The sequence below is a fragment of the Streptomyces sp. NPDC001156 genome, assembly GCF_053598275.1.
The window spans coordinates 1-52,395 of the sequence record NZ_JBSFJX010000054.1 but is presented as its reverse complement, the minus strand read 5'-3'; the positions used below and the strand labels follow the sequence as shown (position 1 = coordinate 52,395).

Annotated in this window: 56 protein-coding genes, 1 tRNA gene, 2 pseudogenes and 1 riboswitch; of the genes and pseudogenes, 33 read left to right on the top strand and 26 right to left on the bottom strand. The window is 70.8% G+C overall.

From position 1 onward, the window contains the following. Window positions 1–500 precede the first annotated feature (500 nt). Together ACWDA7_RS24605 and ACWDA7_RS24600 are read right to left on the bottom strand one after the other, a co-directional pair. Window positions 501–574, bottom strand: a tRNA-Pro gene (locus ACWDA7_RS24605). A gap of 96 nt (window positions 575–670) precedes the next feature. After that, complete coding sequence (locus ACWDA7_RS24600; RefSeq protein ID WP_450606362.1) at window positions 671–1,594, bottom strand: LysR family transcriptional regulator; 924 nt, start codon at window positions 1,592–1,594, stop codon at window positions 671–673. Window positions 1,595–1,664: 70 nt separating this feature from the next. Here ACWDA7_RS24600 and ACWDA7_RS24595 point away from each other — a divergent pair, with 70 nt between their 5' ends. From ACWDA7_RS24595 to ACWDA7_RS24575, 5 genes are all read left to right on the top strand, one after another. Continuing rightward, window positions 1,665–2,552, top strand: a complete 888-nt coding sequence (locus ACWDA7_RS24595; protein WP_450606361.1) for an SDR family NAD(P)-dependent oxidoreductase — start codon at window positions 1,665–1,667, stop codon at window positions 2,550–2,552. 177 nt (window positions 2,553–2,729) lie between these two features. After that, entirely contained in the window at window positions 2,730–3,152 is a 423-nt protein-coding gene (locus ACWDA7_RS24590) for a DUF7144 family membrane protein (protein ID WP_450606360.1), read from the top strand. A gap of 181 nt (window positions 3,153–3,333) precedes the next feature. Next, window positions 3,334–3,633: a hypothetical protein gene (locus ACWDA7_RS24585; protein WP_450606359.1), complete on the top strand. Its 300-nt coding sequence runs from the start codon at window positions 3,334–3,336 to the stop codon at window positions 3,631–3,633. A 204-nt stretch (window positions 3,634–3,837) separates the two neighbouring features. Beyond that, the gene (locus ACWDA7_RS24580; RefSeq protein WP_450606358.1) at window positions 3,838–4,242 is read left to right on the top strand and encodes an SHOCT domain-containing protein; all 405 of its coding nucleotides are present in this window, start codon (window positions 3,838–3,840) and stop codon (window positions 4,240–4,242) included. Window positions 4,243–4,321: 79 nt separating this feature from the next. After that, a complete protein-coding gene (locus ACWDA7_RS24575; protein ID WP_450606357.1) occupies window positions 4,322–4,519 on the top strand; it encodes a hypothetical protein in 198 nt (65 codons plus the stop codon). 40 nt (window positions 4,520–4,559) lie between these two features. On the opposite strand, the gene ACWDA7_RS24570 is transcribed toward ACWDA7_RS24575, so the two are convergent. Continuing rightward, window positions 4,560–7,250 carry a LuxR C-terminal-related transcriptional regulator gene (locus ACWDA7_RS24570; protein WP_450606356.1) on the bottom strand — a complete coding sequence of 897 codons (2,691 nt, stop codon included), beginning with the start codon at window positions 7,248–7,250 and terminating at the stop codon, window positions 4,560–4,562. 538 nt (window positions 7,251–7,788) lie between these two features. Here ACWDA7_RS24570 and ACWDA7_RS24565 point away from each other — a divergent pair. Together ACWDA7_RS24565 and ACWDA7_RS24560 are read left to right on the top strand one after the other, a co-directional pair. Next, complete coding sequence (locus ACWDA7_RS24565) at window positions 7,789–8,145, top strand: DUF779 domain-containing protein (protein WP_450606364.1); 357 nt, start codon at window positions 7,789–7,791, stop codon at window positions 8,143–8,145. Between the two features lie 120 nt (window positions 8,146–8,265). Continuing rightward, the gene (locus ACWDA7_RS24560; RefSeq protein ID WP_450606355.1) at window positions 8,266–9,450 is read left to right on the top strand and encodes a phosphodiester glycosidase family protein; all 1,185 of its coding nucleotides are present in this window, start codon (window positions 8,266–8,268) and stop codon (window positions 9,448–9,450) included. A 2-nt stretch (window positions 9,451–9,452) separates the two neighbouring features. On the opposite strand, the gene ACWDA7_RS24555 is transcribed toward ACWDA7_RS24560, so the two are convergent. The 5 genes from ACWDA7_RS24555 to ACWDA7_RS24535 all read right to left on the bottom strand — a co-directional run bounded on the left by ACWDA7_RS24555 (window position 9,453) and on the right by ACWDA7_RS24535 (window position 14,047). Then, entirely contained in the window at window positions 9,453–9,647 is a 195-nt protein-coding gene (locus ACWDA7_RS24555; protein WP_450606354.1) for a hypothetical protein, read from the bottom strand. Between the two features lie 369 nt (window positions 9,648–10,016). Then, window positions 10,017–11,126: an acyl-CoA dehydrogenase family protein gene (locus tag ACWDA7_RS24550; protein WP_450606353.1), complete on the bottom strand. Its 1,110-nt coding sequence runs from the start codon at window positions 11,124–11,126 to the stop codon at window positions 10,017–10,019. After that, entirely contained in the window at window positions 11,123–12,304 is a 1,182-nt protein-coding gene (locus ACWDA7_RS24545; RefSeq protein ID WP_450606352.1) for an acyl-CoA dehydrogenase family protein, read from the bottom strand. Before ACWDA7_RS24545 ends, ACWDA7_RS24550 begins: the two co-directional genes overlap by 4 nt. Further along, window positions 12,301–13,272: an NADPH:quinone oxidoreductase family protein gene (locus ACWDA7_RS24540; protein ID WP_450606351.1), complete on the bottom strand. Its 972-nt coding sequence runs from the start codon at window positions 13,270–13,272 to the stop codon at window positions 12,301–12,303. The genes ACWDA7_RS24545 and ACWDA7_RS24540 overlap by 4 nt, the downstream gene beginning before the upstream one ends. 202 nt (window positions 13,273–13,474) lie before the next feature. Next, a complete protein-coding gene (locus ACWDA7_RS24535; RefSeq protein ID WP_450606350.1) occupies window positions 13,475–14,047 on the bottom strand; it encodes a helix-turn-helix domain-containing protein in 573 nt (190 codons plus the stop codon). Between the two features lie 91 nt (window positions 14,048–14,138). Here ACWDA7_RS24535 and ACWDA7_RS24530 point away from each other — a divergent pair, with 91 nt between their 5' ends. The 8 genes and pseudogenes from ACWDA7_RS24530 (at window position 14,139) to ACWDA7_RS24495 (ending at window position 21,912) form a co-directional block, all read left to right on the top strand. Beyond that, entirely contained in the window at window positions 14,139–15,074 is a 936-nt protein-coding gene (locus tag ACWDA7_RS24530) for an NAD(P)/FAD-dependent oxidoreductase (RefSeq protein ID WP_450606349.1), read from the top strand. A gap of 29 nt (window positions 15,075–15,103) precedes the next feature. Continuing rightward, window positions 15,104–16,642 carry an ATP-dependent DNA ligase gene (locus tag ACWDA7_RS24525; protein WP_450606348.1) on the top strand — a complete coding sequence of 513 codons (1,539 nt, stop codon included), beginning with the start codon at window positions 15,104–15,106 and terminating at the stop codon, window positions 16,640–16,642. Then, window positions 16,639–17,109, top strand: a complete 471-nt coding sequence (locus ACWDA7_RS24520; protein ID WP_450606347.1) for an NUDIX domain-containing protein — start codon at window positions 16,639–16,641, stop codon at window positions 17,107–17,109. Before ACWDA7_RS24525 ends, ACWDA7_RS24520 begins: the two co-directional genes overlap by 4 nt. A 72-nt stretch (window positions 17,110–17,181) precedes the next feature. Next, a complete protein-coding gene (locus ACWDA7_RS24515; RefSeq protein ID WP_450606346.1) occupies window positions 17,182–18,567 on the top strand; it encodes an NADP-dependent succinic semialdehyde dehydrogenase in 1,386 nt (461 codons plus the stop codon). Between the two features lie 25 nt (window positions 18,568–18,592). Further along, window positions 18,593–18,823, top strand: a complete 231-nt coding sequence (locus tag ACWDA7_RS24510) for a DUF6213 family protein (RefSeq protein WP_359391349.1) — start codon at window positions 18,593–18,595, stop codon at window positions 18,821–18,823. A gap of 194 nt (window positions 18,824–19,017) precedes the next feature. After that, window positions 19,018–20,097 (top strand): annotated as a pseudogene (locus tag ACWDA7_RS24505) (type III polyketide synthase); the annotation flags it as partial. 35 nt (window positions 20,098–20,132) lie between these two features. Next, window positions 20,133–21,347, top strand: coding sequence for a cytochrome P450 (locus ACWDA7_RS24500; protein WP_450606345.1), 1,215 nt, complete (start codon window positions 20,133–20,135; stop codon window positions 21,345–21,347). A 7-nt stretch (window positions 21,348–21,354) separates the two neighbouring features. Continuing rightward, window positions 21,355–21,912: a cupin domain-containing protein gene (locus tag ACWDA7_RS24495; RefSeq protein WP_359391344.1), complete on the top strand. Its 558-nt coding sequence runs from the start codon at window positions 21,355–21,357 to the stop codon at window positions 21,910–21,912. Window positions 21,913–21,936: 24 nt separating this feature from the next. Here ACWDA7_RS24495 and ACWDA7_RS24490 read toward each other — a convergent pair whose 3' ends face one another. Next, window positions 21,937–23,169 carry an acyl-CoA dehydrogenase family protein gene (locus tag ACWDA7_RS24490; protein ID WP_450606344.1) on the bottom strand — a complete coding sequence of 411 codons (1,233 nt, stop codon included), beginning with the start codon at window positions 23,167–23,169 and terminating at the stop codon, window positions 21,937–21,939. A 189-nt stretch (window positions 23,170–23,358) separates the two neighbouring features. Between ACWDA7_RS24490 and ACWDA7_RS24485 the strand changes: the two genes are divergently transcribed. After that, a complete protein-coding gene (locus ACWDA7_RS24485) occupies window positions 23,359–24,015 on the top strand; it encodes a TetR family transcriptional regulator (protein ID WP_450606343.1) in 657 nt (218 codons plus the stop codon). A 69-nt stretch (window positions 24,016–24,084) separates the two neighbouring features. Here the strand turns inward: ACWDA7_RS24485 and def are convergent, their stop codons facing one another. After that, a complete protein-coding gene (def, locus tag ACWDA7_RS24480; RefSeq protein WP_450606342.1) occupies window positions 24,085–24,624 on the bottom strand; it encodes a peptide deformylase in 540 nt (179 codons plus the stop codon). A 143-nt stretch (window positions 24,625–24,767) separates the two neighbouring features. Here def and ACWDA7_RS24475 point away from each other — a divergent pair, with 143 nt between their 5' ends. The 4 genes from ACWDA7_RS24475 (at window position 24,768) to ACWDA7_RS24460 (ending at window position 29,099) form a co-directional block, all read left to right on the top strand. Then, the gene (locus ACWDA7_RS24475; RefSeq protein ID WP_450606341.1) at window positions 24,768–26,006 is read left to right on the top strand and encodes a MurT ligase domain-containing protein; all 1,239 of its coding nucleotides are present in this window, start codon (window positions 24,768–24,770) and stop codon (window positions 26,004–26,006) included. Between the two features lie 19 nt (window positions 26,007–26,025). Beyond that, the gene (locus tag ACWDA7_RS24470) at window positions 26,026–26,754 is read left to right on the top strand and encodes a type 1 glutamine amidotransferase (RefSeq protein ID WP_359391333.1); all 729 of its coding nucleotides are present in this window, start codon (window positions 26,026–26,028) and stop codon (window positions 26,752–26,754) included. 234 nt (window positions 26,755–26,988) lie between these two features. Continuing rightward, window positions 26,989–28,014: a 6-phosphofructokinase gene (locus tag ACWDA7_RS24465; RefSeq protein WP_450606340.1), complete on the top strand. Its 1,026-nt coding sequence runs from the start codon at window positions 26,989–26,991 to the stop codon at window positions 28,012–28,014. A 134-nt stretch (window positions 28,015–28,148) separates the two neighbouring features. Next, on the top strand, window positions 28,149–29,099 hold the full coding sequence (locus tag ACWDA7_RS24460; RefSeq protein WP_450606339.1) for a cytochrome c oxidase assembly protein: 951 nt from the start codon (window positions 28,149–28,151) through the stop codon (window positions 29,097–29,099). Window positions 29,100–29,107: 8 nt separating this feature from the next. On the opposite strand, the gene ACWDA7_RS24455 is transcribed toward ACWDA7_RS24460, so the two are convergent. After that, entirely contained in the window at window positions 29,108–29,290 is a 183-nt protein-coding gene (locus tag ACWDA7_RS24455) for a hypothetical protein (RefSeq protein WP_450606338.1), read from the bottom strand. 176 nt (window positions 29,291–29,466) lie between these two features. Here ACWDA7_RS24455 and ACWDA7_RS24450 point away from each other — a divergent pair, with 176 nt between their 5' ends. Then, the gene (locus ACWDA7_RS24450; RefSeq protein WP_450606337.1) at window positions 29,467–29,625 is read left to right on the top strand and encodes a hypothetical protein; all 159 of its coding nucleotides are present in this window, start codon (window positions 29,467–29,469) and stop codon (window positions 29,623–29,625) included. A gap of 3 nt (window positions 29,626–29,628) precedes the next feature. Here ACWDA7_RS24450 and ACWDA7_RS24445 read toward each other — a convergent pair whose 3' ends face one another. Genes ACWDA7_RS24445 through ACWDA7_RS24430 form a run of 4 tightly spaced genes read right to left on the bottom strand, consistent with a single transcriptional unit; the run spans window position 29,629 to window position 33,682 of the window. Continuing rightward, a complete protein-coding gene (locus ACWDA7_RS24445; protein ID WP_432925217.1) occupies window positions 29,629–30,834 on the bottom strand; it encodes a histidine kinase in 1,206 nt (401 codons plus the stop codon). Further along, window positions 30,831–32,549 carry a sodium/solute symporter gene (locus ACWDA7_RS24440; protein ID WP_450606336.1) on the bottom strand — a complete coding sequence of 573 codons (1,719 nt, stop codon included), beginning with the start codon at window positions 32,547–32,549 and terminating at the stop codon, window positions 30,831–30,833. Before ACWDA7_RS24440 ends, ACWDA7_RS24445 begins: the two co-directional genes overlap by 4 nt. Window positions 32,550–32,558: 9 nt before the next feature. Next, complete coding sequence (locus ACWDA7_RS24435; RefSeq protein WP_359391319.1) at window positions 32,559–32,915, bottom strand: hypothetical protein; 357 nt, start codon at window positions 32,913–32,915, stop codon at window positions 32,559–32,561. 8 nt (window positions 32,916–32,923) lie between these two features. Continuing rightward, a complete protein-coding gene (locus tag ACWDA7_RS24430; protein WP_450606335.1) occupies window positions 32,924–33,682 on the bottom strand; it encodes a LytR/AlgR family response regulator transcription factor in 759 nt (252 codons plus the stop codon). Window positions 33,683–33,759: 77 nt separating this feature from the next. Here ACWDA7_RS24430 and ACWDA7_RS24425 point away from each other — a divergent pair, with 77 nt between their 5' ends. The 3 genes from ACWDA7_RS24425 to rocD all read left to right on the top strand — a co-directional run bounded on the left by ACWDA7_RS24425 (window position 33,760) and on the right by rocD (window position 36,419). Next, window positions 33,760–34,263, top strand: a complete 504-nt coding sequence (locus ACWDA7_RS24425) for an Lrp/AsnC family transcriptional regulator (protein WP_450606334.1) — start codon at window positions 33,760–33,762, stop codon at window positions 34,261–34,263. A gap of 126 nt (window positions 34,264–34,389) precedes the next feature. Further along, window positions 34,390–35,202 (top strand): dimethylargininase, encoded by an 813-nt coding sequence (gene ddaH, locus ACWDA7_RS24420; protein ID WP_432925227.1) that lies wholly within the window; start codon window positions 34,390–34,392, stop codon window positions 35,200–35,202. Further along, window positions 35,199–36,419 (top strand): ornithine--oxo-acid transaminase, encoded by a 1,221-nt coding sequence (rocD, locus tag ACWDA7_RS24415; protein WP_450606333.1) that lies wholly within the window; start codon window positions 35,199–35,201, stop codon window positions 36,417–36,419. Before ddaH ends, rocD begins: the two co-directional genes overlap by 4 nt. 509 nt (window positions 36,420–36,928) lie before the next feature. Here rocD and ACWDA7_RS24410 read toward each other — a convergent pair. Then, window positions 36,929–37,405 (bottom strand): TIGR00725 family protein, encoded by a 477-nt coding sequence (locus ACWDA7_RS24410; protein WP_450606332.1) that lies wholly within the window; start codon window positions 37,403–37,405, stop codon window positions 36,929–36,931. Window positions 37,406–37,686: 281 nt separating this feature from the next. Between ACWDA7_RS24410 and ACWDA7_RS24405 the strand changes: the two genes are divergently transcribed. From ACWDA7_RS24405 to ACWDA7_RS24395, 3 genes are all read left to right on the top strand, one after another. Next, window positions 37,687–37,875 carry a hypothetical protein gene (locus ACWDA7_RS24405; protein WP_450606331.1) on the top strand — a complete coding sequence of 63 codons (189 nt, stop codon included), beginning with the start codon at window positions 37,687–37,689 and terminating at the stop codon, window positions 37,873–37,875. A 239-nt stretch (window positions 37,876–38,114) separates the two neighbouring features. Further along, the gene (locus tag ACWDA7_RS24400; protein ID WP_450606330.1) at window positions 38,115–38,840 is read left to right on the top strand and encodes a lysophospholipid acyltransferase family protein; all 726 of its coding nucleotides are present in this window, start codon (window positions 38,115–38,117) and stop codon (window positions 38,838–38,840) included. Window positions 38,841–39,348: 508 nt separating this feature from the next. Continuing rightward, window positions 39,349–40,191 (top strand): LysM peptidoglycan-binding domain-containing protein, encoded by an 843-nt coding sequence (locus tag ACWDA7_RS24395; RefSeq protein WP_450606329.1) that lies wholly within the window; start codon window positions 39,349–39,351, stop codon window positions 40,189–40,191. A 117-nt stretch (window positions 40,192–40,308) separates the two neighbouring features. Here the strand turns inward: ACWDA7_RS24395 and ACWDA7_RS24390 are convergent, their stop codons facing one another. The 8 genes from ACWDA7_RS24390 to ACWDA7_RS24355 form a co-directional block, all read right to left on the bottom strand. Further along, window positions 40,309–41,907, bottom strand: coding sequence for an alpha/beta hydrolase (locus ACWDA7_RS24390; RefSeq protein ID WP_450606328.1), 1,599 nt, complete (start codon window positions 41,905–41,907; stop codon window positions 40,309–40,311). A 137-nt stretch (window positions 41,908–42,044) separates the two neighbouring features. Continuing rightward, window positions 42,045–42,809 carry an urease accessory protein UreD gene (locus ACWDA7_RS24385; protein WP_450606363.1) on the bottom strand — a complete coding sequence of 255 codons (765 nt, stop codon included), beginning with the start codon at window positions 42,807–42,809 and terminating at the stop codon, window positions 42,045–42,047. Next, complete coding sequence (gene ureG, locus ACWDA7_RS24380; RefSeq protein WP_450606327.1) at window positions 42,797–43,474, bottom strand: urease accessory protein UreG; 678 nt, start codon at window positions 43,472–43,474, stop codon at window positions 42,797–42,799. The genes ACWDA7_RS24385 and ureG overlap by 13 nt, the downstream gene beginning before the upstream one ends. 127 nt (window positions 43,475–43,601) lie before the next feature. Continuing rightward, complete coding sequence (locus ACWDA7_RS24375) at window positions 43,602–44,276, bottom strand: urease accessory protein UreF (RefSeq protein ID WP_450606326.1); 675 nt, start codon at window positions 44,274–44,276, stop codon at window positions 43,602–43,604. Beyond that, complete coding sequence (locus ACWDA7_RS24370) at window positions 44,276–45,997, bottom strand: urease subunit alpha (RefSeq protein WP_450606325.1); 1,722 nt, start codon at window positions 45,995–45,997, stop codon at window positions 44,276–44,278. Before ACWDA7_RS24370 ends, ACWDA7_RS24375 begins: the two co-directional genes overlap by 1 nt. Next, window positions 45,990–46,301 (bottom strand): urease subunit beta, encoded by a 312-nt coding sequence (locus ACWDA7_RS24365; RefSeq protein ID WP_359391292.1) that lies wholly within the window; start codon window positions 46,299–46,301, stop codon window positions 45,990–45,992. Before ACWDA7_RS24365 ends, ACWDA7_RS24370 begins: the two co-directional genes overlap by 8 nt. A 12-nt stretch (window positions 46,302–46,313) precedes the next feature. Beyond that, on the bottom strand, window positions 46,314–46,616 hold the full coding sequence (locus tag ACWDA7_RS24360; protein WP_450606324.1) for an urease subunit gamma: 303 nt from the start codon (window positions 46,614–46,616) through the stop codon (window positions 46,314–46,316). 256 nt (window positions 46,617–46,872) lie between these two features. Next, window positions 46,873–47,148: a type II toxin-antitoxin system Phd/YefM family antitoxin gene (locus ACWDA7_RS24355; protein ID WP_450606323.1), complete on the bottom strand. Its 276-nt coding sequence runs from the start codon at window positions 47,146–47,148 to the stop codon at window positions 46,873–46,875. A gap of 154 nt (window positions 47,149–47,302) precedes the next feature. On the opposite strand from ACWDA7_RS24355, the gene ACWDA7_RS24350 reads away from it, so the two are divergent. The 4 genes from ACWDA7_RS24350 to ACWDA7_RS24335 all read left to right on the top strand — a co-directional run bounded on the left by ACWDA7_RS24350 (window position 47,303) and on the right by ACWDA7_RS24335 (window position 49,994). After that, window positions 47,303–47,938, top strand: coding sequence for an ATP-dependent Clp protease proteolytic subunit (locus tag ACWDA7_RS24350; RefSeq protein WP_450606322.1), 636 nt, complete (start codon window positions 47,303–47,305; stop codon window positions 47,936–47,938). A gap of 7 nt (window positions 47,939–47,945) precedes the next feature. Then, window positions 47,946–48,254 carry a hypothetical protein gene (locus ACWDA7_RS24345; RefSeq protein ID WP_359391283.1) on the top strand — a complete coding sequence of 103 codons (309 nt, stop codon included), beginning with the start codon at window positions 47,946–47,948 and terminating at the stop codon, window positions 48,252–48,254. 464 nt (window positions 48,255–48,718) lie between these two features. Continuing rightward, a riboswitch (cyclic di-AMP (ydaO/yuaA leader) is annotated at window positions 48,719–48,903 on the top strand. Window positions 48,904–48,907: 4 nt separating this feature from the next. Next, a complete protein-coding gene (locus tag ACWDA7_RS24340) occupies window positions 48,908–49,381 on the top strand; it encodes an NlpC/P60 family protein (RefSeq protein WP_432925250.1) in 474 nt (157 codons plus the stop codon). Between the two features lie 79 nt (window positions 49,382–49,460). Further along, window positions 49,461–49,994, top strand: coding sequence for a DUF6328 family protein (locus ACWDA7_RS24335; protein ID WP_450606321.1), 534 nt, complete (start codon window positions 49,461–49,463; stop codon window positions 49,992–49,994). 63 nt (window positions 49,995–50,057) lie between these two features. Here ACWDA7_RS24335 and ACWDA7_RS24330 read toward each other — a convergent pair whose 3' ends face one another. Beyond that, window positions 50,058–50,516 carry an ATP-binding protein gene (locus ACWDA7_RS24330; RefSeq protein ID WP_450606320.1) on the bottom strand — a complete coding sequence of 153 codons (459 nt, stop codon included), beginning with the start codon at window positions 50,514–50,516 and terminating at the stop codon, window positions 50,058–50,060. A gap of 250 nt (window positions 50,517–50,766) precedes the next feature. Here ACWDA7_RS24330 and ACWDA7_RS24325 point away from each other — a divergent pair, with 250 nt between their 5' ends. Continuing rightward, complete coding sequence (locus ACWDA7_RS24325) at window positions 50,767–51,627, top strand: helix-turn-helix domain-containing protein (protein ID WP_450606319.1); 861 nt, start codon at window positions 50,767–50,769, stop codon at window positions 51,625–51,627. Window positions 51,628–51,636: 9 nt separating this feature from the next. Beyond that, the gene (locus ACWDA7_RS24320; protein WP_450606318.1) at window positions 51,637–51,861 is read left to right on the top strand and encodes a DUF397 domain-containing protein; all 225 of its coding nucleotides are present in this window, start codon (window positions 51,637–51,639) and stop codon (window positions 51,859–51,861) included. 143 nt (window positions 51,862–52,004) lie between these two features. Here the strand turns inward: ACWDA7_RS24320 and ACWDA7_RS24315 are convergent. Beyond that, window positions 52,005–52,319 (bottom strand): annotated as a pseudogene (locus tag ACWDA7_RS24315) (aminotransferase class I/II-fold pyridoxal phosphate-dependent enzyme); the annotation flags it as partial. Window positions 52,320–52,395 lie beyond the last annotated feature (76 nt).

The window sequence follows — 52,395 nt, the reverse complement described above, 5'->3', positions numbered from 1 at the left end:
TCCCGGCAGAGACCGAAGAACTCGACATCACGGACTCAGTGGACATAGCGCGAGCCTACTCATGGTCCGACCCTCGTAATGTGCTCGGCATGCCAACCGGACGTGAGCCAGACTGCCGACCGGCCGGACGAACCACTGGAGGTCCAGCCGGTACTGAAGTCGAACTTCAAAGCGGTGCTCACACGACGCTGCGGCCGACGGCAGTGACGGCAGCGCTGACGGCAACGATGGCGGACGGCAGCGACACCCGGCAGCCTGGCATGGCTCCAGCAGGGCGCCATCGGACCGAACTACCGAGGAGTACCCGCATCTTCTAAGCGCTTGGCCGCAGGGTCCGAGTCCTGCGGCGCCATGTGCCTCCCACTCCCCTCCGGAGGGGCTTTTTGCTGGTCGAGCGGGTGCAGCCCCCACGCAGCAGAGCGCCGGACCGTCCCCCAAGAATGATCAAGGGCCGGTTTCGGATACCTCCGAAACCGGCCCTGACCTGCGACTGTCCCCAGTCGGGACGACAGGATTTGAACCTGCGACCCCTTGACCCCCAGTCAAGTGCGCTACCAAGCTGCGCCACGTCCCGGTGCGACTCCGCGGTGTTCCGCGTGATCGCGCAGGCCAACCCTACCGTACGAGCCTGAGGGGGTCTCACACGGGCGGTCGCGCGGCGGTGGCGGGACTACGGCGGGCCGGCCGTGTCCGCCGACGCCGTGCGCAAGGCCTCCACCAGGCGGGCAGCCGGTTCCGGCAGCGGGTGGGGAAGATGGGCCACGACCAGGCGACGCAACTCCTGCGGACCACCGCGCACGGACACGATCCGTACGCCCGGCGGTGCCGCGGCGGCGAGCGCGGCCGGCACCGTGGTCACTCCGCAACCCGCCGCGACCAGGTGCAGTTTCGCCAGCCAGTCCCGCGCCGTGTGCGCGATCTCGGGCCGCTCGTCCAGGCCCGGCCACACCCCCAGCAGTCTCTCCTTGCCGGACGAGGGAGCCGCGATCCACCGCTGGCCGCGCAGGTCCGCGACGTCGATGGAGTCGGCCCGGCCGAAGGGATGGGCGGCGGGCACCGCGAGCAGCAGGCTGCGTTCGCTCAGCGTCCGCACGGCCAGGGACGGCGCCTCCGTGTCGAGCGGGCGGTACGGCGGTTCCATGGCCACCAGCGCCAGATCGAGCGTTCCGGCACGCAGGGCGCGTACCAGGGCGGGTGTGGTGCCCTCGCGGGTGGTGACCGTGATGGCCGGGTGGGTGCGCCGCAGCGCGGCGACGGCCCGCGGCAGCAGAACGGCGCCCGCGCTGGCGAACCAGCCCAGGCGCACCGTGCCCCCCTCGGTGGGCAGCCCGGCGAGTTCGCGCGCCGTGGCGTCGATCTCGTCGAGCACGGTCGCCGCCCGCCGCAGGACGACATGCCCGGCGGCCGTCAGCCGCACCCCGTCCCGGCGGCGCTCCAACAGCGGGGCGCCGGCGTCTCGTTCCAGTGAGGCGATCTGCCGGGAGACCGCGGACTGGGTGTAGCCGAGGGCCGCAGCCGCTGCGGTGAGCGTGCCGCGTTCGGCGACCTCCCGGAAGACACGCAGTTCGACGAGGGAGACGTCGGTGAAGTCCATGAGGTTTACGCATACCAGAGGTGAGGGACTTTCGTTGGACTCATGGCCGGACCGTTCCTAGCGTGGACGCATGACTTCTCCGCGCATCGCCCTTGTCACCGGCGCCAACCAGGGCCTCGGCCGTGCCCTCGTAGCGGGCCTGGCCGCTCGCCTCGGTCCGGACGACCTCGTCCTGCTGACCGGACGCAACCCCGAGCGGGTGGCCGAGGCCACGGCTCGCATCACTGCGGACCCCGCCACCCGGAGCCGGGTCGAGGGCCGGGTCCTCGACGTCACCGACGCCGGCGCCGTCACCCGTCTCGCCACCGGGCTCGACGAACGGTTCGGTGGGGTGGACTTCGTCGTGTCCAACGCCAGTGCCATGCTCACCCCGGACCGTTCCCAGTCCGAGCAGGCGGACGACTTCATCGACGTCGCCAACGGCGGCGCTCACGCCGTACTGCGCTCGTTCCCGCCGGTGCTGCGCCCCGGTGGGCGGCTGCTGGTGGTCGCCAGTTCCCTGGGCACGCTCGGGAATCTCACCCCCGGGCTGCGGCCCCTGTTCGACGGTGCCTCGCTCGACGAGGTCGAGAAGGCCGTCGAGTCCTGGCGGACGGCCCTGCACGCCGGTACGGCCGAGGAGCTGGGCTGGCCGCGCTGGATCAACGTACCGTCGAAGGTCGCCCAGGTCGCGGCCGTGCGGGCGGTGGCGGCCGAGCGCCGGGCCGTGGACCTGCCGGCGGACCGGCTGATCGCCGCGGTCTGCCCCGGACTGATCGACACGCCTCTGTCCCGGCCGTGGTTCACGGACTTCAACGGGGCGCAGACGCCCGGACAGGCGGCCGTCGCCGTACTGGACCTGCTGCTCACCGAGGAGGCGGACCCCGCAACGTACGGCGAACTCGTCCGGTCCGGCCAGGTCCTGGGCCGCCACGACGGGACACCGCCACGGCTTCCGGAGGGGCTACTGATCCCGTAGCCGGATGGGGTCACCGGCGAGGGCAGGGTCAGGCGAGAGGAGCCGCCGGCCCAGTCGATCGGGTGTGCGAGCCTCGCGTCGTCACCCTTCCCGGGTGAGGAACACGGCGCCCGTCCGGTGCACGCTCACTGGTGAACGGCTGTAGGCAGCAGCCGGGCACCGAATGGAGGTCCACTCATGGCCACCACCCCGTCGCACGACCGCTCGCCCGGCACCCTGGCGGCCGCGACCGGTCTGACCCTGTTCGCCGCCGTGATGCTCTTCATCTCCGGCATCCTCGACATCTTCCGGGGCATCATGGGCATCGCCCAGGACGACGTCTTCGTCACCACCCCCAACTACGTCTTCAAGTTCGACCTCATGGGCTGGGGCTGGGTCCACCTGGTGCTCGGGGCGGTCGCCGTGGCGGTGGGCATCGGCCTGTTCGCGCTGTCCCCCTGGGCTCGGGTCCTCGGGGTGGTGATCGCGTCCCTGCTGATCATCTCCAACTTCCTGTCCATCCCGTACTACCCCGTGTGGTCGCTCACGCTGATCGCGCTGTACGGGTTCATCATCTGGGCGCTGTGCGTCGCGCCGAGGGACGCCACCACGCCGCGGTAGGCCGGGCCTGGTTCGCCCAGGGGGACGCTCCCGGGGTGCCGACCGCCCGGCGTACGGCCGCAATGGGAGGGACGGATCCCCAAGGAGCCGGAGACCCCATGAGCGCCGTCCAGGACCCCAGCTCCCCGAACCGGCACAGAAGAGCGAGGGCCCGGTCGGCCCGGGCCCGCTGCCTGTCGCCGTGCGCGGAGTCTCCGAACGCACCGCGGACTCGGCCGCCGGCTGGGCGTACGCACACCGGATCCAGACCGGACGGGCCGACACCTGGACACAGGAGAACCGCAGGTGGCTCACGATCGCGGCGCTGCTGGTCGTCGCGCTGGTCTTCGCGCTGTGGAACTACCCCACCGTGCTGACGGTCGTGCTCCTGGTGCTCGTCCTGCTGGCCGTCCTCGCCCTGGTCGCGCTGCTGGCCGCAAGCGGCAGGGCCACGGTCGACGCCCGGACGCGAGGGCCCCTCCCGCCCGGGGACGCCCGCTGATCGGCCCTCACCCTCCACAGGTGATGCCCGCACGACCGAGCCGCCTCGGCCTGGTCAGCCTCCTCGTGCCCATCCTCACCTGAGGCCTACGGCCACCCGCACCGGGTGATGCCGGCGCTCCGCGCCGGACCGACCGTTGAGTGCGTCAGAAGTCACTCCCCCGTCCGCGCCGTCGCACGGACGGGCCGGCGCCCGGAGGTCGTCGTGAGCAATTACCCCCTGCTCAACGCATTCCTGACCATGCTGTGGTTCTTCCTGTGGGTCCTGTGGTTCATGCTCCTGTTCAGGGTCATCTACGACGTCTTCAGCGACGACAGCCTCAGCGGCTGGGCCAAGGCGGGCTGGACGGTGTTCGTGTGCGTGCTGCCGTTCCTGGGCGTCCTGGCCTATCTGGTCGCCAGGGGCCGGGGCATGGGCGAACGGTCCATGCGCCGGGCGCAGGCCCAGGAGCAGGCGTTCCGTTCGTACGTGCGGGAGGCGGCCGCCTCCGGCCCCGCGGCCCGCACGAGCAAGGCCGACGAGCTGGCCCAGCTAGCCGGCCTCCACGACCACGGCGACATCACCGACGCGGAGTACGAGGCGGCCAAGGCCAAGGTGCTGGTCTCCTGAACGGCCCGGCCCGGGCCCGCGGTGCCGTCCGCGGAGGCTGCCGGGGGCACGGGGAGCCGCACGATCGCAAGGGGTTCTCATGCGCTACGAGATCCGCGTCGACGGGCAGATGTCGGAGACGCTGACCAAGGCGTTCCCGGAACTGGAGAGCGTCGTGGTGCCCCACCAGACCGTGCTGTTCGGCCAGGTCGTCGACGAGGCACAGCTGTACGGCCTGCTGGCGCGCTGCCAGGCGCTCGGACTGCACGTGGTGGAGATGCGGCGCCTCCCCGAGTGATCCGGGCACCCGCCGACCGGGCCGGCGCACGACGGGCGCGTCAGAGCAGATGCAGTTCGCGGGCCCGGCGCACCGCCTCGCCGCGGCGGGTCGCCGCCAGCTTGCGGTACAGGCTCTTCAGGTGTGTCTTGACGGTGTTCACCGACAAATACAGGTCCGCGGCGATCTCCTCCGTCGACATCATCTGCGCCAGCCGTTCCAGTACCTCGTGCTCGCGCTCGCTGAGCGGTTCGGTCACCGGCGCGGAACCGCTCTCGGCCGGGTCCGCCACATGGGCGTGCCCGAACAGCGAGGACGGCAGCCAGTCGTGGCCCTGCGCCAGATCGGGCCGGTGGCGCACCAGCCGGCGCAGCCAGGGACCCGACTCCAGGAACGGCCGCCGCAAGTTCTCCGGCCGCGCCGCGCCGAGGGCCCGGGCGACGAGTTGCTGCGCCTGAGCCGCGTCGCCCAGGGCGTCGGCGATCTGGGCCCGGGCCAGCAGTGTCCGTACCGTGATGGCCGGTCCCTCGCCGTGCCCGGCGGGGAGGGCCGCGAGCAGGTCGTGTGCCGCTTCGCCGTCACCGGCGGCGAGCCGGGCACGGGCCGCGGCGACGACGCTCTCCGGTCCGGCGGCCCGGTCCTCCTCGAGGACCTCGCGCGCGGCCTGCGGCCGGCCCTCGGCGAGGTAGGCGCCTGCCATGGTGAGGGCCGTGCGGTCGTCGACCCACGGCGAGGGCTCGGTCAGGGCCGGTAGCCCCTCCTGGTCCTCCAGGAGCCGCAGCGCCGCCTGCGGGTGCCCCCGGGCGAGCAGGAGACGGGAGCGCAGCAGCGCCAGGCCCGCGCTGACCAGGGGGTCGCGGGGCAGCGTCGAGGAGGCGGCGTGATCGAGGTGGGCGCGTGCCACGTCGAGGTCGTCGCGGTCGATGGCGACGGCGGCCAGTACGAGCTGGGCGATTCCGGTGCGGGCGTCGGGCGTCAGTCCCGAGCGCTCGGCTTCCGCGACCGCTTCCCGGGCATGTGCCTCGGCTCGGCCCGGCCAGCCGCGCAGGAAGTCGATCAGGGCGAGCCGGCTGAGGCACTCGTGCCGCGGCAATGCCGTGTCCGGTCCCGCGTCCACCTTCGCGGCGGCGGACAGCGAGGACTGGGCGGCGTCCAACCGACCCGCCCACAGCTGTGCCGAGCCCAGGTCGGTGAGCATCAATGCGGGCAGTTCCGGGTGCTGGGCCAGCCGCTCGGCGGGCAGGGCACGTTCCGCCGCCTCCGCGTCATCGGCGGCCGCCTCGGCCAGGTCGGCCGAACCGGTCATCCGCGCTGCCAGGACGCGCAGCAGGGCGCAGCTCAGGCGCAGCGGCGCGCACTCGGAGGACTCCTCGACGGGGAGGTTCTCCTCGACGCGGCGAAGGTGGGCAAGGCCGCGGTCGACGTCGTGCCGGGCCAGTTCGCGGGCGGCGCGCACCAGGTCCGCGGCGGGCCCTGAGGCGTCGGGAGGCATCCGGGCGAAGAGTGCGTCGAGCTGCTCGGCGTCCAGTCCGGTCAGCAGCCGCCCGATCGCCAGCTCGTCGACGAACCGGGTGGCGGCCAGCTCCCAGTCGCCCGCGTCCGCCGCGTGCGGGAGGGCTTCGGTGAGCAGCCCCGTCTCGCTCAGCCAGTGCGCCGCCCTGCGGTGGAGCTCAGGTTCCAGCCCGGGGTGCCGGACGCGCAGATGGACCCGGAGGATCTCGGCGAACAGGGGGTGCAGCCGGTACCACGAATGGCCGATGGCCTCGACGAAGGCGTTGGCGCGCTGGAGTCCCGCCAGGATCGCTTCCGCGTCGTCCCGGCCGGTGAGGGCGTTGGCGAGCCCGGGGTGGATCTGTTCGAGGATGCTCGTGCGCAGCAGGAGGTCCTGGGTCTCGGCGGGCTGGGTGTCGAGCACCTCGGCGAGCAGGAAGTCGGCGAGCGTGCTCTGGCCGGCCTCGAAGTCCTTGAGGAAGGCCTCGGGGTCACCGGCGCCCTGGGCGGCCAGGGTGCCGAGTCGCAGTCCGGCCGCCCAGCCACCGGTGCGCTCCGTCAGGGCCCGGGTTCCGTCCTCCGACAGGTGCAGGCCGTGGCGGCTCAGCAGCTCGGCCGTCTCCTTCGGGCGGAAGGCCAGGTCGGCGCCCCGGATGTCGGTGACCTCGCCGGCCGCCCGGTAGCGGTGCAGCGGCAGCAGGGGTTCCGTACGGCTGATGAGGATCAGACGCAGTCCCTGGCCCGCGTGGCGGAGCACGAACTGGAGTTCTTCGGCGACCTCCGCCGAGGTGCCCACCCGGTCGAACTCGTCGAGGACCAGGACCAGGGGCTCCTCCCGCAGGTTGAGCTGCGCGGCGAGCCTGATCAGCAGCGAGTGGTCCACCTCGCCCGGGCGGGCCGGGCTGCCGATGTCGTCCCGGGCCGCCAGCCCGTGTCGCCGCAGGGACTCCAGCACATAGGTCCAGAAGACACCGGGCCCGTTGTCCTCGGGCGCCACCGTCAGCCACGCCACCTGCCCGGGAGCTGCTCCCGAGGCGAGCCAGTCGGCGACGAGCAGGGTCTTGCCGGCTCCCGCGGGCCCGTTGACCAGCGTGAGAGGCCCGCGCACGCCTTGCGTGAGCCGGTCCGTGAGACGGGGCCTGCGGACGAAGGCCTGCGGGGGGACGGGCACGCTGAAGCGCGCGGCGAGGACCGGATCCCCGTTCGGGGCGACGGGCCCTGCCGGAGGGTCCCGGTGGCCGCCGGATGTCGGACGAGGCATGGCACCCACCACGCACCCCAGCTCGTGTATCGGACAAATCCCCTTTGATCTTCGCCCCATGCCCGCGAAGCCGCAACGGAAGGGGTCCGCGCAGCGCGTACCGGCCTCGCGGGTCGCCGCGTCGGCGGATTCACGGGACGCCCCCTGTACGACGGACGGGAGCTTCACACGTGGGCCCCGTCTCGCACACGGCGTGTGATGTTCGGGCCCCTCACGGTCACGATGATCGGGCTGACCGCGTCGGGAACCATCCCGCAATGGATCGCCGTCGCGATCGAACTCTGGCCTCCGGCCTGCTGCACCGCGACTGACGAACCACCGCGCCCTCGTCCGCGCACCAGGACGGGGGCACGACCTTCCCGGTACGCAACCTGCGCTCCGCCCCGGGCAGTAGGGGAACGGCCCACATCCGCCGATACGCAACATGCGCTTCCCCCACACCAGTTGCGCAACGCCCCACGCCCGCCTGCGCCTGGCCTGCGCGTCCGGACACGCAACGTCGTTGCAACGTGGCCCGTGCTGGACTCACTGCGTGACCATGGACATGATCCCGCGCGTGGAGCTGACCCCCGCGGCCGCCGAACTGGTGCGGCGGCTGCGGGAGGCCCACGGGCCGCTGATGTTCCACCAGTCCGGCGGCTGCTGCGACGGCAGCGCCCCGATGTGCTACCCCGAGGGCGAGTTCCGCACCGGCGGCTCGGACGTGCTGCTCGCGGAGCTGAACGTGGACGGCGTCGACGAGCCGGTGCGCTTCTGGATGTCCCGGAGCCAGTACGAGGCATGGAGCCACACCCGGCTGATCGTCGACGTCGTGTCGGGCCGGGGCAGCGGCTTCTCCCTGGAAGCACCCGAAGGAGTGCGTTTTCTCATCCGTTCCCGCGTCGTCGAAGCCTGAACACCGTACGAGGCACCACGGTCTGGTGCACTCCCCCTGGGTCCCGAGCAAGTTGACGAGACATCAGGGGGTGCCGTGCGGCGTCACGACCGACGGTTCAGAACGGCACTGACGGTTCTCGTGGCCTCAAGCGCGCTGGCCGGAGCGGCGCTCACGGGGGCCGCACCGGCCGACGGAGCGCCGAGAACCCGGACGGTCGCGCCCGGCATCCAGTACAGCCAGTTCGACATCCCCGCGGCCCACGGGACGACGCGCGCCCACCTGCTCACCGTCGACCTGCGCAACAAGCACGTACGGGTCGACCTGCTGTATCCGGGGGCCGTCGCGGCGCGTGCCTCGGTGTCACGACTGGCGGACGCGCAGGGCGCGGTGGCGGGCATCAACGGCGACTTCTTCAACATCTCCGAGACTCAGCACCCGGGGGTCCAGGCGACCGGCTCGGCCGTCGGGCCTGCCATCACGGACGGGCACACCCTCAAGGCCGCGGTGCCGCGCGGACAGCGCTTCGGACCCGCGCTGCCGCCCGGTACGAGCACCGAGGACGTCCTGGGGGTGGGGACCGACCGCACGGCGCGTCTCGACCGGCTGTCCCTCACCGGTTCGCTCATCACACCGGAAGGACGGCTGCAGCTTCGCGGGCTCAACCAGTACGCGCTGCCGCAGGGTTCGATCGGGGCGTACACCGCGGACTGGGGCAGCGCATCACGGGTGCGGGCCACCTGCGGCACCGACACGAACCGGGGCGGCCCGTGCAGCCACGACACCTACGAGGTGACGATCAAGAACGAGCAGGTCGTCGCCACCGCCGACGCACCGGGCAAGGGTCCCATCGCGCCGGGCACCACGGTGCTGCTGGGCCGTGAGGCGGGCGCGCAGCAGTTGCGCAAGCTGTTCCAGGGCGAGGAGGTTCAGGTGGAGCAGCGCTTGGTGGCCGCCTCGTCCGGCGTTCCCTACCTCTTCGCCATCGGCGGCTTCCCGGTGCTGCGGCACGGCGCACCGGTCTCCGGTCTGGACGGCACGACATCCGCCGTACGCACCGCGGTCGGCATCCGGGACGGGGGCCGTCGCCTGCTGCTGCTCGCCACCGACGGAGCGGCGCCCCACCGCAGCGGTCTCACCCTCGCCGAAGTCGCCGGGACACTGCGGAAGCTGGGCGCCACGGAGGGCTTCAACCTCGACGGTGGCGGCTCCACGACCCTGGTCACCAGGTCGCCGGGCGCCAGTACGGCGGCGGTCCGCAACCACCCCAGCGGGGGCGTGGAACGGCCGGTCGCCGACGGAGTCGGCGTCTTCTCCGACTCCTGAGGTCAGGGGCGCAGACTGCCGACGATCTGCGCCGTCGCCGCCAGCCCCTGGTGAATGGTCGGAGCCATGCTCGTGCTGGCCAGAAAGAAGCCGAGCAGTATGCAGAGGATGGCGTGCCAGATCTTCAACGCGCCGTTGCGGATGTAGATCACCGCAATGAACAGAAGCAACAGCACCACTGAGATGGAAACGGCCATCGTCAACCTCCTCCGCCACACCCACGGCGCGGCCTTCGGCCGCAAGTTTGGCGTAGCGGAGGGTTCATCCGGGCGGCTGACGTGTCCCCCGAACGTGTGGTTCTGGTCCGATGGCGGGAGTTGGGGAAATCCTCCAGGACCTGCGGAATCGGCGGGCCCAGAAGCGCACCTTCTACCGGTTCGCGTGCGCCTGTTCGAGGTTGTCGGGCGGCCTCTGCCGCTCGGCCCTAGAGAATGGGCCCTTCCCGAGCCGGTGGCCAAGTGGCCCGCTTCGGGCGGAAGTCGGCCGGACCGCCGCCCCGCGTGCGCTTCCTCGGGGTTGCGGGCACGGGAAAGGCCCGCCCGGCGGCGGGCCTTTCCCGACGGGGTCTACGACGGCGGCTGGAGGTCGACCAGCCCTGCCAGCGCCTGCCGGTGGTCGCCGGCAGTCCCGTACGCGATCGAATCCGCCTTCGCCCGCTTCAGATACAGATGAGCCGGGTGCTCCCAGGTCATGCCGATGCCGCCGTGCAGTTGGAGGGCCTCCTCTGCGGCGTGGACGGCGACGGGCGCCGCGTACGCCGCGGCGACGGCCACCGCGATGTCCGTGTCGCCGTCGCCCGTGGCGAGCGCGTCCGCGGCGTTGCGCGCGGCCGCCCGCAGACTCACGACCTCCAGCCACTGCTGGGCCAGGCGGTGCTTGAGCGCCTGGAACCCGCCGATGGCCCGGTTGAACTGCTTGCGCTCCTTGAGGTAGCGCACGGTCTCCGTCAGGCACCAGTCGGCGACGCCGAGTTGCTCGGAGGCGAGCAGTCCGGCTCCGGCGCGCAGGGCCCGTCGCACGGCTGCCGGTGCGTCCTCCGTGAGCCGGTGCCCGGCCGCCCCGTCGAAGGTGACGGTGGCGACCGGCCGGGTGAGGTCGAAGGACACCTGCGGGGTGACGGTCACGGCGGGCGTGTCCGTGGTGCGTACCGCGTACAGGGCTCCGTCCCCGGCCGGGACCAGCAGCACGTCGGCGGCGGCCGCGTCGGCGACCGCGGTCACCGTGCCGTGCAGGGTACCGCCTTCCTGCCGTACGACGCCGTGCACGCCACCCGGCCGGGCGGACAGCCCGACCACGAGCGCGGCCACGGTCCGCCCGGACGCCAGCTCCGCCAGCAGCTTCACGGCGTCCTCGCCCTCGCAGGCGAGCAGGGCCTCGGTCGCCACGACGGCGCTCGTGAGATACGGAACCGGAGCGACCGCGCGGCCCAGCTCCTCCAGCACGACGGCGGCTTCGCGGTGGGAGGCGCCCTGGCCGCCCATGGACTCCGGCACGAGGAGCCCGGCGAGGCCCATGCTCTGTGCGAGCGCCTTCCACAGCGATAGGTCGTGCGGGGCGTCCGACTCGACGCGCGCGATCACGGCGGCCGCGTCGCAGTGGTCGGTGAGGAGGTCGCGGACGGCCGAGCGCAGCGCCTCTTCCTCCTCGGAGTAGAGCAGATCCGGCTGCGTCGTCATCGGGCCAGGTCCTTCCATGCGACGTCCTTGTCGGTACGCGGCTCGGCGGGCAGGCCGAGGACCCGCTCGGCGATGATGTTCAGCAGCACCTCACTGGTCCCGCCCTCGATGCTGTTGCCCTTGGAGCGGAGGTACCGGTAGCCCGCCTCTCGGCCGGTGAAGTCGACGAGTTCGGGGCGGCGCATGGTCCAATCGTCGTACAACAGGCCCTCCTCGCCCAGGAGTTCGACCTCCAGACCGCTGATCTCCTGGTTCAGCCGGGCAAAGGCCAGCTTCATGCCGGAGCCCTCGGGCCCGGGCTGGCCGGCGACGAGCTGCTGCCGCAGGCGCTCGCCGGTGAGCCGCGTGACCTCGGCCTCGACCCACAGCCGGAGCAGTCTCTGGTGCAGGTCGTGGGTGCGCAGTGCGGGGCGCTCGCGCCACGTCCTCGCGACCGGGCCGATCATGCCGCCCTCGCGCGGGATGCGCATACCGCCGATGGACACGCGCTCGTTCATCAGCGTGGTCTGCGCGACGCGCCAGCCGTCGCCGATCTCCCCGAGCCGGCGGGAGTCGGGAATGCGGACGCCGGTGAGGAACACCTCGTTGAACTCGGCCTCGCCGGTGATCTGGCGCAGGGGCCGGACCTCGACACCGGGGTCGGTCATGTCGCAGATGAAGTAGGTGATGCCCTGGTGCTTGGGCACGTCCGGGTCGGTGCGGGCGATGAGGATGGCCCAGCGGGCGAGATGGGCGCTGGAGGTCCACACCTTCTGCCCGTTGACCACCCAGTCCTCGCCGTCCCTGACGGCCCGGGTGCCGAGCGCCGCGAGGTCGGAACCGGCGCCGGGCTCGCTGAACAGCTGGCACCACACTTCCTCGCCGGTCCACAGGGGCCCGAGGAAGCGCTCCTTCTGCTCCTCGGTGCCGTAGCGGAGGATCGTCGGCGCCGCCATGCCGAGGCCGATGCCGATGCGCCGCGGGTCGTTGTCGGGAGCGTCGGCGGCCCCCAGTTCGGCGTCCACGACGGCCTGGAGCGAGCGCGGGGCACCGAGGCCACCGAGGCCCTCCGGGTAGTGCACCCAGGCGAGTCCGGCGTCGAATCGGGCCTTGAGAAAGTCGAGGCGGCCGGTGCCGGCAGGCGGGTGCGCGGCCAGCAACTCGCGGGTTCGGCGGCGCAGTTCGGCTGCGTCGGTCATGCAGTTGCTCCGTTCTCCGGTACGACGGCGATCCGGCCGGTGGTCACGCCGTCCGCGACGCGCTGGACGGCGGACGCGGCCTCGCCGAGCGGCACCCGCTCGCTCACCAGGGGCTTGACGGCGCCTCGGGCCGCCAGTTCGGTGAGCTGCTCGTGGCAGTGCTGGATCAGCTTCGGGTTCTTGATGTTGTACAGGCCCCAGTGCAGGCCGAGGATCGCGTAGTTCTTGATCAGGGCGTGGTTGAGCGCGGGGCTGGGAATGGACCCGCTGGCGAAGCCCACGACGACGATCCGCCCCTCGAAGGCGACGGTCTTCGCGGACTGTGCGTACGCCTCGCCGCCGACCGGGTCGTAGATCACATCGGCGCCCCGGCCGCCGGTGGCCTCCTTCACGGCCGCGACGACATCCTGCGCGCGCCGGTCGATCACGACGTCGCAGCCCAGTTCCCGGGCCACGGCGGCCTTGCCGGCACCGCCGACGACACCGATGACGGTGGCGCCCGCCGCCTTGCCGAGCTGCACTGCCGCGCTGCCGACCCCTCCGGCTGCGGCGTGGACGAGCAGCGTCTCGCCTGCCTCCAGACGGGCCCGGCGGTGCAGGCCGAACCAGCCCGTCTGGTAGCCGATGTGCAGGGCCGCGGCCTCCGCGTCGTCGAGGGAGTCGGGGGCGGGCAGCACGGCTGCGGCATCCGCGAGGGTGTACTCGGCGAAACCGCCGTACGGCAACGCGGGATTGGCTATCACCCGGCGGCCGTCCTCGGTCTCGCCGCAGATCTCCACACCCGGGGTGAACGGCAGCGGGGGCCTGACCTGGTACTGGCCGCGGCACAGCAGCGCGTCCGGGAAGTTGATGTTCGCGGCCCGCACCTTGAGCAGGACCTGGCCGTCGCCCGGCATGGGCCGGTCCACCTCGTTCAGCCGCATCACCTCGCCCGGCTCGCCGTTCTCGTGCACTTGCCATGCCTGCATGCGGGGCCTCCAGCTTGTTCTGTTCGCCTCGGGAGCGCCTCGGCCGGTGCCGGGAGACCTCGCCCGCGCTCAGCCGGGGGACCCCGGGCTCTCTCGCCTCCGACGCGCCCCTTCGGCTCACATCGTGTCCGACCGGGCTCGGACGCATACTAAGCGGTCGCTTGCCGATCAGGGAACAGTCGCGCGCGTCACGGCAGAGGTGTCACGGACGGCTCGGCCGCGCCCGCACATGCATCCGTTCCCCTTGCGGTCCGAAGAGGCTGAGGAACTCCACCGGTCCCTGTCCCGTCGACCCGAACCAGTGCGGCACCCGTGTGTCGAACTCGGCCGCCTCACCCGCCGTGAGGACCACGTCGTGCTCCCCCAGCACGAGCCGCAGCCGGCCCGAGAGCACATACAGCCACTCGTAGCCCTCGTGTGTCCGCGGGTCCGGTTCGAGCTTCCGCTTCGGTTCGAGCACCTTGAAGGCCTGCAGGCCGCCGGGCTGCCGGGTGAGCGGCCAGTGCGTGCGCCCGTGCCGCACGATCGGCCTGGCCCGCACGCGCGGGTCGCCGACCGGCGGAGCGCCCACCAGCTCGTCCAGCGGCACCTGGTGGGCCTGGGCGATCGGCAGCAGCAGTTCGAGGCTGGGCTTGCGCAGGCCGGACTCCAGGCGCGAGAGGGTGCTGACGGAGATGCCCGTCGCCTCGGCGAGCGCCGCCAGGGTCACCTCCCGCTCCTTGCGGATCCGCCGCAGGCGCGGGCCCACGTCGGCCAGAACGTCATCGGTGCCCATGGCCGCATTGTCGCGCGTCTTGCTGAATCGGCAAAGAAGTTTGTCGATTCGGCACCGCCCGGGCGACCTTCTCCTCGGAGGTGGTCAACCCATGACCGAGAAGTACGAAGTGGTTGTCGTCGGAGGCGGCGCGGCCGGACTGTCGGCGGCTCTGGTCCTCGGGCGGGCACGGCGCCGCACGCTCGTGGTGGACGCCGGTGAGCCGCGCAACGCGCCCGCTGCCCATATGCATGGCTATCTGTCGCGTGACGGCATGCCGCCGGCCGAGTTCCTCGCCGTGGGCCGTGAGGAGATCGCCCGGTACGGCGTGGAGCTGGTCCGGGACCGGGCGGTGGACGCCGTCCGGGACGCGGACGGCGAGTTCGGCGTGGCGCTCGCCTCGGGGCGGACCGTGCACGCCCGGCGCCTGGTGGTCGCGACCGGACTGAAGGACGAGCCCCCCGCGGTGCCCGGCGTCGCCGAGCGCTTCGGACGCGATGTGCTGCACTGCCCGTACTGCCATGGCTGGGAGGTGCGCGACCTGCCGTTCGGTGTGCTCGCCTCGACTCCGATGAGCGTCCACCAGGCCCTGATGGTCTCCCAGTGGTCGAAGGACGTGACCCTGTTCCTGCACACGGTCGCCGAGGACGACATCCCGGACCAGGACCTGCGCAGGCTCGCCGCCGCCGGGGTGGCGGTGGTGCCCGGTGAGGTCGCCAGGCTCGAGGTGGACGACGACCGGCTCACCGGGGTGCGGCTCGCGGACGGTACGGCCCACGAGCGCTCGGTGCTGTTCGTGGCGCCGCGTGCCGTGCCGCAGACCGCTCTGTTCGAACAGCTGGGCGCCGAGCTGAGCGAGACCCCGTTCGGCACCTATCCCGTGGTCGACGAGAGGGGTCTGACGACCGTGCCCGGCCTGTGGGCGGCGGGCAACGCCAGCGGGTTCGCCGAGCAGGTGGTGAACGCCGCCAGCCGGGGATACCGGGCCGGTGCCGCGATCAACGGGGAGCTGCTCATGACCGACCTGGACGCGACCGCGGGGGTGTAGACCGGGCCTCGTCGGTGCACCATGACTGCATGCTGCTGAGCCGGCTCGCCCGTGTGTCCCGGGAGATCGCCGCCACGTCGGCGCGGTCCAGGAAGATCGCGCTGCTCGGCGAGCTGTTCCGGGCCGCCGATGCGGAGGACGTTCCGGTCGTCATCCCGTATCTGGCCGGGCGCCTGCCACAGGGGCGGCTCGGCATCGGCTGGAAGCTGCTCGGTCAGCCGGTGGCACCCGCCGCCGAGCCGAGCCTCACCGTCCGCGACGTGGACGCCAGGCTGACCCGGATCGGTGGGGTCACCGGCACCGGCTCGCAGTCCGAACGCAAGCGGCTCGTCGGCGAGCTGATGGCGGCGGCCACCGAGGACGAGCAGCGGTTCCTGGTCGGGCTGCTCACCGGCGAGGTGCGGCAGGGCGCGCTCGACGCCCTCGCCGGCGAGGGGCTGGCCGAGGCGACGGGGGCGGATCCGGTGGACGTGCGCCGGGCCGTCATGCTCGCCGGATCGCTGCAGACTGTGGCGCAGACACTGCTCGAGCACGGGCCGCCCGCCCTGGACCGGTTCCGGCTCACGGTGGGCCGCCCGGTCCTGCCGATGCTCGCGCAGACCGCGTCGTCGGTCGCCGAGGCCGTGGAGAAGCTGGGCGCGTGCGCCGTCGAGGAGAAGCTCGACGGCATCCGCGTCCAGGTCCACCGGGACGGCGGCGAGGTCCGCGTCCACACCCGGACCCTCGACGACATCACCGACCGGCTGCCGGAGGTGACCTCGGCCGCCCTGGAACTGGCGGGCGAGCGGTTCATCCTGGACGGCGAGGTCATCGCCCTGGACGAGCAGGGGCGGCCGCGCTCGTTCCAGCAGACCGCCGGGCGGGTCGGCTCCCGGGTGGACGTGGCGACCGCCGCCGCGACCGTCCCCGTCTCCCCTGTCTTCTTCGACGCGCTGTCCGTGGACGGCCGGGACCTGCTGGACCTGCCGTTCCGCGACCGCCACGCCGAGCTGGCCCGGCTCGTACCGGAGCCGATGCGGGTGCGGCGCACGGTGGTGGACGGGCCCGGGGATGTCGCCGCCGCGGAGGACTTCCTCGCCGAGACCCTTGAACGGGGTCACGAAGGCGTGGTGGTCAAGGCGCTCGGCGCCCCCTACGGCGCGGGCCGGCGCGGTGCCTCCTGGCTCAAGGTGAAGCCCGTGCACACCCTCGACCTGGTGGTGCTGGCCGCGGAGTGGGGCCACGGCCGGCGCACCGGCAAGCTCTCCAACCTGCACCTCGGCGCGCGCAACCCGGACGGCTCCTTCGCCATGCTCGGCAAGACGTTCAAGGGCATGACGGACGCGATGCTCACCTGGCAGACCGAGCGGCTGAAGGAACTGGCGGTGGACGACAACGGCTGGGTGGTGACCGTACGCCCCGAACTCGTGGTCGAGATCGCGTACGACGGACTGCAGCGGTCGAGCCGCTACCCGGCGGGCGTGACCCTGCGGTTCGCCCGGGTCGTGCGCTACCGGGAGGACAAGCGGCCGGAGGAGGCCGACACCGTGCGGACGCTGCTGGCCGCCCACCCGGGCGTGGCGCCGTGAGCGAACGGGCCAGGCGCAGCGCGGGTCTGCTGTTGTTCCGGCGCGGTGACCAGCATCTGGAGGTTCTGCTCGGTCATATGGGCGGCCCGTTCTTCGCCCGCCGCGACGCCGGGGCGTGGACGATGCCCAAGGGCGAGTACGAGCCCGGGGAATCCCCCTGGGAGGCCGCGCGCCGCGAGTTCCAGGAGGAACTCGGGCTGCCGCCGCCCGACGGGCAGGCCGTCTCTCTGGGCGAGGTGCGGCAGGCGGGCGGCAAGCTCGTCACGGCATGGGCGATCGAGGCGGACCTGGATCCCGCGATCATCGAGCCGGGCACCTTCACCATGGAGTGGCCGCCGAGGTCGGGACGCCTGCAGGAGTTCCCCGAACTGGACCGCGTGGCGTGGTTCGCTCTGGACCGGGCCCGGGACGTGATCGTGAAGGCACAGGCCGCGTTTCTCGACCGGCTCGTGGAGCACTCGGGCTGAACACGGCCCGCGTTGCGGGAGTCACCGCCCCGCGGGAAGGTCGGAACAGACCCTGTTCTCAGGAGGTCAGCCATGCCCATCGCCACCGTGAACCCGGCGACCGGCGAGACGCTCAAGACGTACGACGCCTTGGGCGAGGAGGAGATCGAGCGCAGGCTCGCCGCCGCCGACGCCACGTTCCGCACGCACCGCACGACCACGTTCGCCGAACGGGCGCTGCGCATGCACAAGGCTGGCGACCTGCTCGAGGAGGACCAGCAGCAGATCGCCCGCATCATGACCACCGAGATGGGCAAGCCGATCAAGCAGGCCCGCGCCGAGGCCGCGAAGTGCGCGAAGGCGATGCACTGGTACGCCGACCACGCCGAGGAACTGCTCGCCGACGAGGAGCCCGCCGAACAGGACGTGAAGGACTCCGGCGCCTCCTGGGTGCTCGTGCGCTACCGGCCGCTCGGCCCGGTGCTCGCCGTGATGCCCTGGAACTTCCCGATGTGGCAGGTGGTGCGGTTCGCGGCGCCCGCACTGATGGCGGGCAACGTGGGCCTGCTCAAGCACGCCTCCAACGTCCCGCAGACCGCGCTCTACCTGGAGGACCTGTTCCGCCGGGCGGGCTTCGCCGAGGGCTGCTTCCAGACCCTCCTGATCGGGTCGGGCGCGGTCGAGCGGGTCCTGCGCGATCCGCGGGTCAAGGCGGCGACGCTCACCGGCAGCGAGCCCGCGGGCCGGTCCGTGGCCTCGGTCGCCGGTGACGAGATCAAGAAGACGGTCCTGGAACTGGGCGGGAGCGACCCGTTCGTGGTCATGCCCTCGGCGGACCTCGTCAAGGCCGCCGAGGTCGCGGTGACGGCGCGGGTGCAGAACAACGGGCAGTCGTGCATCGCCGCCAAGCGGTTCATCGTGCATGCGGACGTGTTCGACGCCTTCGCGGAGCGGTTCACGGCCGGGATGAAGTCGCTGAGGATGGGCGACCCGATGGAGGAGGACACCGAGGTGGGGCCGGTCTCCAGCGAGCGAGGCCGCACCGACCTCGAGGAACTCGTCGACGACGCGGTCGGCGCCGGCGCGCGCGTACTGTGCGGCGGCGAGCGCCCCGACGGGCCGGGCTGGTTCTACCCGCCGACGGTCCTGACCGACATCACCCCGGGGATGCGGATCCACCACGAGGAGGCGTTCGGGCCCGTCGCCACGCTCTACCGGGCCGCGGACCTCGACGAGGCGGTGGCCCTCGCGAACGACTCGCCGTTCGGCCTGAGTTCCAACGTATGGACGCACAACGGGATCGAGGTGGACCGCTTTGTGCAGGACCTTCAGGCGGGCGGGGTGTACATCAACGGGATGACGGCATCGCACCCGGCGTTCCCCTTCGGCGGCGTCAAGCGTTCGGGATACGGGCGTGAGCTGTCCGGGCACGGGATCCGCGAGTTCTGCAACATCACCACGGTATGGCACGGGGCGTGAGCGTTCCGCGGCTACGATCCGTTGTGTGAACCGCGATGTGACCCTGCCTCTGATCGTCGACGACCGCGGCACGTTGCAGGTTGCTGCCGCGGACGTCAGCAAGCTCCTGCGCACGCTCGGCGGCCGGTGGCTGCGGCTGGTGGAGGCCGGCGAGGACGGGCTGGACGAGGACACAGTGGCAACGCTGACGATCGAACTCGCCAAGCTCGCGGACCGCATCGACGTGGCGTGCATCGCGCACAGTTCGCGTCGATGAGCCGTGCCGGGGGCGGCGTCGCGACCAGCGTTTATCGCTTTGCGTAAGCGAATAATTACTGTGCGTTCGTCACTGAAGTGGAGTAGGCCGACGCGATATCCCCACGTCGCCGGGTGATCGTGGGTGGGCACCCCGCGTACGGGTGAACCCGCTTCCGCCGGGGGACCGCAAGTTCCCCGCCAAGGCGAAAGAAGGCGCGCTCCATGGCGACTCTGTGCAGACCCGCGGTCTCGGTTCCGGAATACGTGATCACAATGGAGGAGACGCTCGAACTGGCGCGCTCCCACCACCCTGACCACCCCCAACTCCCGCTGGCACTGCGACTGATCGAGAACACCGGGGTCCGCACCCGGCACATCGTGCAGCCCATCGAGGAAACCCTCAAACACCCGGGTTTCCAGGAGCGCAACAACCTCTACGAGGCGGAGGCGAAGGCTCGCGTCCCCGCGGTCATCCAGCGTGCACTGCACGACGCCGAACTGCTGACCACCGACATCGACGTGATCATCTATGTGTCGTGTACCGGGTTCATGATGCCCTCACTGACCGCATGGCTGATCAACTCGATGAATTTCAAGACCGACACCCGGCAGATACCCATCGCCCAGTTGGGCTGCGCCGCGGGCGGCGCCGCCATCAACCGGGCGCACGACTTCTGCACGGCCTACCCGGACGCCAACGCGCTGATCGTGGCCTGCGAGTTCTGCTCGCTGTGCTATCAGCCGACCGACCTGGGCGTCGGCTCCCTGCTGTCCAACGGCCTGTTCGGCGACGGCATCGCGGCCGCGGCCGTCCGCGGCAAGGGCGGCACCGGGATCAAGCTGGAACGCAACGGCTCGTACCTGATCCCCAAGACGGAGGAGTGGATCGCGTACGACGTCCGGGCCACCGGCTTCCACTTCCTGCTGGACAAGCGGGTGCCGACGACGATGGAACCGCTCGCCCCGGCGCTGCAGGGCCTGGCGCGCCAGCACGGCTGGGACGCCTCGGAACTGGACTTCTACATCATCCACGCGGGCGGCCCGCGGATCCTGGACGACCTGTGCAAGTTCCTGCAGGTCGCACCGGAGGCCTTCCGCTTCAGCCGGGCCACGCTCACCGAGTACGGCAACATCGCGAGCGCCGTCGTCCTGGACGCGCTGCGCCGGCTCTTCGAGGCGGGCGGGGCCGAGCACACGGCGCGCGGGCTGCTGGCCGGGTTCGGACCGGGCATCACTGCGGAGATGGCCCTGGGCCGCTGGCACATCGGCGGCAACGGCACCAAGTCCGGATGACAAGCCGGACGGCACGGGCAGGGAGGCGGCATGAGATGACCGAAGAGACGATCACCGGCGCCATGCCGCCGGTCCACCGGTGGCCCGCCGTCGACCCGACGGGCGTGGACTTCGACCCGGTCCTGACCGAGTTGATGCACGAGGGCCCGATCACCCGGATCCAGCTGTCCGACGGCAGGGGCTGGGCCTGGCTCGTGACCCGCTACGACGATGTGCGGACGGTCACGAAAGACCCTCGCTTCAGCCGCGAGGCGGTCCTGGACCGGCTGGGCACCCGGCCCGCTCCGCATCTGGTCCCGCCGCGGGGCGCGATCGGCTTCCTCGATCCGCCCGACCACACCCGGCTGCGCCAGGCGGTGGCCGCGGCCTTCACGGCCCGCGGCGTGGAGCGGGTGCGCGAGACATCACGGCGGATACTCGACGAACTCGTCGACGAACTCCTCCAGGACGGGCCGCCGGCCGATCTCGTCGCCGTCGTGCTCAGTCCCTTTCCCATCGCCGTGATCTGCGAGCTCATGGGCGTGCCGGCCGCCGACCGGCGGAACCTGCACACCTGGACCCAGCTCGTCCTCACCCCGGCGGACGGCCCGGCGGACAGTGAGCGGGCCAAGGCAGCGCTGCGGGGGTACTTCGCCGAGCTGATCCATGTCCGTGAGGGCAGCATCGACGAGGATGTCACCTCCCTGCTCGGCGCCGCCGTCGGCCGCGGTGAGGTGACGCTGGACGAGGCGGTGGGTCTCGCCGTTCTGCTTCAGGTCGACGGGGAGGCGGTCACCGAGAACAGCGGGCAGTTGTTCTACATCTTGCTGACCCGCCCCGACCTGGTTCGGCGGCTGCGGGCCGAGCCGGAGATCCGGCCGCAGGCCGTGGACGAGCTGCTGCGCTTCATCCCGCACCGCAGCGCGGTGGGCTTGTCCCGCATCGCGACGGAGGACGTGGAGATCCAGGGGGTGCGGATCCGGGCGGGTGAGGCGGTCTACGTGTCGTATCCGGCCGCGAACCGCGACCCGAGCGTGTTTCCCGAGCCGGGGACGATCGACTTCGCGCGATACCCGAACGCTCATGTGGCGTTCGGCTTCGGCCCGCACCACTGCCCGGGCGGGATGGTGGCCAGGCTGGAGTCCGGACTTCTGGTGGCCGCCCTCCTCGACCGGGTGCCGGGAATGCGGCTCGCGGTGCCGCCCGACCGGGTGCCGTTCCGCAAGGGCGCGTCGATCCGCGGGCCCGAGGCCCTGCCCGTGACATGGTGAGCCGCTCATGACGACGACCGAGGGAGTAGTGCCGGCCGAAGGAGCGGGAGCCGTCGAAGGGCTGCTCGTGCCACCGGGCCACGGCCGGGTGGTGCGCACACCGGCCCAGCACGTGACGTTCAAGGTGACGGGCAGGCACTCGCGTACGGCCTCCACGTTCGAGGTCGTCGTGCCGCCGGGGTTCGACGTCGGCGCGCATCTGCACACACGCAGCGAGGAACTGTTCTACGTGCTCGAGGGCGAGCTGGACGTGCTGGCCTTCGAGCCGCGCATCCGGACTCCCGACCACTGGCAGAAGTGGGAGTCCCGATCGGGCAGCCGGGTGGTACGGGCGACGCCCGGCACCGTCATCGTGGTGCCGCCGGGCTGCCCGCACGCCTTCGCCAACCCGACGGAGGCCCCGACGAAGATGCTCTTCCAGGCGTCCCCGCCGCCCGATCACGAACGCTACTTCGAGGAACTCCTCGAGATCCTCGGCGAGGACGGCCCGCCGGATCACGAGGCGATCGAGGAACTGCGCAGGCGGTACGACATCGAGCAGCTGACGCCCCTGAAGCATCGCTGACCCGGGCCGCACCGCCCCCGCCGCCTAGCGAATGGGCATCCCCGCCAGCGTACGGGCGATCACCAGCCGCTGGATCTCGCTCGTCCCCTCGAAGATCGTGTAGATGGCCGCATCGCGGTGCATCCGCTCCACCGGGTACTCCCGCGTGTAGCCGTTGCCGCCGAGGATCTGTATCGCCTGGGCCGTGACCTTCTTGGCCGTCTCGCTCGCGAACAGCTTCGACATGGAGCCCTCGGCCGCCGTGAACTGCTTGCCGCTGATCGCCATCCACGAGGCCCGCCACACCAGCAGACGAGCGGCGTCGATCTGCGTCCGCATGTCCGCGAGCTGGAAGGCGACGCCCTGGTTGTCGATGATCGGACGCCCGAACTGCTCACGCGTCTTCGCGTAGTCGAGTGCCACCTCGTAGGCGGCCCGGGCGGTGCCCACGGCCATCGCGCCCACGGCGGGCCGGGACGCCTCGAACGTGGCCATGGCCGCGTTCTTCACCCTCTCCCCCGTCCCGCCCGCCTTCGCCTTCTCCCGGGCCCTGGCGAGCCGCTCGTCCAGCTTCTCCTTGCCGCCGAGCAGGCAGGAGCCGGGGACGCGCACGTTGTCGAGGATCACCTCGGCGGTGTGCGAGGCACGGATACCGTGCTTCTTGAACTTCTGGCCCTGGGCGAGGCCGGGGGTGTTCGGCGGGACGATGAACGAGGCGTGGCCCTTGGAGCCCAGCTCCGGATCGACGACGGCGACGACGACGTGGACGTTGGCTATGCCGCCGTTCGTCGCCCAGGTCTTTGTGCCGTTGATCACCCACTCGTCCTTGGCCTCGTCGTACACGGCCCGGGTGCGCATGGAGGCCACGTCGGAGCCGGCGTCGGGCTCCGACGAGCAGAAGGCGGCCACCTTGACATCGTTGACATCGCCGTACATCTGGGGGATCCAGGTGCCGATCTGCTCCTCGGTGCCGTTGGCGATGACGCCCACGGCGGCAAGGCCGGTGCCGACGATGGAGAGCGCGATACCCGCGTCGCCCCAGAAGAGCTCCTCCATGGCCATCGGGATGCCGAGACCTGTGGGATCGAAGTACTGCTGAGCGTAGAAGTCCAGGGAGTAGATTCCGACCTTCGCGGCCTCCTGAATGACCGGCCAGGGAGTCTCCTCACGCTCGTCCCATTCGGCGGCCGCGGGGCGGATCACATCGGCGGCGAAACCGTGCAACCAGTCCCTGACCTCCTTCTGTTCGTCGTTGAGCTCCATGGTGAACTCGGCCATGTCCCCTCCAGCACTGCGCTAGCGTGTTACTTGCGGTAACCGCAGTCTGTTACTCACCAGTAGGAAAGTCAACTCCCTGGCCGGAGCGGCACAGCTTCACCGGGCGGTCGGCAGCTCGTTCGATACCGACCTGCGTTTCAGTGTTAGTTTGCGCAGGCGTCACCGATACAGCACGGGTGGGGAGAAATCATGGACACCACGCAGCGGGCCGATCAGCAGCGGTCCGCCGACCGCCGACGGCGCGAGCTGCTGGAGGCCGCCGACCGGGTGGTACTGCGCGACGGCCCTGGGGCCTCGATGAACGCCATCGCCGCGGAAGCCGGCATCACCAAGCCGATCCTCTACCGCCACTTCGGCGACAAGGGCGGCCTCTACGCCGCACTGGCCAAACGCCACACGGACGCGCTGCTCGCATCCCTGCGCGCGGCGCTGGACGCACCCTCCGAGCGACGGGAGCGGGTCGAGTCCACGCTGGACACCTATCTCGCGGCCATCGAGGCACGACCCCAGGTCTACCGGTTCCTGATGCATCCGGCGGAGGGTGCCTCGCAGAGCGACCAGGCCAGCGACCAGGGCTTCGACACGGGACGGCACTCCATTCCGGTGCTGCGCCGGATGGGTGAGGAGCTGGCCGTCTTCATCGAGGAGCGCCTGGACCTCGGCCCGGGCAGCCACCAGCTCGCCCGGGTCTGGGGACACGGCATCGTCGGCATGATGCACGCGGCCGGAGACTGGTGGCTGGGAGAACGTCCTTGTTCCCGCGCCGAGTTGGTACGGAGTCTGGCGGATCTACTGTGGGGCCGGCTGGCCGCTGCCGGGGACCGCATCGGAGGCCCCGGGTTCTGAACCGCCCCGCAAGGAGCGCGGAGCCGTGCCGATGTGCGGCTCCGCCGCATGGGGCGAGCGGCCACGGCCCTAGCGGCTCCAGGGCGCCCGGGCGGCCTGCCGCATCACCTTGCGGTGCCGCCAGCCGGTGAGCCGGTCCACGTACAGGCCTCCGTCGAGGTGGTCGCACTCGTGCTGCAGGCACCGGGCGAACCACCCGGTGCCGTGCACGGTGACCGGCTCGCCGTCCACCGTGAACCCCTCGACGACCGCGTGGTCGTACCGCTGTGTCCCCGCTTCGAGCCCCGGCAGCGACAAGCACCCCTCGGGTCCGCGCAGCACCAGGCCGTCGGCCTCGACGAGCCGCGGGTTCACCACATGCCCCAGATGACGGACGTCCTCGTCGTCCTCGCAGTCGTACACGAACACCCGCAGGGACTCCCCGACCTGATTCGCGGCCAGGCCCACGCCCTGGGCGGCGTACATTGTGGCGAACATGTCCTCGACCAGCCGGGCGAGTTCGGGACCGAAGTCGGTGACCGGCTCGCAGGGTGTGTGGAGCACACTGTCACCGAGCAGGGTGACGGGCCTCACGCGCCCTCGCGCGCCCGGGATCGAGCCTTGTCGCATGGCGGCAAGGGTACGGTCCGAAGAGCCGTGCAGGTGCCGGGATGGTGCCGCGATTCGGGTGCGTGAATGGATCTCGATAGGCTGAGGTCCAGACGTTGCCCGGGACAGCGCGCGGCGCCGTACGCAAGGAGGATCGAGAACTGATGGCAGGCAACTCGGACCCGCTGACGCCGCGGGCCAAGCTGGCCGTGACCGCGGGCAAGGCGGTCGCTGCGGCATCGCGGGCCGCGGGGCGCGGCAGCGGATCGGTGATCGGTGGCCGAGTCGCACTCAGACTCGACCCCGACCTCCTCGCCCGGCTCGCCCAGAACCTGGACGTCATCCTGGTCTCCGCCACCAACGGCAAGACCACGACCACCCGGCTGATCGCGGAGGCGCTGCGCGCCGCGGGCCCGGTCGTCTCCAACGCGCTCGGCGCCAACATGCCCGCCGGTATCACCTCGGCGCTGGCCGGCGGCTCGGAGGCCAAGTTCGGCGTGATCGAGGTCGACGAGAAGTACCTCGCCGGGGTCGCCCGGGACACCGACCCGAAGTGCATCGCGCTGCTCAACCTCTCCCGCGACCAGCTCGACCGCGCCGCCGAGACCCGGATGCTGGCCGAGAACTGGCGTGAGGGCCTGGCCGGTTCCAAGGCCGTCATCGTCGCCAACGCGGACGACCCGCTGGTCGTGTGGGCCGCCTCCTCCTCACCCAACGTGATCTGGGTCGCCGCCGGCCAGATGTGGAAGGACGACGCCTGGTCCTGCCCGAACTGCGGCGGTGTGATGCAGCGCCCCGGCGACGACTGGTACTGCGGCGCGTGCGGCTTCCGCCGGCCCACCCCGTCCTGGGCCCTGTCCGGCGACCACGTCCTCGACCCGCACGGCTCCGCCTGGCCGATCCACCTCCAGCTGCCGGGCCGCGCCAACAAGGCCAACGCCACCACCTCGGCCGCCGTCGCCGCCGTCTTCGGCGTGCCCCCGCAGGTCGCCCTCGAGCGCATGTACCAGGTCCAGGCGGTGGCCGGACGCTACGACGTCGTCCAGTTCCAGGGCCACGACCTGCGCCTGCTGCTCGCCAAGAACCCGGCCGGCTGGCTGGAGACGTTCTCGCTGATCGACCCGCCGCCGGCCCCGGTGATCCTCTCGGTGAACGCCCGCGGCGCGGACGGCACCGACACCTCCTGGCTGTGGGACGTCGACTACACGCGGCTGACCGGCCACCCGATCTTCGTCATCGGCGACCGGAAGCTGGACCTGGCCGTCCGCCTGGAGGTCGCCAACCAGTCCTTCCAGGTCTGCGAGAACCTCGACCAGGCGGTCCAGCAGGCCCCGCCGGGCCGGATCGAGGTCATCGCGAACTACACCGCGTTCCAGGACCTGCGTCGCCGCGTCGGCAACTGACCACGAAGGACGATCATCGATGAGTGACAACAGCCTGCGTCTGGTGTGGATCTACCCGGACCTGCTGAGCACCTACGGCGACCAGGGCAACGCTCTCGTCGTGGAGCGCCGGGCCCGCCAGCGCGGCCTCGACGTGGCGCGGCTCGACGTGCGCAGCGACCAGCCGATCCCCACCTCCGGCGACATCTACCTGATCGGCGGCGGCGAGGACCGTCCGCAGCGGCTCGCGGCCGAGCGGCTGCGCCGCGACGGCGGCCTCTACCGGGCCGTGGAGAACGGCGCGATCGTCTTCTCCGTCTGCGCCGGTTACCAGATCCTGGGCCATGAGTTCATCAATGACCTCGGGCAGCGGGAGCCGGGCCTCGGCCTGCTGGACGTGGTCTCGGGACGCGGCGAGGGCGAGCGGTGCGTCGGCGACGTGCTCGCGGACATCGACCCGCGCCTCGGCCTCCCCCAGCTCACCGGCTTCGAGAACCATCAGGGCGTCACCCACGTGGGCCCGACCGCCCGCCCGTTCGCGCAGGTGCGGTTCGGCAACGGCAACGGCACGGGCGACGGCACGGAGGGCGCGTACAACGACACGGTCTTCGGCACGTACATGCACGGTCCCGTCCTCGCGCGCAACCCGCAGATCGCGGATCTGCTGCTGAAGCTGGCGCTCGACGTGAACGCGCTCCCGCCCGTCGACGACCGCTGGTACGAGGCGCTGCGCAACGAGCGCATCACCGCTGCCCAGCAGCCTGCCTAGGCCCTTCGCGCCACGGCCCCGAAACGGTTCCTCAGGGCCCGCAGGGTGCGCGTTGACCCGCCGGACGACCCGGTACGGCGGGCCCGTCTGACGGCCTGTCCGCACAGGTGAGCGGGCACGTCCAGCAGGCGGACGCACGGTGCCTCCCCGCCCCCTGTCGCCGGTAGGGTGGCGGGGATCGAACCGGACAGCGTGGTCCGGTCCCCGGCCCACGTTGAGAAGGTATTTCGGGCTATGCGCATTGGTGTCCTCACGTCCGGCGGCGACTGCCCCGGCCTGAACGCCGTCATCCGGTCCGTCGTGCACCGCGCCGTCGTCGACCACGGCGACGAGGTCATCGGCTTCCGGGACGGCTGGAAGGGTCTCCTGGAGTGCGACTACCTCAAGCTCGACCTCGACGCGGTGAGCGGCATCCTGGCTCGCGGCGGCACCATCCTCGGCTCCTCCCGGGTCCGCCCCGAGCACCTGCGGGACGGTGTGGAGCGGGCCAGGGGCCATGTCGAGGAGCTGGGTCTCGACGCGATCATCCCGATCGGCGGTGAGGGCACGCTCAAGGCGGCCCGGCTGCTCTCCGACAACGGCCTGCCGATCGTCGGCGTGCCGAAGACCATCGACAACGACATCGCTGTCACGGACGTCACCTTCGGGTTCGACACGGCCGTGGGCGTGGCCACCGAGGCCCTCGACCGGCTGAAGACCACCGCCGAGTCCCACCAGCGGGTGCTGATCGTGGAGGTCATGGGCCGCCACACCGGCTGGATCGCGCTGCACTCCGGCATGGCCGCCGGCGCCCACGCCATCGTTGTGCCGGAACGCCCCTTCGACGTCGAGGAGTTGGCGGCACGGGTGGGCCAGCGGTTCGACGCCGGCAAGCGGTTCGCGATCGTCGTCGCCGCCGAGGGCGCCAAGCCGAAGGCGGGCACCATGGACTTCGACGAGGGCGGCAAGGACGTCTACGGCCACGAGCGCTTCGCGGGCATCGCCCGACAACTCTCCCTGGAGCTGGAGCAGCGGCTCGGCAAGGAGGCGCGCCCGGTGATCCTCGGCCATGTCCAGCGCGGCGGTACGCCGACGGCGTACGACCGCGTGCTCGCCACCCGCTTCGGCTGGCACGCCGTCGAGGCGGTGCACCGCGGCGAGTTCGGGAACATGACCGCGCTGCGCGGCACCGACATCGTGATGGTGTCGCTGGCGGAGGCGGTGGAGACGCTGAAGACGGTGCCGTCGGAGCGGTACGCCGAGGCGGAGTGCGTCCTGTAATGCGGTACTGATCCCATAGGGGCCTGAAAGTCCGCCCCCCGGTCGCAGCGGCGACCGGGGGCGGTTCTAGTCTGGGTGCCGACAGACAGCTGTGGACAGACAGCGCGCAACCCCCACGAACCAGGAGCCGGCGGATGGATCACGGCGGGCACGGCATGACCATGGATCTGCCGCCCTTCACGCTGGGGCGGGGGCTTGAATGGTCAGCGGACCCGTTCTTCCTGGTCGCCTGCCTGGCCGGGCTCGCACTGTACGGCTGGGGTGTCGTACGGCTCGTCCGCCGCGGCGACAAGTGGCCCGTGGGGCGCACCGTCGCGTATGCCATCGGCGTGCTCACCGTGATGCTGGTCATGTGCACCAAGCTCAACGACTACGGCATGGTCATGTTCAGCGTGCACATGGTGCAGCACATGGTGATCAGCATGCTGTCCCCGATCCTGATCCTGCTCGGCGCGCCGATCACTCTGGCGCTGCGCGCGCTGCCGACCGCAGGCCGCGGCCGCAAGGGGCCCCGCGAACTGCTGCTGATGCTGTTGCACAGCCGCTACATGCGGATCATCACCCACCCGGCGTTCACGATCCCACTGTTCATCGCAAGCCTGTACGGGCTCTACTTCAGCCCGATCTTCGACTTCCTGATGGGGTCCAAGGCCGGACACATCGCGATGATGGTGCACTTCCTCGCCGTCGGCCTGGTGTTCTTCTGGCCGATCATGGGCATCGACCCCGGCCCGCACCGCCCCGGTCACCTGCTGCGGATGCTGGAGCTGTTCGCGGGCATGCCGTTCCACGCGTTCTTCGGTATCGCACTGATGATGGCGTCGTCGCCCATGGTCGGCACCTACCTGCATCCGCCCGCCTCACTGGGCATCGACCCCCTGTCGGACCAGACCGCGGCCGGCGGCATCGCCTGGGCGTTCAGCGAAATCCCCTCCGTGCTGGTACTCCTGGCCCTGCTCTTCCAGTGGTACGGCTCCGAGCAGCGGCAGGCCAGGCGTAAGGACCGCGCGGCGGACCGGGACGGCGACAAGGAACTCGAGGCGTACAACGCCTACCTGGCATCACTCAACGCACGCGGCCGCTGAGTTCTGCCTCACCGCTCGACGCCGCCGACGTCCGGTGGGCCGGCATCGTCGCCGGCGGGCGGCGGACGCACCGCGAGCGGCTCCTCCCCATCGCGCGGCAGCACTCGCCCGCCCGTGTCCGGCTCGGCGACCGGCGCCACCGGAGCGCCCTCCACCGGCAAGTCGCCGTCCCCGAGCACCGCGGCCGTCACGTCGGCGCCGTGGCGTCGGCATCCGCCACCAGCGGGCCGCCCCCCAAGGACCACGACCGCGACGCCGCCCGCTGGGGGTAAGGGTGGCCTGTTCGTCGGAACTCTTCCGTCATGCACACCGTACTCACGCAGAACGGGCACCATGGGAGAGGAAGAACCATGAGGAGGGTGTCGCGATGCCCGGTTCCACGAAGACGATGGGGGCGCTGACCGTCGGTGGGCTCGTTGTGGTGACGGCCTACACGGTGGCGCTCGGCAGCAGCGGCTGGCTGTGGTTCGGCTGGGTCGTCCTCGGATTGATCACCCTCGGCATGGTAGCCACCCGGGACAGCTGACCGTCACTGCCGGGGCAGTCGTCCCGCCGAGTGCACACCCGGCTGGTACTTCGGCAACCGGGCGGTGATCTTCATGCCCGCTCCCACCGCGGTCTCGATGACGAGCCCGTGGTCGTCGCCGTAGACCTGGCGCAGCCGGTCGTCCACGTTCGACAGGCCGATACCGCCCGACGGACCGGCCTCGCCAGCGAGGATGCGACGCAGCAGCTCCGGCTCCATGCCGACGCCGTCGTCCTCGATGACCACCAGGGCCTCGGCACCCGCGTCCTGCGCGCTGATGCTGATGTGGCGCTTGTCGGTAGTGCCCTCCAGGCCGTGCTTCACGGCGTTCTCCACCAGCGGCTGAAGGCACAGAAACGGCAGCGCCACCGGCAGCACCTCGGGCGCGATCTGGAGGGTGACCGAGAGCCGGTCGCCGAAGCGGGCCCGCACCAGCGCCAGATAGTGGTCGATGGCGTGGAGTTCGTCGGCGAGGGTGGTGAAGTCGCCGTGCCGCCTGAACGAATAGCGAGTGAAGTCGGCGAACTGCAGCAGGAGTTCACGGGCGCGCTCGGGGTCGGTCCGGACGAACGAGGCGATCACGGCGAGCGAGTTGAAGATGAAGTGCGGGGAGATCTGGGCACGCAGCGCCCTGATCTCCGCTTCGATGAGCCGGGTGCGGGACCGGTCGAGGTCCGCCAGCTCCAGTTGCACGGAGACCCAGCGGGCGACCTCGCCCGCGGCCCGGACGAGGACCGCGGACTCGCGGGGCGCACAGGCCACCAGCGCCCCGTGCACCCGGTCGTCCACCGTGAGCGGGGCGACGACGGCCCAGCGACATGGGCAGTCCGGCTCGGCGCACCGGAGGCGGAAGGCCTCACCGCGGCCGCTCTCCAACGGGCCCCCGAGCCGGTCCAGCACCTCGTCGCGATGGTGCTCCCCCGCACCGTCCCAGGCCAGCACGGTTTCCCGGTCGGTCAGGCAGAGGGCGTCGGTGCCGAGCAGGGTACGCAGCCGGCGCGCGGACCTGCGGGCCGTCTCCTCGGTGAGCCCGGCGCGCAGGGGCGGCGCCGCGAGGGAGGCGGTGTGCAGGGTCTGGAAGGTGGCGTGCTCGACGGGCGTACCGAGGCCACCGAGGTTCTCGGGGCGCGCGGTGCGCCGCCCCAGCCAGAAACCGGCGGCGAGCAAAGGGAGTACGGCCACGCACAGCCCGGCTAGGAAACCGCTCACGTCTGCACCTCCGCGCGCAGTTCCTCGGGCAGATGGAACCGGGCCAGGATCGCCGCCGTACCGCTGGGCACCCGGCCGGGTGTGGCCAGGGACACCAGCACCATGGTCAGGAACCCAAGCGGCACCGACCACAGCGCGGGCCAGGCGAGCAGGGCGTGCAGGGTGCCGGTCCCGGTGCCGGGATAGCCCGCCATCGTGGCCGCCACCGCGACGAACGCCGAACCACCCCCGACCAGCATGCCCGCCGCCGCCCCCGGCGGAGTCAGGCGCCGCCACCAGATGCCCAGCACGAGCAACGGGCAGAACGACGACGCGGACACCGCGAACGCGAGCCCCACCGCGTCGGCCACCGGAAGCCCGCCCACCAGGACGCTCGCCGCGAGCGGTACGGCCATCGCCAGCAGGGTGCCGAGGCGGAAGTGCCGTACGCCCCGCGACGGCAGCACGTCCTGGGTGAGCACCCCGGCCACGGCCATGGTCAGCCCGGAGGCCGTGGACAGGAAAGCGGCGAAGGCACCGCCCGCGATCAGCGCACCCAGCAGATCCGCGCCGATGCCCCCGATCATCCGGTCGGGCAGCAGCAGCACCGCGGCGTCCGCGTCCCCGCTGAGGGTGAGTTCGGGAGCGTAGAGCCGGCCCAGCGCCCCGTAGACGGGCGGCAGCAGGTAGAAGGCGCCGATCAGCGCCAGCACGGCGACGGTGGTGCGGCGGGCCGCGACGCCGTGGGGGCTGGTGTAGAAGCGGACGACGACATGCGGCAACCCCATGGTGCCGAGGAAGGTGGCGAGGATCAGCCCGTATGTGGCGTACAGCGGACGTTCCTCGCGACCGGAGGCCAGCGAGGTCGACATACCTCCCTTGGAGTCACGGTCGGCGACAGGGACGGGGTCGCCCTTGCCGAAGGTCAGCAGGGTGCCGCGCTCGATGCGGTGGGCACCCGTGGCGAGGTGCGCAGGACCCCCGGTGTACCGGCGGCCGTCGACCGTGCCCGTCACGGTGGCGTCGAGCGGGCGGGACAGATTCAGCTCCAGGCCGTCGTCGATCCGTACCACCCGATGGTCACGGAAGGCGGGCGGTTCCGCGAAGGCGTCGCGCGGAGCACCGTCCCCCTGCCAGGCCAGCACCAGGAAGAGCGCAGGGACGAGCAGTGCGGTGAGTTTGAGCCAGTACTGGAAGGCCTGGACGAAGGTGATGCTGCGCATGCCGCCGGCCGCGACGGTCGCGACCACCACGATGGCGACGATGACACAGCCCAGCGCGTCGGGCGCGCCGGTGAGCACGGTCAAGGTGAGCCCGGCGCCCTGGAGTTGGGGCAGCAGATAGAGCCAGCCGACGCCGACCACGAAGGCGCCGGCGAGCCTGCGCACCTGCTGCGAGGCGAGGCGCGCCTCGGCGAAGTCGGGGAGCGTGTAGGCGCCCGAGCGACGCAGCGGGGCGGCGACGAACAGGAGCAGGACGAGATAGCCCGCGGTGTAGCCGACCGGGTACCACAGCATGTCGGGGCCCTGGACCAGGACGAGCCCCGCGATGCCCAGGAAGGAGGCGGCGGACAGGTACTCGCCGCTGATCGCGGCCGCGTTGAGCCGGGGTCCCACGGTGCGGGAGGCGACGTAGAAGTCGGAGGTGGTGCGCGAGATGCGCAGACCGAACGCGCCGACGAAGACGGTGGCGAGGACGACGAGGGCGACCGCCGGGATCGAGTAGTTCTGGTTCACGACGGCACCTCAGCGGTCCTCTACGAGACGGACGAAGTCCTTCTCGTTGCGCTCGGCGCGGCGTACGTACCAGCGGGCGAGCAGGACCAGCGGCGGATAGAGGCAGAAGCCCAGTACGGCCCATTCCAGGTCGGCTTTGCGCGTGGTGGCGAAGACCAGGGGCAGGGGACCCACCAGCAGCACGAGCACCGTGAGGACGACGAGTGCGGCCCTGAGCTGGCTGCGCATCAGCGAGCGGACATAGGTGTGACCGAGGGTGGTCTGCTCGTCGATCTCGGTACGCGGGCGGTAGTACCCGGAGGCCGGGCGGGTGCGCCGGGGCGGCCCGGTGACGACGACGCGGCGTTCGGCGGGGTCCTGCGGCACGTCTCCCCTCACCGTCCCGTGGTCCGGCGCATCAGCAGATCCCGCAGTTCGCGGGCGTGCCGTCGGCTGACCTGGAGTTCCACGGAGTCGACGAGGACGCTCACCGTGCCCGCCTCCAGGCGGAACTCGTCGATGTGGCGCAGCGCCACGAGGTGACTGCGGTGGATGCGGACGAATCCGCGCGACCGCCAGCGCTCCTCGAGGGTGGACAACGGAATCCGCACGAGATGGCTGCCCTGGGCGGTGTGCAGACGCGCGTAGTCGCCCTGCGCCTCCACATGGGTGATGTCCTCGACGGGCACGAACCGCATCACGCCGCCGAGCTCCACGGATATGTGGTCGGGGTCGGTCTCGTGCAGGGGTATCAGCGGCGCGGTCTCCCGCTGCTGCGCGGCCCGGCGCACGGCCTCGGCGAGCCGCTCCCGGCGCACCGGCTTCAGAACGTAGTCGACGGCCTTGAGGTCGAAGGCCTGTACGGCGAAGCCCTCGTGGGCGGTGACGAACACGACGAGCGGCGGCCGGGCGAAGCCGGTCAGCAGTCTCGCCATCTCCAGACCGTCGAGTCCGGGCATATGGATATCGAGGAAGACGACGTCGACCGCGTCGGGGCCGCCGGGACCCGACTCCAGGGCGCGGTTGATGTGACGCAGCGCCTCGGTCGCGTCGCTCGCACCCTCCACGCTGCCGATCCGCGGATCCGCGCGCAGCAGATACAGGAGTTCCTCCAGAGAGGGGCGTTCGTCGTCGACGGCGAGAGCGCGCAGCATGAACGTGGAGTGTAGGTGGATTCCGTACGCCTGCCCATGTGCGGAACATGGACGTTCCCGCTGGATACAGTGCCCGCATGAACAGCAGGCCGGCGCCGTTCGACGAGCTCGACCGGAAGATCGTCACCGCACTCGTGGCGAACGCGAGGACCAGTTTCGCCGAGATCGGCGCCGCCGTCGGCCTGTCGTCGACCGCGGTCAAACGCCGCGTCGACCGGCTGCGCGAGACGGGTGTGATCACCGGGTTCACGGCCACGGTGAAGCCGGCGGCGCTGGGCTGGCGCACCGAGGCGTACGTGGAGGTGTACTGCGAGGGCGCGGCGCCGCCCCGGCGCCTGGCGGAGGTGGTGCGCAACCACCCGGAGATCGTCGCGGCGATGACCGTGACCGGCGGCGCCGACGCGCTGCTGCACGTACGGGCGCGGGACGTCGAGCACTTCGAGGAGGTGCTGGAGCGCATCCGTACGGAGCCGTTCATCCGGAAGACGATCAGCGTGATGGTCCTGTCCCACCTGCTGCCGGAGAGTCCAGAGGCCGGAGCCAGCCTTGCCGCCCCGGAAGGCGCAACAGACATGCGCTGACCAGCTCGAAGACGCAGTATTGCTGCGCGGACGCGCAGTCTTCGTTTCTTGTCGCCCGTCTGCGTCACTTCCTACCTTGGTGCCAACCCTCAGTTCGACACCCCCAGGAAGCGGAGGAACCCCTCTGTGCCCGACATCCGTGTGCCGCGGCGGCGGCGCTTCCTCGTCTGCGAACCCAGACATTTCGCCGTGCAGTACGCGATCAATCCCTGGATGCATCCTGACACCAAGGTCGATGTCGATCTGGCTCAGGAGCAGTGGCTGGCGCTGATGGACACCTACCGTGCCCACGGCCACAGCGTCGACGCGGTGGACCCGGTCGCCGGACTCCCGGACATGGTGTTCGCCGCGAACTCGGCGGTCGTCGTCGACGGCCGCGTCTTCGGATCCCTGTTCCACGCGCCCGAGCGGCGCCCCGAGTCCGTCCACTACGAGACGTGGTTCAAGGCGGCCGGCTTCGACGTCCATCGCCCCGAGTCGGTCTGCGAGGGCGAGGGCGACCTGGTCTGGACGGGACGGTACGTCCTGGCAGGCACCGGATTCCGCACGACCCGCGAGGCGCACCGCGAGGTGCAGGAGTTCTTCGGGCACCCGGTGATCAGCCTGACCCTGGTGGACCCGTACTTCTACCACCTGGACACGGCGCTGTTCGTCCTCGACGACGACAACATCGTGTACTACCCGGAGGCGTTCTCGCCCGGCAGCCGCGAGGTGCTCGCCCGGCTGTTCCCGGACGCGGTGCTCGCCACCCGCGACGACGCGATGGCCTTCGGGCTCAACTCCGTCTCCGACGGTCGCCACGTCTTCATCGCGCCGAAGGCGGAGGCGCTGGCCGCCCGGCTCGCCGACCACGGCTACGACCCCGTCCCCGTCGACCTCTCCGAGTTCCACAAGGCCGGCGGAGGCATCAAGTGCTGCACCCAGGAGATCCGTCCATGACCGCACCCGCCCGCACGCGTTCGTCCGCCGAGCTGATCAGCGCCGAGGAGCCGGTCCTCGCGCACAACTACCACCCGCTGCCCGTGGTCGTGGCCCGCGCCGAGGGCGCCTGGGTGGAGGACGTCGAGGGCCGCCGGTACCTCGACATGCTCGCCGGCTACTCGGCCCTCAACTTCGGGCATCGCAACCCGGTGCTCATCGAGGCGGCGCACCGCCAGCTGGACCGGCTGACCCTCACGTCCCGTGCCTTCCACAACGACCAGCTGGCCGAGTTCGCCGAGTCCCTCGCCGCCCTGACCGGCCTGGACATGGTGCTGCCCATGAACACGGGCGCGGAGGCGGTGGAGAGCGCCGTCAAGGTGGCCCGCAAGTGGGCGTACGAGGTCAAGGGCGTGCCGGCCGACCGGGCGACGATCGTGGTCGCGGACGGCAACTTCCACGGCCGTACGACGACGATCGTCAGCTTCTCCACGGACGAGACGGCGCGGTCGGGCTTCGGCCCGTTCACGCCGGGCTTCCGGGTCGTCCCCTACAACGACCTGGCCGCGCTGGAGGCGGCGGTCGACGAGACGACGGCGGCCGTACTGATCGAGCCCATCCAGGGCGAGGCGGGTGTGATCATCCCGGACGAGGGCTATCTCGCCGGGGTGCGCGACCTCACTCGCCGTGCCGGGTGCCTGTTCGTCGCCGACGAGATCCAGTCCGGCCTCGGCCGCACCGGCCGCACGATGGCCGTGGAGCACGAGGGGGTCGTGCCGGACGTCCTGCTGCTCGGCAAGGCACTCGGCGGCGGCATCGTGCCGGTGTCCGCGGTGGTGGCGCGCCGGGACGTCCTCGGCGTGCTGCGGCCCGGCGAGCACGGCTCGACGTTCGGCGGCAACCCGCTGGCCGCCGCGGTCGGTTCGGCGGTGGTGGCCCTGCTGGAGACGGGTGAGTACCAGCGCCGGGCCGCCGAGCTGGGCGAGGTGCTGCGGGACGAGCTCGCCGCGCTGGTCGGCAAGGGCGTCGTGGGCTTCCGATCGCGCGGGCTGTGGGCGGGCGTCGACGTGGACCCCGTCATCGGCACGGGCCGTGAGATCAGCGAGCGGCTGATGCGGGAGGGGATCCTGGTCAAGGACACCCACGGGTCGACGATCCGCCTGGCTCCGCCGCTGACGATCACGGAGGAGGAGCTGCGCTCGGCGCTGCAGACCCTGGAGAAGGCCCTGACGGCCTGACACGACGCGCACCCGGGGGCTCCGCCCCTGTCCCCCGGGTGCCGTCCGCCGGTCATCGGCCCGACAGCCCGCTGAGGTCCCGTACCTCGGCGGGCATACGCGCGCGTCGAACCCCGGGGGCCCCGCCCATCCGAGCCGATGAACCGCCGGCCCTCACCGAGCCGGCGTCAGGTCCATAGCGCGGTGAGGCCAAGCGCCTCGACGGGCCTACGCGCACACCGGCCCGAAGCCGGCACCCACCCATCCGCGCCAACGAGCCCCAGCCCTCACCGAGCCGGTGTCAGTCCCACCGCCTGGTGAGGCCGAGCGCCTCGACGGGCCTACGCGCATGCTGGCCCGAAGCCGGCTCCCGCCCATCCGTCGCCGAGGAGCCGCCCGCCCTCAGCGAGCCCGCGTCAGTCCCACCGCCCGGTGAGGCCAAGCGCCTCGACGGGCCTACGCGCACACCGGCCCGAAGCCGGCCACCCGCCCATCCGCGCCAACGAGCCCCAGCCCTCACCGAGCCGGTGTCAGTCCCACAGCCTGGTGAGCTCCAGCGCCTCGGCAGGCGTCCGCGCACGCCGGACCCCGGGGGGCTCCCGCCCGTCCCGGTCCACGAGCCGCCATCCCTCCCCCAGCTGGACCACGGGCACCCCGCCCCGGCGCACAGCCAGGGCCAGCTCGGAGAGCGTCCCCCAGGATCCGCCCACCACGATGATGGCGTCCCCGCTGTGCACGATCACGCTGTTACGCGCCTGCCCGAGGCCGGTGGCGATCGCGACGCTCAGATCCGGAGCGGCACCGGCGCGATCGGCCCCCGGCAGCACTCCGACCACGAGGCCGTCGCGCGACCGCGCGCCCGCCGCCACCGCGGCCATGACCCCGCCGTGCCCGCCGCAGATCACCACGGCCCCGCGCTCCGCCAGCAGCCGGCCCAGCTCGTAGGCGAGGGCTCGCTCCCGTTCGCCGCACTGCGCCGGCCCGCACACCGCAACCTGCACCGCCATGCAGCCCCACCTCCGGCGCGCACGATACTGGCGGAACCGGCGCCGGGGCCGCAGCCTCGCCGCCCCAGGCCGCCCGGCAGGGCGCCTGGGTGAGCTCCAGGGGGCCTTGAAGGCACTCCACGCGGTTGCTGTACCTGGTGAGCGCCGAGGCGCCTCACGGTGGGCCCGGCACCCCGCGGACGCGTCGCGGAGCCGATATGCGGGTGAATACGACGCGTGCCACGCTGATCGAGAGGGGCGGAGCTGCGCCCTTTCCTCACCTCATCGAGGAGTGAGCCGACATGACCGACCGGGGACGCGACCCGTACGCGGATGAATCGGGTCACCTCAGGGACATGACCGAGGAGACCCTCGGCGCCCAGGAGCAGGCACGTCAGGAACGTCAGCACCGGCAGGAGCAGCAGCAGCGCGGCCGCCGGACGGACGACGAGAGTGCCCACCCCGAGCAGGGCGACGACGACTATCTGTGATCATCCACCGCGCAACGCCACTGTCCGTTTCGTGCGGTCCGCCCCTCGCGGACCGCACGAAACGGTTTCGGGGCCCTGTCTTTCCTGTCGATCCGTCAGGAAGGGTGCCATCAGGCCGAGTACCACCGCACATGGTTCCGGCGGCCCCCGCCTGAGCCTAGACTTGCGCCCCACAACAGGCCGGTTGAGCTGCTGGAACGCGACGGTTGAGCCGATCCGCCGGAGTGAGGAGCGCCCCCTTGTTCTACTACCTGCTCAAATACGTCCTTCTCGGACCACTGCTCAGGTTGGTCTTCCGGCCGCGCATCGAGGGACTGGAACACGTTCCTGCGGAAGGCCCGGCGATCGTCGCCGGCAATCACCTCTCCTTCGCCGACCACTTCTTGATGCCCGCAATTCTCAAGCGGCGCATCACGTTTCTCGCGAAGGCCGAGTACTTCACGGGCCCGGGAATCAAAGGCCGCCTCACCGCAGCGTTCTTCCGAAGCGCAGGACAGATTCCCGTTGATCGCTCCGGCAAAGAGGCCGGGCAAGCCGCGATCCGAGAGGGCCTCCGCGTGCTGCACAAAGGCGAGTTGCTGGGCATCTACCCGGAAGGCACCCGCTCTCACGACGGCCGCCTCTACAAAGGCAAGGTGGGCGTCGCGGCAATGGCACTCAAGGCCCGGGTCCCGGTGATCCCCTGCGCGATGATCGGCACCTTCGAGGCCCAGCCGCCGGGTCAGGTCGTTCCTCGCATCCACCCGGTGGTGATCCGGTTCGGCAAGCCCCTGGACTTCTCCCGCTACGCCGGCATGGAGAACGAGAAGGCCATCCTGCGAGCGGTCACCGACGAGATCATGTACGCCATCCTGACCCTCTCCGAGCAGGAGTATGTGGACCAGTACGCGGCCGTCGTCAAGGCGCAGGAGTCCGAGGAGAAGGCGGACCGGACCCGCAAACTCCCCCGACTGCCGCTGAGTTGACAGCGCACGGGGGAAAGGGACATGCCCGCCCTATTCGGCGAATGACAGTCATATGTCCGTTTTGATGCGCTAAATACCCAAAGACCGATTGATTATTTTTTGGGCGATTGGGCAATTTAACTGCCATTGCTCACTTAAATCCGAGCATGACATGTATTCCCCCCTGCGCGCCACCGGTAATCCCGCAAGGCGGGGTGACGCAATTCACTTACGAAGGCGGTTAGTGCCTTACGGATCTTTTAACTACCCGAATTCTTGGGGTAAACACGGTGATCGCTATGCAGGACAACTAGCCGACTTAGTTGGCAAAGCAATTGTCCTGTTATTTGCGGCGGCTAAGAATGACTCCGCCGCAGCGCACCGCTAAACGAAATGCGGGGCTGTCTGTCGAGGGAACCGGCAGCTGCGGGCAAGTAATCCCGAGAACGAGGTCCGCACCATGCCTATTCCCGCATCCCATCGACGGCCCAGGGCTCGCCGACTCGGGGGTCGCACGACCGTCGTCGGCATGTTCGCCTTGGCCTGCACGGCCGTGCTGAGCACAGTCCAGTCCGCCAGCGCCGCACCCGCCGCCAAGACGCTCGGAACCACCCACACCGTCCAGGACGGCGAAACCCTGTACAGGATCGCCCGGGCCGAGAACGTGCCCGGCGGCTGGCAGGCCCTCGCATCGGCGAACAAGATCTCCAGCCCGTACGCCCTGATGCCCGGCCAGGTCCTGACCCTGCCGTCGGACACCAGCCCCTCCGCGCCCACCAAGGCGTCCCCCTCCACCTACACCGTCCAGCCGGGCGACACGCTGTACCGGATCGCCCACAAGTACCAGGTGCCGGGAGGCTGGCAGGCCCTCGCGGACGCCAACAACGTCTACCGCTTCGACCGCCTCGCGATCGGGCAGGTCCTGGTCCTTCCCGACGGCTCGTCCTCGCCCGCCGGGGACACCACCACGAAGGCCGCCACCCCGGCCAAGGCCGCCACTCCGGCCAAGACCACCACTCCGGCCAAGGCCGCCACCCCGGCCAAGACCTACGCCAACAACCTGGACGGCTGGATCAAGGAGTCGCTGGACGTCATGGCCCAGCACGGCATTCCGGGGTCCTACAACGGCATCTACCGCAACCTGATGCGTGAGTCCTCCGGGAACCCCAAGGCCATCAACCTGTGGGACTCCAACGCCGCGAAGGGCATCCCCTCCAAGGGCCTGCTCCAGGTGATCGACCCGACCTTCCAGGCGTACCACGTCTCCGGCACCTCGTGGGACATCTACGACCCGGTCGCCAACATCACCGCCGCGTGCAACTACGCGTACCACCGCTACGGCTCGATCGACAACGTCAACGGCCCCTACTAAGGGTTCCCAGGGCCGCTGCAGCGCGTCCAACACCTCCCCGGTGCTCCTGACGGCACCAGGGACGACGAGGGGGCGGCCGGGATTCCGGCCGCCCCCTCGCGTTGCGTTGCCCTGCGGTTACGGCTTCGGGGTGGCGTGCGGAGTGCACGTCACGTCGGCGCCGTCCGTCTTGCCGGTCAGCAGGTACGTGTCGACCCGGCTGTTGATGCACGGGTTGACCAGACCGGTCACGCCGTGGGAGCCCGCGTCCTTCTCGATGATCAGACGGGAGCCCTTGAAGCGCTTGTGCAGTTCGACCGCGCCGTCGAACGGCGTCGCGGCGTCACGGGTGGACTGCACGATCAGGACGGTCGGCAGGCCCTTGCCGGTCTTCACGTTCAGCGGGGTCTGCTGCTTGACCGGCCAGGTGGCGCACGGCAGGTTCATCCAGGCGTTCGCCCACGTCATGAACGGGTAGTCCTTGTTGAGCCGGGTGTTGTCCCGGTCCCACTTCTGCCAGCTGGTCGGCCACTTGGCGTCGGTGCACTCGACGGCCGTGTAGACGGCGTTGCCGTTCTCCGACGCGATGTTCCCGGCCGTGTCCGACAGGTCGGGCGCGGCCGCGTCCACGAGCGCCTGGGTGTCACCGGCGACGTACTTGCTGAAGACGGTGGCCACCGGCACCCACGCGGAGTCGTAGTACGGGGCGCTCTGGAAGAAGGAGATCAGCTCGGCCGGGCCCACGACCCCGCCGATGGGGCTCTTCTTCGCGGTGGCCCGCAGCTCGAGCCACTTCGCCTGCACCGCGGCCCGGGTGGTGCCGAGGTGGAAGGCCGCGTCGTTGGCCGCGACCCAGTCCTCCCAGTCCTTCCAGCGGCCCTCGAACGCGACGTCCTGGTCCAGGTTGGCCTGGTACCAGATCTTCTCGCGCGACGGGTTGACCACGCTGTCGACGATCATGCGGCGCAGGTGACCCGGGAAGAGCGTGCCGTAGACGGCGCCGATGTACGTGCCGTACGAGACGCCCAGGTAGTTGAGCTTCTTCTCGCCCAGGGCGGCGCGGATGACGTCCAGGTCACGCACCGTGTTGGGCGTGGTCATCTGCTGCAGCATCGCGCGGCCGGTGCGCTCGAGGCACCCCTCCGCGTACTCACCGGCGAGCTTGCGCTGAGCGAGCTTGTCCGCCTCGGAGTCGGGGACCGGGTCCGCCTTGGGAGCCTTCACGAACTCCTGGGGGTCCGCGCAGGAGATGGGCGCCGAGTGGCCGACGCCGCGCGGGTCGAAGCCCACGAAGTCGTAGGCCTTCGCCACATTGGCCCAGATCGGGTTCTTGTTGGTCACCCGGGTGGGGAAGCGCAGCCCCGAGCCGCCGGGGCCGCCCGGGTTGTAGACGAGAGCGCCCTGGCGCTCGTCCTTGGTGCCCGTGTTCCCGATACGGTCGACAGCCAGCTTGATCTGCTTGCCGTCCGGGTGGGCGTAGTCGAGTGGAACGGTGACCCAACCGCACTGGATGGGCTTCGCCAGACCCCAGTCGGCCGGGCAGTCCTGCCAGTTGATTCCGGTCTTGGCGGCGCGCGCCGCGGCGATCGCGGCCCCGCGCGCTTCCCGGTCCTGACCGTGGCGTGTGTCGGCGGTGGCCGACGGTGCCGCCACGGCGCCGGCTATCAGCGTCGCCGTGACGAGCGCCCCCGCGGAACCGAGCGCGGTGACTCGTCTCGTCGGTCTGATTCCCCTCAAGTGGGACCTCCCCGTGCCTTGTTCCGAATTGGTACGGGGATCTTGTCGGCTGTGAACCACCTGAGAATAGGGGTTGCTTGACTTTCTTTACCAATCCGATAACCGGAGGTCACTCTCCGTTGAGCGGAGAGGTCTCGTCAGCCCAGGTCGCGCAGCGCCTCGTCCAGCACCCGGCGCAGTCGCAGGGCATCCGGCGCAACTGCGGTGACCAGGACGGCGGGTCCGGCCAGGGGGGTGAGCGCGGCGTGCTCGCCGAGCATCCTCGCACCCACGGGAGAGGGGCCGAACTCGGGCCGGACGACGACCAGTTGTCCGAGCGCCCGATGGCCGGCGAGGACGGCCGGCCCGTCCCAACCGCCGGGGGCGCCCGGGCCGCACGACACCTCCTGGTCGAGCAGCGGCCGTCCGTCCAGCCGTACGGTGAGACGGCTGGTGAGCCGGCCGGGTTCCTCACCGAAGCGCCCGAGGACCTGTTCCTCCCGGTGAACGAGCCGGGCGCACGCCGCGAGGTCGATGCGTGAGGAGACGCGCAGGTCACTGCCCCGCGCCGAGATCAACTGTTCCGGCAGCCAGCGCAGTTCGGCTCCGCCGGCCACGTCCAGCCGGACGTCGTAGCGGGCCTCGCCCTTCGACTGCCCGGGCAGCGCGAGGGTGGCGGCGGCCGATCCCACCTCGAGCCGGGCGCCGCTCGCCACCTCGGCCAGGACCGTGAAGTGGTCACCGCCGAGTGGCCCGCTCATCGCGCCGACGAGCAGCACGCGCGCCCCGTCACCGCTCGCCCGGGTGCGGCGCGGCGCCAGCGGGCCTTCGCCCGCCAGCACCGGCAGGGACGTACCGCCCCGGCCGTCGTCCCGCGCCACGATCCGCGCGGTGGCCCGCACCCCCGTGGTCACGCCGTCCACGCGGCGAGTCGCGTCCGCACCCACGCGGCGACACTCCCGACGCCCTCCTCGGTCCGCAGCGACTGGAAGACGACGGGCAGCCCCGCCCGCTGCGCCTTCGCGTCGGCGGCCATCCGGGCGAGATCGGAGCCGACGTACGGCGCGAGGTCGGTCTTGTTGACGACGAGCAGATCGGCGGTGGTGACACCGGGACCGCCCTTGCGCGGGATGTCGTCCCCGCCCGCGACGTCGATGACGAAGATCTGGGCGTCGACGAGTCCTTTGGAGAACGTGGCCGTGAGGTTGTCGCCACCGGACTCCACGAGAACGAGATCGAGCGGCCCCACCGTGTACTCCAGGTCCTCCACGGCTTCGAGATTGGCGGAGATGTCGTCCCGAATGGCGGTGTGCGGGCAGGCTCCCGTCTCGACGGCGGTGATCCGCTCGGGCGGCAGTACGGCCTCGCGCAGCAGGAACTCGGCGTCCTCACGGGTGTAGATGTCGTTGGTGACGACGGCGAGCGACAACTCGTCCCGCAGGGCACGGCAGAGCGCGGCCACGGTGGCGGTCTTGCCTGATCCGACGGGGCCGCCGAGCCCGATCCGCAGGGCACGGCGGGAGCCGTCGGGGCGGTGGGCGTCGGCGCTGAGGGCGGCGGGGCCCTCGTGGGTGTGGTCGAGGTGCATGCTACGGCTCCAGGTCGGTCCGGTCGGTGGTCGCCGGCGCGGACGGTGATCAAGGACGAGGCCGTTCAGGCCGAACGGGGGGCTGCCCCCGGGGACGGAAGGGCAGGGGCGGCTCGGCGGATCCCTCCTACGACGCGAACAGACGCACCGGCCAGGCGGCATGCGCCTCCGCACCGATCTCCAGCAGCGGAGCGGAGGCCGCGGGCAGGGCGTCGGTCCCGTAGTCGAGCACCCTGCTCGCCGCCAGGACCGCCCGGTCGGCCACCCGGTCCGTCTCCGGCGCCAGGCGGGCCAGCACGGCCGTCGCGTCGAAGGGGTCCAGACTCAGCAGCCGCACCGTCGCGGTCGCCGGGCCGCTGACGCTCTCGTACGCCGCGCAGTGCGCCGCGTCCTGCGGCCCGAGCCCCGCGGCCCGGGCGGCGAGCCCCAGCACGACCGGCTGGTGCGTCCCCTTGGGAAACTCCCGTGCCACCGCGTCGAGTTCGGCCGAGGGCCAGGTCGCCCGGGCCGCTCGCATCAACTGCCGGCCGAGTCTGCGGGCGGCAAGACGCAGCGCGGGCGACGGAGTACGGGCGTCCGCGGCGGCGTCCAGCACGGCCGGGTCCACGCCGAGCGCGGCGGCCGCCGCGAGCGAGGCCGACACCAGCCCCACCGTGTGCAGCCGCCCACGGCAGAACTCCTCCAGGGTCGCGGCCCCGGTGATCCGCCCCGCGCGCACGGCCGCCTCGGCCCCGCCGGAGTGCGCGTGCCCTCCGGCGGGGAAGCGGCCGTCGGCCAGTACGAGAAGCGCTGCGCGGGACATCAGAAGAGGAAGTAACGCTGGGCCATGGGAAGTTCGGCGGCAGGTGTCGCCTCGACCAGCTCCCCGTCGATATGGACGGCGAAGCTGTCGGGGTCGACCCGCACCCGTGGACGGGCGTCGTTCTCCCGCATGTCCGCCTTTGTGACGCCGCGCGTGGACTCGATGGCCACGAACCGCTTCCCCAGTGAGAGCCGCTCCGGCAGACCGTCCTCGATCGCGAGCGGGGCCGCGAAGTTGACGGAGTTCGCCGCCGGTGCTCGCCCGATCGCCCCGAACATCGGCCGCGGCAGGATCGGCTGCGGGGTCGGGATGGACGCGTTGGCGTCACCCATCTGCGCATAGGCGATCTGTCCGCCCTTGATCACCAGGTACGGCTTGACCCCGAAGAACGCGGGCTCCCACAGCACGAGGTCGGCGAGCTTTCCGGTCTCGACCGAGCCGATCTCATGGGCAAGGCCCTGGGCCAGCGCGGGATTGATCGTGTATTTGGCGACATAACGACGTACCCGGTGGTTGTCGGCGCGGCCGTCACCGGGCAGCACGCCCCGCCGCCGCTTCATCACATGTGCGGTCTGCCAGGTCCGGATGACGACCTCGCCGACCCGGCCCATGGCCTGGGAGTCGGAGGAGATGATCGAGATCGCGCCCAGATCGTGAAGTATGTCCTCCGCGCCGATCGTGGACGGCCTGATCCTCGACTCGGCGAACGCCAGGTCCTCCGGAACGGCCGGGTTCAGATGGTGGCAGACCATCAGCATGTCGAGGTGTTCCTCGGCCGTGTTGACGGTGAAGGGTCTGGTGGGGTTGGTGGAACTGGGCAGGACGTACGGCTCGGACACCACGGTCATGATGTCCGGCGCGTGCCCGCCCCCGGCGCCCTCGGTGTGGTACGCGTGGATGCCGCGGCCGTCGATCGCGGCGAGCGTGTCGCCCACGAAACCGGCTTCGTTGAGCGTGTCCGTGTGGATGGCGATCTGGATGCCGGTCCGGTCGGCGACAGTGAGGGCCGTGTCGATGACGGCGGGCGTGGAGCCCCAGTCCTCATGCAGCTTCAGGCCGAGTGCGCCGCCGCGGATCTGGGAGAGCATCGCGTCCTGGGAGACGGTGTTGCCCTTGCCGAGGAGCCCGAAGTTGACCGGGTACTGCTCCATCGCCTCGAGCATCCGCGCCAGGTGCCAGGGGCCGGGCGTGACGGTGGTCGCCTTGGATCCCTCGGCCGGTCCGGTGCCGCCGCCGATCAGCGTGGTGATGCCCGAGGCGAGCGCCTCGTCGGCGATCTGCGGGCAGATGAAGTGGACGTGCGCGTCGATGGCGCCGGCGGTGACGATCCGGCCGTTGCCTGCGATGATCTCGGTCTCGGGGCCGATCACCAGATCCGGGTGGACGCCGTCCATCGTGTCCGGGTTGCCGGCCTTGCCGATCGCGCTGATCCGGCCGTCGCGGATGCCGACGTCGGCCTTGACGATGCCCCAGTGGTCGATGACGACGACACCGGTGATCACGGTGTCGGGGGTTCCGTCGGCGCGCGTGGCCCGTGACTGCCCCATGGATTCGCGGATGACCTTGCCACCGCCGAAGACGGCCTCGTCACCGGCGAGTCCGGGCCCACCGCAGCGGTCTTCCTCGATCTCGACGAGCAGATCGGTGTCGGCGAGCCGGATGCGGTCCCCGGTGGTCGGTCCGAACAGGTCGGCGTACGCGGCGCGCGAGATCTCAGGCATCGAGGGCGCCTCCGGTCTCCCCGCGCAGTCCGGGCACGATACGAGCCCCGGCGAGCGGTACGAGTTCAACGTCCACGGGGATGCCGGGCTCGAAGCGCACGGCGGTGCCGGCGGCGATGTTCAGGCGTTTGCCGTGCGCGGCCGCGCGGTCGAAGCGCAGCCCGGGGTTCGCCTCGGCGAAGTGGTAGTGGGAGCCGACCTGGACGGGCCGGTCGGCGGCGTTGAGCACGGTCAGCGGGGTGACCTCGCGGCCCTCGTTGAAGACGACCGGGTCGCCGGCGAACAGGATCTCTCCGGGAATCATTCGGCTCCCCCGTCAGACGATCGGGTCGTGGACGGTGACGAGCTTGGTGCCGTCCGGGAAGGTCGCCTCGACCTGGACGTCGTGGATCAGCTCGGGGATGCCCTCCATCACGTCGTCCCGGGTGAGCAGTGTGCGCCCGGAGGCCATCAGCTCGGCCACCGTCCGGCCGTCACGCGCGCCTTCGAGGATGTGCGACGTGATGAGCGCGACCGCCTCCGGGTGGTTCAGCCTGAGTCCGCGGGCCCTTCGCTTCTCGGCCACGTCGGCAGCGACGTGGATGAGCAGCCTCTCTTGCTCGTGCGGGGTCAGTTGCACGTCCCACCTCACAGTCCTCGCTCCGGACCGTGCGGGGCCCGGTTGCCGCGGCCACAGGAAAAAGTCCCTGGTGGTGTGGTGGGGCAGGCTAGTTGGACCGAGTTTCGCCCACGTTAACCGAGCTGTGATCCGGTCCGTGCGGCGGAGTGCGGGGTGCGGGGTGCCGCAGGCTGATCAGCGCATGAGCCTCGCGGTCCATGGCGTCTTCGCTGCGCTCGGCACCGCGTCGGGATGGGATACAGGGTGACGGCAGCGGTCAGGACGCGCCGGACCCCCGGTGCTCGGCCGTGATACCGAAGCGCCGGCGCTCCCGCGGGACCGAGGAGACGTCGCGGACGCTGGAGACCGAGCTGATCACCTGCTCTTCGGCTGCATCCAGCTCGGCGAGCCGTTCGAGGTCAGCGGCGGAGACCAGGGCGACGAGAGGCTTTCCGTGCCGCGTCACAACGACCCGCTCGCCGCCGTACACCACGCGGTTGATCAGATCGGCCAGCTCGGCCCTGGCTTGCGTCACCGGAATCTCGTAGGCCATGTGTTCCAGCTTAGACCGAGGGCCTGGCGGACCTCTTCGAACGAAAGATCCGCCACTGGTCCCCTCGTTTTTTCGCTCTCAGCATGCTCACCTCCAGACACAGCGTACGTCCTGTACATTTTGTACGGAAGCCGATTTCGAGGAGGCGTGTGCCATGAACCGACCGTCCGCCCGCTATGTCCTGCCGGAGTTCACCGAACGCACCGGCTACGAGCAGCGGACCCTCGACCCGTACTCCAAGCTGCTGGACGAGCGGATCATCTTTCTGGGAACGCCCATCGACGACACCTCGGCCAATGACGTGATGGCGCAGTTCATGCACCTCGAGTACCTGGCTCCGGACCGGGACATCTCGCTGTACATCAACTCCCCCGGCGGCTCGTTCAGCGCGATGACGGCCGTCTACGACACGATCCAGTACGTCGGCTGCGATGTGGAGACGATCTGCCTCGGCCAGGCGGCGTCCGCCGCGGCCGTTCTGCTCGCCGCGGGCACGCCGGGCAAGCGGTTCGCGCTGCCCGGCGCACGCGTATTGATCCACCAGCCGTCCCTGCCCGAGCCCATCCAGGGACAGGCCACCGATCTGGCCATCCAGGCCGAGGAACTCATCCGCACGCGCAGGCGGCTGCAGGAGATGCTCGCGCGGCACACCGGGCAGAGTCCCGAGCGGATCGCAGCCGACATCGAGCGGGACAAGATCCTCGACGCCCCGGCTGCGGTGGAGTACGGGCTGGTCGATCGCATCATCCCGAGCCGCAAGGCATCACGCACCGCGCCCGGCGCGAGGTGAGCCGTCGATGCTGCCGCCCGAACTGCCTCCGCTGCCCCCGCTGACCCGTGCGGAAGCCGAACTGATCGACCGTTACCTCGACGTGGTCGACCTCGTCGGCCGCATCAACCCCGCGCACTCCGGGGACACCTACGGCTCACTGCGCGCCGCCCAGGCCCTGGTCGGCAAGGCGGTGGCCCTGCGCGAGGCCCTGGCGCTGATGCACCAGCGCGGTGAGAGCGAACTGCACGGCCGCACGCTCGCCCGGGCCCTGCGCGTCCTGGACGGCGAACGCCGCGCGGCCCGCGTCACGGTGCCTCCCGGACCGGACGACTGACCTGATGGATCGGTGCGGGTGCGGAGCCGGCCTGAGCGACGGCTCCTCCGTCCTCCTGCGTCGCGCAGGACGGTCGGCTGACGGGTAGTGATCGGCGCGTAGGAGCTGGGAAGTTGGCTGGACGGCTGCCGCGCACCGCACATCGGGCGGCGACCTCTACCCCTTTACCGCGGCTCAAACGCACCGAACGGGTTACCCACACTCGGAGTAGACGTCCATGATCCCAAGGGCCCGCGAGGCATGCGCAAAACGCTTCCCCTTGGGCCGGGATGAGGTGTTCCACCGCAGGTCCGGGCCTCGTCCCACCCCTCAACGCGGCCCGAACAAAGGGCTGTCCAGCCGAACGGGTGAGTGGTGAGTAATGCCACAAACCACCGGTTCCATTGTGTTTTTTGGACACTCGTGAGTGAAGATCCCTTGCTGACGACAAGCCCCCGCCACCACGGCGGGGCGGTCCGGGCGGACGCCGAATCCTGCCGCCGCCCGGATGACGGGTCGACAGAAATGGATCGGCAGGAGTGGAGGACCCAGCAAGGCGGGCCGCCGGAGAGATCCGGGCGGTCCTTGGGGTGAAGCCGCGTGAGCGGCCGGGCTACTTCGCCAGCCCGAATCCGACAGGTCATCCTTCACAGGCGGCTGACGAAGGGTTGCGCATGACTGCGCTCAATCGTGTCCCGTCGCTGCTGACCCGGGCCGGCACGGCCTCGGCTCTCACTCTCGCCGCCGTCGGCGGCAGCATCGTGGCCCCCGGCCTCGCCACCGACGCCGCCGCCGCGGCTCCGGCTACCAAGGCGCTGCAGATCGCGGCGTCCAAGAAGGGATCACCGTACCAGTACGGTGCCACCGGCCCGCGCCGCTTCGACTGCTCGGGGCTCACGGTGTACGCGTTCAAGAAGGCGGGCAAGAAACTGCCCCGCACCGCCGCGGCGCAGTACAACAAGACGCGCCACATCTCCGCGTCGCACCGCAGGGCGGGAGACCTGGTGTTCTTCCACTGGGGCCGCAGCGTCTACCACGTCGGCATCTACGCCGGGAAGGGAAGGATCTGGCACTCCCCGAAGACCGGGGACGTAGTGAGGCTCCAGAAGATCTGGACGAAGAGCGTGTGGTACGGACGGGTCAGCTGATTCGACCTGCGGGGTGGCGGCACGGCGCGCCGCCGCCCCGCAGGGGCGTGAGCCGGGTCGAATCGGTTACTTGTTCACCATGGCCGACCCACCACCTCACCAGGATCGGAACGAGACACCCCTGGAGCGCGCCGACCGCAACTTCTCCGAGTTGCTTCAGGAGCTGCGGGTCACCCAGACCGGGGTGCAGATCCTCTTCGCGTTCTTGCTGACCCTCGCCTTCACCTCGCGCTTCCCGTCCCTCGACACGGTCCAGCGCATCACGTACGTCACCACGCTCCTGCTGGCCGTGCTGGCCGCGGCCCTGTTCACCTCGCCCGCGGCGCTGCACCGCACCCTCTTCCAGCAGCGCGTGAAGCCCTCCGTGGTGCGGATCTCGTCCCGCCTGGCCGCGCTCGGGCTTGTGGTACTGACGCTGGCGTTCACCGGGTCGGTGCTGCTGGTGGTGGACGTGGCCATGGGGCGCATCGCCGGTATCGCCGCCAGTGCGAGCACCTTCCTGGTCTACGTCGGCCTGTGGCGTGTCATGCCGCGGATGGTCCAGCGGGCGATCACCGATCACCAGACGACGGACCAGGCGGACGGCCGGGACACCCCCGGGCCCTCCCGCTGACGTGCGGCCGCCGGTCCGCACGGGGCGACGACACGGCACGGCGCCGAGTGCGCCGGCCGGGTCTCAGGAGCCCTGCTGGCCGCCCGCCGCGACCGGCTCCACGGGTGCGGCCCACGGCAGTTCGATCGCGACCGTCTTGCCCCCCTCGCGGGTGGGCCGCACGCTCAGCTTGCCGCCGTACTCCGCGGCGAGCCAGCGGATGATCACCATTCCGCGGCCGTTGTCCTGTTGCACGGCCGCGGGCAGGCGTTTGGGGAAACGCGGGTGGCTGTCGGTGACGCCGATGCGTAATAACTCGTCCCGGTCGAGGACGACGTCCACCGTGAACGTGGGTGACTGCCCCAGGGTGTGCTGGATGGCGTTCGTGGCGAGTTCGGACACGATCAGCCGTACGGTGTCGGCGACTTCGGCGTCGCCCGGCAGCCCCCATTCGATGAGAATGTCGGAGACATATTTCCGGGCGGCGGAGACCGAGGCGGGATCGCTCGGCAGAGTGACGGATGCTTCCTGATGATCTGCCATGGCGACGGTCGTCCCTTTCCCACGGGACCGGAGTCCGACACGAGCGGTTGGTTCGAGTAACGGTTCCGGACTGGGTGCTGCTCGCCAGCCTGCCATCACCTGGCCTCCGTCGGGCGCGATCCCCCGAGATATGCATATATCTGTCGCCCAAAGCGGTGAACTCTCCGACGACCGATCGTATTTGGGCGACCCCGGGGCTCATCCTCTACCGTCGCCGTGAAAACCGCGCGCCATGCGGAGGGAGTCGGCCATGCAGTACGGACCAGCGGTGCGCCGCCGCAAACTCGGCGCCGAATTGCGCGCCCTGCGCGCCCGGACGAGGCTCACGAGCGGCGAGGCAGCCGCCCTGGTCGGCTGGCACCAGTCCAAGGTGAGCCGGATCGAGACGGGTGCCAGCGGGGTCAAACCGGCCGACGTGGGCCGGCTGCTGGACGCGTACGGCGTCGAGGAGCCCGAGCTGCGGGAGCTGCTGCTCATGCTCGCGGGCTCGGAGGACGGCGGCGGGCGGCAGAACTGGTGGAACGCCTACCGCGGGGTGCTGCCGCCGACCTACCGCGATTTCATCAGCCTGGAGTCACAGGCGAGCGGGATACGCACGCTGGAGACCTCCGTGGTGCCGGGGCTGCTCCAGACGCCCGAGTACGCCCGGGCCGTGACCCGGGCCGCCGTCGACGGTCTGGAGGACGACAAGCTGGACGCCCTGGTGGAGGTGCGGCTGGCCCGGCAGGACGTGCTGCGCGCCGATCCGCCGCTGAGCCTGTGGGCGGTTCTGGACGAGGCGGTGCTGCACCGAGAGGTGGGGGGTCCGAAGGTCATGGCGCGCCAGCTGCAACGGCTCCTGGACGCGGCCAAACTGCCCCAGGTCCGGCTCCAGGTCCTGCCGTTCGCCGCCGGGGCGCATATCGGCATTACCGGACCTTTCGTTATCTTCTCATTTCCGAGCAGATCTGATCTGGATGTAGTTGTTCTCGACCACTTGACGAGTAGCCTCTACCTGGAGCGGAAAGAAGACCTCCAGGCCTACAGCGAGGCCTTCAACTCCCTTCGGATCCACGCCCTTTCCCCCGAGGACACGTTGGATTACATCGCCGCGTTGGCCGGCGACGCATAAGGAGTCACCATGTCAGCACTGCCTCGACACATCCCTTCCAGCACCTTGCTGCACGGAGTGCGGTGGCTGCGCAGCAGTCGCAGCACGGGAATGAACAACTGCGTCGAGACCGCTCTGCCCGGCCCCGGACGCTGGTCCGGCCTGGTGGCCGTGCGCGACTCAAAGAACGTGAGCGGACCCGCCCTGGTCTTCGGCCCCGGCGCCTGGAAGGAGTTCCTGACCGAACTGAGGTGATCACGTTTCTGCGACTCGGTAGCAAATCGGCCAATTTCGAACCGCTTTCCGAGTCACTTCCGTAGCAATTCCTCCCCCACTCTGTTCGTGCGAGCTCGTAGGCATCACCCGTACGGCGCGCGAGGCACGGCCGTTTCGCCGACTCACGGTCGCGTTTCGCCGATCACCCCCACGGCGTGCTCGATCTGACCGTCGGTGAGGTCGGCACGAGCGGTCAGCCGCAGCCGTGAGATGCCGTCGGGCACCGAGGGCGGACGGAAGCAGCCGACGGCGACCCCCGCCGACCGGCAGCCGGCCGCCCACCGTACGGCCAGTTCGGGGGAGGCTGCCCGCACGGAGACCACGGCGGCGTCCGGACGCACCGCCTCATGGCCCTCGGCCGTGAGGCGGGCGTGCAGGGCGCCCGCCACCGCGCGGGCCCGCGCGGCACGCGCGGGCTCGCGGCGCAGCAGACGCAGATAGGAAGAGCACACCTCTGAACGCAACACACAATATAAAATATATCGTTTTTGTTCTTTTTGTTGTTTATTTGGG

Excerpts from the sequence above, each read along its gene's own strand:
- ACWDA7_RS24345 (WP_359391283.1), top strand. The coding sequence starts at position 47,946 with ATGCTGCCGCCCGAACTGCCTCCGCTGCCCCCGCTGACCCGTGCGGAA.
- ACWDA7_RS24575 (WP_450606357.1), top strand. The coding sequence starts at position 4,322 with ATGCGCTACGAGATCCGCGTCGACGGGCAGATGTCGGAGACGCTGACC.
- ACWDA7_RS24515 (WP_450606346.1), top strand. The coding sequence starts at position 17,182 with ATGCCCATCGCCACCGTGAACCCGGCGACCGGCGAGACGCTCAAGACG.
- ACWDA7_RS24335 (WP_450606321.1), top strand. The coding sequence starts at position 49,461 with ATGGCCGACCCACCACCTCACCAGGATCGGAACGAGACACCCCTGGAG.
- ACWDA7_RS24495 (WP_359391344.1), top strand. The coding sequence starts at position 21,355 with ATGACGACGACCGAGGGAGTAGTGCCGGCCGAAGGAGCGGGAGCCGTC.
- ACWDA7_RS24405 (WP_450606331.1), top strand. The coding sequence starts at position 37,687 with ATGACCGACCGGGGACGCGACCCGTACGCGGATGAATCGGGTCACCTC.
- ACWDA7_RS24530 (WP_450606349.1), top strand. The coding sequence starts at position 14,139 with ATGACCGAGAAGTACGAAGTGGTTGTCGTCGGAGGCGGCGCGGCCGGA.
- ACWDA7_RS24450 (WP_450606337.1), top strand. The coding sequence starts at position 29,467 with ATGCCCGGTTCCACGAAGACGATGGGGGCGCTGACCGTCGGTGGGCTC.
- ACWDA7_RS24490 (WP_450606344.1), bottom strand. The coding sequence starts at position 23,169 with ATGGCCGAGTTCACCATGGAGCTCAACGACGAACAGAAGGAGGTCAGG.
- ACWDA7_RS24600 (WP_450606362.1), bottom strand. The coding sequence starts at position 1,594 with ATGGACTTCACCGACGTCTCCCTCGTCGAACTGCGTGTCTTCCGGGAG.
- ACWDA7_RS24555 (WP_450606354.1), bottom strand. The coding sequence starts at position 9,647 with ATGGCCGTTTCCATCTCAGTGGTGCTGTTGCTTCTGTTCATTGCGGTG.
- ACWDA7_RS24485 (WP_450606343.1), top strand. The coding sequence starts at position 23,359 with ATGGACACCACGCAGCGGGCCGATCAGCAGCGGTCCGCCGACCGCCGA.
- ACWDA7_RS24565 (WP_450606364.1), top strand. The coding sequence starts at position 7,789 with ATGGACATGATCCCGCGCGTGGAGCTGACCCCCGCGGCCGCCGAACTG.
- rocD (WP_450606333.1), top strand. The coding sequence starts at position 35,199 with ATGACCGCACCCGCCCGCACGCGTTCGTCCGCCGAGCTGATCAGCGCC.
- ACWDA7_RS24430 (WP_450606335.1), bottom strand. The coding sequence starts at position 33,682 with ATGCTGCGCGCTCTCGCCGTCGACGACGAACGCCCCTCTCTGGAGGAA.
- ACWDA7_RS24375 (WP_450606326.1), bottom strand. The coding sequence starts at position 44,276 with ATGTCCCGCGCAGCGCTTCTCGTACTGGCCGACGGCCGCTTCCCCGCC.
- ACWDA7_RS24365 (WP_359391292.1), bottom strand. The coding sequence starts at position 46,301 with ATGATTCCCGGAGAGATCCTGTTCGCCGGCGACCCGGTCGTCTTCAAC.
- ureG (WP_450606327.1), bottom strand. The coding sequence starts at position 43,474 with ATGCACCTCGACCACACCCACGAGGGCCCCGCCGCCCTCAGCGCCGAC.
- ACWDA7_RS24320 (WP_450606318.1), top strand. The coding sequence starts at position 51,637 with ATGTCAGCACTGCCTCGACACATCCCTTCCAGCACCTTGCTGCACGGA.
- ACWDA7_RS24460 (WP_450606339.1), top strand. The coding sequence starts at position 28,149 with ATGGATCACGGCGGGCACGGCATGACCATGGATCTGCCGCCCTTCACG.
- ACWDA7_RS24370 (WP_450606325.1), bottom strand. The coding sequence starts at position 45,997 with ATGCCTGAGATCTCGCGCGCCGCGTACGCCGACCTGTTCGGACCGACC.
- ACWDA7_RS24425 (WP_450606334.1), top strand. The coding sequence starts at position 33,760 with ATGAACAGCAGGCCGGCGCCGTTCGACGAGCTCGACCGGAAGATCGTC.
- ACWDA7_RS24550 (WP_450606353.1), bottom strand. The coding sequence starts at position 11,126 with ATGACGACGCAGCCGGATCTGCTCTACTCCGAGGAGGAAGAGGCGCTG.
- ACWDA7_RS24325 (WP_450606319.1), top strand. The coding sequence starts at position 50,767 with ATGCAGTACGGACCAGCGGTGCGCCGCCGCAAACTCGGCGCCGAATTG.
- ACWDA7_RS24470 (WP_359391333.1), top strand. The coding sequence starts at position 26,026 with ATGAGTGACAACAGCCTGCGTCTGGTGTGGATCTACCCGGACCTGCTG.
- ACWDA7_RS24570 (WP_450606356.1), bottom strand. The coding sequence starts at position 7,250 with ATGCCTCGTCCGACATCCGGCGGCCACCGGGACCCTCCGGCAGGGCCC.
- ACWDA7_RS24475 (WP_450606341.1), top strand. The coding sequence starts at position 24,768 with ATGGCAGGCAACTCGGACCCGCTGACGCCGCGGGCCAAGCTGGCCGTG.
- ACWDA7_RS24465 (WP_450606340.1), top strand. The coding sequence starts at position 26,989 with ATGCGCATTGGTGTCCTCACGTCCGGCGGCGACTGCCCCGGCCTGAAC.
- ACWDA7_RS24410 (WP_450606332.1), bottom strand. The coding sequence starts at position 37,405 with ATGGCGGTGCAGGTTGCGGTGTGCGGGCCGGCGCAGTGCGGCGAACGG.
- ACWDA7_RS24545 (WP_450606352.1), bottom strand. The coding sequence starts at position 12,304 with ATGACCGACGCAGCCGAACTGCGCCGCCGAACCCGCGAGTTGCTGGCC.
- ACWDA7_RS24350 (WP_450606322.1), top strand. The coding sequence starts at position 47,303 with ATGAACCGACCGTCCGCCCGCTATGTCCTGCCGGAGTTCACCGAACGC.
- def (WP_450606342.1), bottom strand. The coding sequence starts at position 24,624 with ATGCGACAAGGCTCGATCCCGGGCGCGCGAGGGCGCGTGAGGCCCGTC.
- ACWDA7_RS24590 (WP_450606360.1), top strand. The coding sequence starts at position 2,730 with ATGGCCACCACCCCGTCGCACGACCGCTCGCCCGGCACCCTGGCGGCC.
- ACWDA7_RS24355 (WP_450606323.1), bottom strand. The coding sequence starts at position 47,148 with ATGGCCTACGAGATTCCGGTGACGCAAGCCAGGGCCGAGCTGGCCGAT.
- ACWDA7_RS24525 (WP_450606348.1), top strand. The coding sequence starts at position 15,104 with ATGCTGCTGAGCCGGCTCGCCCGTGTGTCCCGGGAGATCGCCGCCACG.
- ACWDA7_RS24340 (WP_432925250.1), top strand. The coding sequence starts at position 48,908 with ATGACTGCGCTCAATCGTGTCCCGTCGCTGCTGACCCGGGCCGGCACG.
- ACWDA7_RS24500 (WP_450606345.1), top strand. The coding sequence starts at position 20,133 with ATGACCGAAGAGACGATCACCGGCGCCATGCCGCCGGTCCACCGGTGG.
- ACWDA7_RS24595 (WP_450606361.1), top strand. The coding sequence starts at position 1,665 with ATGACTTCTCCGCGCATCGCCCTTGTCACCGGCGCCAACCAGGGCCTC.
- ACWDA7_RS24535 (WP_450606350.1), bottom strand. The coding sequence starts at position 14,047 with ATGGGCACCGATGACGTTCTGGCCGACGTGGGCCCGCGCCTGCGGCGG.
- ACWDA7_RS24395 (WP_450606329.1), top strand. The coding sequence starts at position 39,349 with ATGTTCGCCTTGGCCTGCACGGCCGTGCTGAGCACAGTCCAGTCCGCC.
- ACWDA7_RS24540 (WP_450606351.1), bottom strand. The coding sequence starts at position 13,272 with ATGCAGGCATGGCAAGTGCACGAGAACGGCGAGCCGGGCGAGGTGATG.
- ACWDA7_RS24330 (WP_450606320.1), bottom strand. The coding sequence starts at position 50,516 with ATGGCAGATCATCAGGAAGCATCCGTCACTCTGCCGAGCGATCCCGCC.